Below are 54,396 nucleotides of genomic sequence, written 5' to 3' on the forward strand. Positions count from 1 at the left end.
CACGCCGCGTTCGGCGGCTACAAGAAGTCCGGCGTCGGTCGCGAGACGCACAAGATGATGCTCGACCACTACCAGCAGACCAAGAACCTGCTGGTGAGCTACGACATCAACCCGCTGGGCTTCTTCTAGTAGGACCCCGGACCGGCCGCGACCGCTCTTTCCCGGAGCGGTCGCGCCGGCTCGTGAAACACGCCGCCGAGGCTGACGGCGGCGCCCCTTCCACCTCCTCGCCAGGCCGATTGCAGAGCGGCTGGCATAGCTATTGCCTGCGTTCACCACGTACAGCACACCACCGGGAAAACCGGGGTCGATAACAACAAGATTGAGGTGAAAAACCCATGTCCCTCGAACAAACCGGCCATGCGCCCGCAACTTCCGGGGTCGACTTCGAAAGCGTCGACGCCGACTACTTCCAACACCGTCAACTGAAGAAAGGCGCCGCCGGCTGGGTCCTGCTGGTCGGGCTCGGCGTCGCCTACGTGATCTCCGGCGACTACGCCGGCTGGAACTTCGGCCTGGCCCAGGGCGGCTGGGGCGGGATGTTCCTCGCCACCCTGCTGATGGCCACCATGTACCTGTGCATGTGCTTCTCGCTCGCCGAGCTGTCTTCGATGATCCCTACCGCCGGCGGCGGCTACGGCTTCGCCCGCAGCGCCTTCGGGCCCTGGGGCGGCTTCCTCACCGGCACCGCGATCCTCATCGAATACGCCATCGCCCCGGCGGCCATCGCCTGCTTCATCGGCGCCTACTGCGAGTCGCTGTTCGGCGTCGGCGGCTGGCTGATCTACCTGGTGTTCTACATCGTATTCATCGGCATCCACATCCTCGGCGCCGGCGAGGCGCTGAAGCTGATGTTCGTCATCACCGCGGTGGCGGCCATCGCCCTCGGCGTGTTCATTGTCGCGATGGTTCCGCACTTCGACTCGGCCAACCTGTTCAACATCCCGCAGACCGCGGCGACCGGCGCCAGCAGCTTCCTGCCGTTCGGCTATGTCGGGGTCTGGGCGGCGATCCCCTACGCGATCTGGTTCTTCCTCGCCGTCGAAGGCGTGCCGCTGGCCGCCGAGGAAACCAAGAACCCCAAGCGCGACCTGCCGCGCGGACTGATCGGCGCCATGTTGGTGCTTCTCGCCTTCGCCGCACTGATTCTGGTCGTCGGTCCCGGGGCCGCCGGAGCCAAAGAGCTGATGGGCTCGGGCAATCCCCTGGTGGAAGCGCTGGAGTCGGCCTACAAGGGTTCGACCTGGATGAGCCAGTTCGTCAACCTGGTCGGCCTGGCCGGGCTGATCGCCAGCTTCTTCTCGATCATCTATGCCTACTCGCGGCAGATCTTCGCCCTCTCCCGCGCCGGCTACCTGCCGCGCAGCCTCTCGCTGACCAACCGCAAGAAGGCGCCGGTACTGGCCCTGGTGGTGCCGGGGGTGATCGGCTTCGGCTTGTCGCTGACCGGCCAGGGCGACCTGCTGATCCTGGTCGCGGTGTTCGGCGCGACCATCTCCTACGTGCTGATGATGGCCGCGCACATCACCCTGCGCATCCGCCGCCCGGACATGCAGCGCCCCTACCGCACCCCTGGCGGCATCCTCACCTCCGGCGTAGCCCTGGCGCTGGCCTGCGTCGCGGTGGTCGCCGGCTTCCTGGTCGACCCGCGGGTCGTGGTCGGCGCGGTGGCGATCTACGCTGTACTGATCGGCTACTTCGCCCTGTACAGTCGGCATCACCTGGTGTCCGGCACCCCGGAAGAAGAGTTCGCCGCGATCCAGGCGGCGGAACAGGACCTGCGCTGAGAGCGACAACGACAAAGCCCGGCCCGCCGCATGGCGAGGCCGGGCACTGGAGACACACATGGCACGTTTCACCCATAGCGTCGGCGGCGAAACCTACCGCTTCGACAGCCTCAAGGACGTGATGGCCAAGGCCAGCCCCGCGCGCTCCGGCGATTTCCTCGCCGGCGTCGCGGCGAGCAACGACGGCGAGCGGGTCGCCGCGCAGATGGCCCTGGCCGACATCCCGCTCAAACACTTCCTCGACGAGGCGCTGATTCCCTACGAGGACGACGAGGTCACCCGCCTGATCATCGACACCCACCAGCGCGACGCCTTCGCCCCGGTGTCCCATCTCACCGTCGGCGGCTTCCGCGACTGGCTGCTCGGCGACGCCGCCGACGAGGCCAGCCTGCGCGCCCTGGCTCCGGGCCTGACGCCGGAAATGGCAGCGGCGGTATCGAAGATCATGCGTGTCCAGGACCTGGTCCTGGTGGCGCAGAAGATCCGCGTGGTCACCCGCTTCCGCAACACCCTCGGCCTTCGCGGCCGGCTCTCCACCCGCCTGCAACCAAACCACCCGACCGACGACCCGGCCGGAATCGCCGCGAGCATCCTCGACGGCCTGCTGTTCGGCAATGGCGACGCGATGCTCGGGATCAATCCTGCCACCGACAGCATGGCCTCGATCTGCGCCCTGCTGGAGATGCTCGACGCGATCATCCAGCGCTACGAGATTCCTACCCAGGCCTGCGTGCTGACCCACGTCACCAGCTCCATCGAGGCGATCAACCGCGGCGTGCCGCTGGACCTGGTGTTCCAGTCGATCGCCGGCACCGAGGCGGCCAATGCCAGCTTCGGCATCAGCCTGAAGATCCTCCAGGAAGGCTACGAGGCCGGGCTCAGCCAGAAGCGCGGCACCCTAGGCAACAACCTGATGTACTTCGAGACCGGCCAGGGCAGCGCGCTCTCGGCCAACGCCCACCACGGCGTCGACCAGCAGACCTGCGAGACCCGCGCCTATGCGGTGGCTCGTCACTTCAAGCCGTTCCTGGTGAACACCGTGGTCGGCTTCATCGGTCCCGAGTACCTGTACAACGGCAAGCAGATCATCCGCGCCGGCCTGGAAGACCACTTCTGCGGCAAGCTGCTCGGCGTGCCGATGGGTTGCGACATCTGCTACACCAACCATGCCGAGGCCGACCAGGACGACATGGACATGCTCCTGACCCTGCTGGGCGTCGCCGGGATCAACTTCATCATGGGCATTCCCGGCTCCGACGACGTGATGCTCAACTACCAGACCACCTCCTTCCACGACGCCCTCTATGCGCGCCAGACGCTGGGCCTGAAGCCGGCGCCGGAATTCGAGGACTGGTTGCAGCGGATGGGAATCTTCACCCAGGCCGACGGGCGCATCCGCTTCGGTGACGAGTTACCGCCGGCGTTCCGCCAGGCCCTGGCGCAACTGGCCTGAGGAGATGCCGATGAACGACAAGCACCTGCCCGACGCCAGCGCCGAGAACCCCTGGCTGCCGCTGCGCCAGCTGACCCCCGCGCGGATCGCCCTGGGCCGCACCGGCACCAGCCTGCCGACCCGCCCGCAACTGGACTTCCAGTACGCCCACGCCCAGGCGCGCGACGCCGTGCACCTGCCCTTCGACCATGCGGCCATCAGCGACGGCCTGCGCCAGCGCGGCCGCGACAGCCTGCTGCTGCACAGCGCCGCCGCCGACCGCCACGTCTACCTGCAACGCCCGGACCTCGGCCGGCGCCTCGACGAGGCCTCGGTGCAACGCCTGCGCGAACACGCCGCCGGCTACGACGGGCAGATCGACCTGGCCATCGTGGTCGCCGACGGCCTCTCCGCGCTGGCCGTGCAGCGTCACACCCTGCCCTTCCTCGAACGCCTGGAGGAACAGGCGCTGGCCGAAGGCTGGTCGCTGTCGCCGGTGGTCCTGGTGGAACAGGGACGGGTGGCGGTGGCCGACGAGATCGGTGAATTGCTGCGGGCGAAGATGAGCGTGATCCTGATCGGCGAGCGTCCCGGCCTCAGCTCGCCGGACAGCCTCGGCCTGTACTTCACCTGGGCCCCGCGGGTCGGCCTCACCGACGCCTATCGCAACTGCATCTCCAACGTCCGCCTGGAAGGCCTCAGCTACGGCATGGCCGCGCACCGCCTGCTCTACCTGATGCGCGAGGCCTGCCGGCGGCAGCTTTCCGGGGTCAACCTGAAGGACGAGGCGGAGGTCCAGGCGCTGGACGGCGAGGCTCCGCGCACCGGCAACTTCCTCCTGGCGAGGGACTGAGCCTCCCGGCCGAAGGATGGGCCGGCGCGCGTCGCCCCTCCTTCGGCCGATTCAAACGTTCGCTTGGATTGCGCTTTCCAGGGAGATTGGGCAGCATCGAAGCGTTGCTGGCATGCAGCCTGCATCGTCCCGGCAGCCCCTTCCCGCAATGCGAGGCCCGTCATGCGAATCGTGCAAGCCACCCTCGAACACCTCGACCTGCTGGCGCCGCTGTTCGTCAAGTACCGCGAATTCTACGGCATGCTCTCCTACCCCGAGTCCTCGCGGAAATTCCTCGAGAAACGCCTGCGCCGCAAGGAGTCGGTGATCTACCTGGCGCTGGCCGACGAAGAAGACCGGCTGCTCGGTTTCTGCCAGCTCTATCCGAGCTTCTCCTCGCTGTCGCTCAAGCGCGTCTGGATCCTCAACGACATCTACGTCGCCGAGGAGGCGCGCCGGCAACTGGTCGCCGACCACCTGCTGCAACACGCCAAGCAGATGGCCCGGGAAACCCATGCGGTGCGCATGCGTGTCTCCACCAGCGTCGACAACGAGGTAGCGCAGAAAGTCTACGAGTCGATCGGCTTCCGCGAAGACCAGGAGTTCAAGAACTACACCCTGCCGATCAGCGACGAACTAAGCTGAAGACAAAGGCACGGCACCTCCCAACCGATCGCTCAGAGCAGAGGCATCCATGGGTTCGCGCACCTGGCACTGGCCCGGCGTCCTGCTCGGCCTGCTCCTCGCCACGGCCGGCGCGCAGGCCGACACCCTGCGCGTGGCGACCCTCGACTGGGCGCCCTACGTCGGCCCCGACCTGCCGGGCAAGGGCCTCGCCAGCCGCATCCTAGACGAAGCCCTGGCCCTCGACGGGCACCGCGCCGAACTGGTGTTCCTGCCCTGGCAACGTGCCCTGAAGGAAGCCGCCGAGGGGCGCTTCGACGCTCTCATGCCGGCCTACCTGTCGCCCGAGCGGCGCGAACTGTTCCACGCCACCATCCCCCTGCTCGACTCGCAACTGGGCTTCTTCCGCCAGCGCGAGCGCCTGCTGCCGGTCAATCCCGCGCATCTGGAAAGCCTGCGTCCGTACCGCATCGGCGTGGTCCGCGGCTACGTCAACCGGGAGGATTTCGACGCCGACCGCAGCCTGACCAAGGACGCGGTGACCAACGACTGGCAGAACCTCGAGAAGCTCCTGCGCGGGCGTATCGACCTGGCCGTGGTCGATCGCTACACCGGCTACCACCTGCTGGCGCGCAACGTGCCGGCGCTGAAGGATCGCCTGGTGTTCATCGAACCGCCGCTGGAGGTCAAGCCGCTCTATGTACTGGTGCCGAAAAGACACGCCCGCGGCGCCGCCCTTGCCGCCAGCCTCGACCGCAACCTGCGCCTGATGCGTCGCAGCGGCCGGCTGGAACAACTGATCGCCGAAGCACACCTCGAACGCAGCGGGCAGACCCGCACGCTGGCCGTCGATCCGTTAACCGGCCAGGCCGACCAGCAGCGCAGCCCCGGCCAGGAGCAGGACCAGGGCCAGCACGCCCCGTTGCAACCGGCGTGGCGCGAAGACCCGCTGGGGATGCGCTAGCGGCTTCTGCAAGGCCAGCCAGAATTCCGACAACGCTTCGAAGCGCCCCTCCGGACGCGGCGCCAGGGCCCGCGCCAATACCCCATCCCAGCCGACCGGCAGGTCCGCCTGACGCTCGCCCAGGGGCTCGTAGCGGCATCCGCCGTCGCTCTCCGGGCAGGCGATCGACGGCCAGCGACCACAGAGCAGCCAATAGAACAGCGCCGCCAGGGCGAACTGGTCGGCCCGGCCATCGAGCGCCTCGCCGCGACGCAACTCCGGCGCCAGCGGCACGCTGTCCGCAGGCAGCGCCTGGCGCGCCACCCCCGGCAGGATCGCCGCCGCCTCGGGGAGGAACAGCAGGCGCCCGCCCTCGTCCAGCAGGATCTGCCGCGGCGCCAGCCACAAGCCCTGTACGCCGCGCCGCTGCAAGGCGCGAACCGCATCGATAAGTTGCTCCAGGAGGACCAGCGCGCATTGCGGTTCCAGCGGCAGGTGCGCTGGCGCCCAATCCAGCAGGCTGCGCATCGGCCAGCGCGGCGGAGCGAACAACTGGAAGGCATGACGACGCAACCGGGGCGACGACAATACTCGCGGCAGGCTCTCCGCACGGCAGCGCCGCAATGCCCATTCGCGCTGCCAGAACGCTTCGTCGGCATCGACCGCCGCGAGCAGCAGCAACGCCTCGCGTCCTTGCTCGTCGCAGGCGCGGAATAGCCGCCCGGGCGGGCCGAACGCGCAAGCTGCCTGCAAGGTCCAGCCATCCACGCAGTCGCCGGGGCACGCCGCGCCCAGCGCTGGCCAGCCGGTATGCCGTGGCGCCGCCGGGGCGCGCTCGAGCGCCCCCGGCAAGACCAGCGCCACCGCCCCCGGCGCATGCAGCAACGGCTGCAGCACGCCCTCCAGGCGCCCCGTGGCCAGCCCCGCACAACGCTCTCCGAGGGCGCGCAGGTCGGCCACTTCGAGCAGCGGCTGGGGCGCCAGCAACAAGGGCTCGCCGGCCACCTGGGTCAGGTTGTGCTGGACCAGCGCCAGCTCCGCGCTGCTACCCAGCGGCTGGCCGCTCCCTCCCAGGCGCTGCAGGCTGCCCTGGCGATAACGCAGCAGGCCGACGGCGCCGCACTGGAGAAAGTGCACGCCTCCGGCATGGACCAGCAGCAACCCCGCCGCCAGCTCGAGCACGCCCGGCTCGCCTTCGCGGCGCCGGCGATAGAGCTGCATGTTCAGCGAAGCCAGGACCTGCCGCGCCGCCTGCGCTTCCGGCCAACCCTCGGGGGTACAGGCGTAGTCGGCGAACAGGGCGTCGAGATGGCCTTCGATGGCCTGCACCACGTTGGCGCAACCGCGTCCCCAGAGCAGCGCCAGGAGAAACGCCGGAGCCCGTCCGGGGCGAGGCGCGAGCCATTCGGCGCGAACCCGCGCGGCCTGCCCCGGGAGGTCGCGCCCGGCGCCCAGGGCGAGACTGAGCGGTGGCTGGGCAAAAGGCTGGAGTGTCATCGCACGCCCTTCCCTGCTAGAAATTTCTCCTGTTCTTGCAGACTTTATGCCGACCAATTTCGGAAAAATTACCGAAACATCCTGCAATCAGTGGTTTTGCCGGGATCGCGACAAACAGCCCCCCACCCATCCGGACGCCCCCCTATAATGGCGGCCCTCTGCCGCTCAACGCGTTGTCTCCGCAGGTTGCTCAATGGACTTCAACCCAATCGATCTGATTCTCCACCTGGATACCTACCTGGCCATGCTGGTCAGCAACTATGGCGTCTGGATCTACGCCATCCTGTTCCTGGTGATCTTCTGTGAAACCGGCCTGGTGGTGACTCCGTTCCTCCCCGGCGACTCGCTGCTGTTCATCGCCGGCGCCATCTGCGCCACCGGCGGCATGGACCCATGGCTGCTCGGCGGGCTGCTGATGGTCGCGGCGATCACCGGCGACAGCACCAACTACGTGATCGGCCGGACCCTCGGCAAGCGGCTGTTCAGCAACCCCGACTCGAAGGTATTCCGCCGCGACTACCTCGACCGCACCCATGAGTTCTACGAACGCCACGGCGGCAAGACCGTGACCCTGGCGCGCTTCCTGCCCATCGTGCGGACCTTCGCGCCCTTCGTCGCCGGCATGGCGAAGATGCACTACCCGCGCTTCGTCATGTTCAGCGTGGTGGGCACCGTGGCCTGGGTCGGCGGCCTGGTGACCCTGGGCTACTTCTTCGGCAACGTGCCGTTCATCAAGAAGAACCTGTCGCTGCTGGTGATCGGCATCATCCTGCTGTCGCTGCTGCCGATGATCCTCGGCTTCATTCGCCATCGCCTGCAGGCGAGCGCCGCCAAACAGGCCAAGGCCCAGAGCGACTGAGCATGTGGTCGTTCCGCGCCTGGCGGCGCCGGCGCCTGCTGGCACGCCACCCGGTGGCCGAAGAGCTCTGGCAGCGGGTACGCCGGCACCTGCCGATCCTCGACGGCCTGGACGCCGACGAGGACCGCCGCCTGCGCGAGCGGGCCGTGCTGTTTCTCGCCGACAAGCACCTGACCGCACTCGCCGGCGTCGATCTCGACGACTTCGGCCGCCTGCTGCTGGCGGCGCAGGCGCAACTGCCGCTGTTGCACCTGCCGGAGCTGAACTGGTACCAGGGCTTCCACGAGCTGGTGCTGTATCCCGATGATTTCGTCAGCCCGCAGAAACACCGCGACGCCAGCGGCGTAGTCCATGAGTTCGACGACGAACGCAGCGGCGAGACGTCCCTGCAAGGGCCGGTGGTCCTGGCCTGGCCCGGCGTCGTCGGCGGGGGTGGCTGGGATGCCTACAACCTGGTGATCCACGAACTGGCGCACAAGCTGGACATGCTCAACGGCGACGCCAACGGCCTGCCGCCGCTGCACGCCGGCATGCGCATCGGCGACTGGGCGAGCGCCATGCAGGCCGCCTACGACGAGATGAACGCCCTGCTCGACCGCGACCCCGACGCGCAGACCGCCATCGACCCCTATGCGGCGGAAGATCCGGCGGAGTTCTTCGCCGTTACCAGCGAGTATTTCTTCACCGCCCCGGATCTCCTCCACGAGGCCTATCCGGCGGTATACCGGCAGCTCCAGTTGTTCTACCGCCAGGACCCGCTGCAACGCCTGCGCCGCCTGCAGGCCGAGCATCCGGACTACCGCGAGGCGGCGGGCGACACGACTAACGGCTGAATGCCGGTACATGGCATCGACAACCGAATATGCCTATAATCGCGGCCTCTTTTTTGGCCAGAAACCTCTGGAGTCACCCATGAGCTACAGCAAGATCCCGGCCGGCAAGGACCTGCCGAACGACATCTACGTCGCTATCGAGATTCCGGCCAACCATGCGCCGATCAAGTACGAGATCGACAAGGACACCGACTGCCTGTTCGTCGACCGTTTCATGGCCACCCCGATGTTCTACCCGGCCAACTACGGCTTCATCCCGAACACCCTGGCCGACGACGGCGACCCGCTGGACGTGCTGGTGGTGACCCCCTATCCGGTCGCTCCCGGTTCGGTGATCCGCGCGCGCCCGGTTGGCGTCCTGCACATGACCGACGAGGCAGGCGGCGACGCCAAGCTGATCGCCGTGCCGCACGACAAGCTGAGCGTCCTGTACAAGGACGTGAAGGAATACACCGACCTGCCGGCCCTGCTGCTGGAGCAGATCAAGCACTTCTTCGAGAACTACAAGGATCTCGAGAAAGGCAAGTGGGTCAAGGTCGAAGGCTGGGGCAACGCCGACGCCGCCCGCGCCGAGATCACCAAGGCCGTGGCCGCGTTCCAGAAGTAAGCGCGCCTCGCCGAAAAGAAGCCCCGCAGCCGCGGGGCTTTTTCATTCTCCCTCGCCGACCGCCAAGGTCGGTCTCGCCACCCCGCTCCGCTCAGTCGACCGTCGCCACGCTCTCCAACCGATATCCGTAGCCGTAGATGGTCAGCAACTGCCAACCGCGCTCGGCGGTCAGGCCAAGCTTGTTGCGCAGGCGATAGATGTGGGTATCCAGCGGCCGCGAGGACAACACTTCCTCGTGGGGCCAGAAGCGCTCGTAGAGATATTCCCGCGACAACGGCCGTCCCAGGTTGGCGAACAGGCAGCGGGCCAGGCGGTATTCGCGTTCGGTCAGGCTGATCGGCGCGCCGGCCCGGGTCACGGTCAGCTCGGCATCGTCGAAGCTGAGGTCGTTGAAAGTCTGCACCTCATGCTGCGCGGGACGCGTTCCCCCGTGGCGACGCAGCACGGCGGCTACCCGCGCCTTCAGTTCGTTGGGCCGGAACGGCTTGCTGACATAGTCGTCGGCGCCGCTGTTCAACGCCTGCACGATGTCCTGTTCGGCGTCACGGCTGGTCAGCATGATCGCCGGCGGCGGCGCATCCAGATGCTCGCGGCTCCAGCGCAGCAATTGCAGGCCGCTGAGGTCCGGCAACTGCCAGTCGAGGATCAGCAGGTCGAAGGTTTCCCGCTTGAGCTGCTTGAGCAGGTCCTCGCCACGGGCGAAACGGTGCACCGTCCAGGCCTGTTCGCCCTGCGCGGGTATCTGCTGCAAGGTCTGCTCGACCCGGTCCAGTTCGGCCGACTCGTCGTCCAGTATCGCGACACGCATAAAAGCTGGTCCTGTTCAATCGGGCTAACGCCCCTTTTTCGCTCCAGGAACGGCGAATTACGTACAAATCTGAAGAATTGTGACGAATCTCTCTGGTCGCGACCAGCCCTTGATAGCCTGATTCCAAATAGCCATTAAGCGGGACGAAGAGCCCGCGAGCCAGCGCCAGCCTGACCTATCAAGGAGTCGTAGCCATGGGTTTCCGGCCAGTTAGCCAACGTTTGCGTGACATCAACCTGCAGGCCCTCGGCAAGTTTTCCTGCCTTGCCCTGGTCCTCGGCCTGGAATCGGTAAGCCATCCGGCCGGCCCGGTCCAGGCCCCGTCGTTCAGCCAGGGCACCGCCAGCCCGTCCTTCGCTACTCCGCTCGGCCTCGACGGCCCGGCCCGCGCCAGGGCCGAGATGTGGAACGTCGGCCTGTCCGGCGCCGTCAGCGTGCGTGACGAGTTGCGCTGGGTGTTTTGAACGCGACGAATCTGAAATAGCGCGGAAGAATCTGAAGAAATATGGCAAATCTCACAGCAGACAAATCGCGCTTGGTAGATTTCCAACCGCTGAGTAGGCCAAGGAGCAAATGGATTGCTCCGACACAGGGATGTGTAAACCCGCTCCGGCGGGCCGTGGAACGAGACCACTCGAACCACAGTCAGGGGTCGGTAACGGACGATCGCCCCAGGCAACCGAGCCAATCCCCCCAGGGCTGGCTTCGACACACGGATGTGTCATCTCCCCTTCCTTGTTCGAATCATCCCCTCCCGCTATCCGGACGCCTCGATCCGCGTCCCATCCTGGATCTGAAAAGGACCTCATCATGAAGCAATACGGAGCAGAGTTCTTCGGCACCTTCTGGCTGGTATTGGGCGGCTGCGGCAGCGCAGTACTCGCTGCCGGCGTACCGGAACTGGGAATCGGCTACCTCGGCGTGGCCCTGGCGTTCGGCCTCAGCGTGCTGACCATGGCCTATGCCATCGGTCCGATCTCCGGCGCCCACCTGAACCCCGCGGTATCGGTAGGCCTGTGGGTCGGCGGGCGCTTCCCGGCCAGCCAACTGCTGCCCTATGTCGTCGCCCAGGTCCTCGGTGGCCTCGCCGCCGGCGGCGTGCTGTACCTGATCGCCAGCGGCAAGGCCGGCTTCGACCTGGCCGCCGGCTTCGCCTCCAACGGCTACGGCGAACACTCGCCGGGCGGCTACTCGTTGCAAGCCGCGCTGGTCAGCGAAGTGGTACTTACCGGCATGTTCCTGCTGATCATCCTCGGCGCCACCTCCAAGCGCGCGCCGCAGGGCTTCGCGCCGATCGCCATCGGCCTGACCCTGACCCTGATCCACCTGATCAGCATCCCGGTCACCAACACCTCGGTGAACCCGGCGCGCAGCACCGCGGTCGCCCTGTACGTCGGCGACTGGGCGGTTTCCCAGCTGTGGCTGTTCTGGGTCGCGCCGATTCTCGGTGCGGTACTCGGCGCCCTGGCCTATCGCCTGATCGGCGACAAGAACGACTGAACCGAAGCGCCTGGCCCAACCGCCAGGCGCTGCGGCCGAGGAAACGACAAGGGAGCCTGCGGGCTCCCGATGTCGTTGCAAGGATTGCGAAACCGGCGCCCGATCAGGCAGATTGCAGCCTGACCGGACCGCCAGCGATACCTGACCCGCCGCCCAGTGAAGCCTATGACAGCCCTCGCCCTTACTTCCCGATCCCTCTTTCCGGCTTGCGCCGCCCTGGCGCTGGGCGGACTGTTGACGCTGCTCGCCGGCTCCGTCGCGGCCGCGCCGGCCAAGACGAAACGGCCGCCGTTCATCGAGCAGGGCGAAACGTGCCTGCCCCAGCCGCTCCCCGCCAGCGTGCTCTATCTCGCCGGCGACGCCTGGAAGCTCGACGCCAAGGGCAACCAGACGCCCCTGGAAGAAGGCATGGACATCGACGAACTGGAAGGCGTCAAGACCTCTCCGACCGCCTTCGTCAGCCTGCTGCTCGGCGACGGCAGCCGCATCGTCCTGCCCTCCAGTTCGGAAGTCACCCTGCACCTCGACGAGGACACCGGCATTCCGCAGATCGCCCTGCGCGCGGGGCAGGTCGAGTCCTATGTCCTGAAGAGAAAGAGCGATCACGACCGCTTCCAGGTGCTGACCCCGGTCGGCGTACTGGGCGTGCGCGGTACCCACTTCCGCGCCCGCACCGAAGACGGCCAGGCGCTGACCGAAGTGCTCGACGGGCGCGTCGCGGTGAACCGCGAGCTGACCAGCGACGACCTGCCGCTCAACGGCAGGCGCCCGGCCCGCAAGGCGGCGCAGGCCGAGCCGGACGAGGACGTGCTGGTCGACGCCCGCCGCGGCCTGAAGGTCAAGCCGCAGGGCAAGCTGACGCCGGTGGACCTGCTACCCGCCCCGCAATTGCGCGGCCAGGGCGGCGAGCACGGCGAGTCTCCGGTTTGGAAGCTCTATCTTGCCCCGCTGCACGGCGCCAAGCGCTACCGTGCCCAGGTAGCCAGCGATCCGGACTTCCTGCGCATCCAGCAGGAGCGTTTCTCGAGCACCCCGGAAGTCTGTTTCAGCGGACTCAAGGCGGCCTTCTACCACGTCCGTCTCTCGGCCTTCGACAACGACGGACTGGAGGGCGAGACCAGCGTATACGACATTCTCTACTACCCGCGAGGCGGCAGTGCCCGATAGGGCACCGGGGCCTCGCCGATGAAGGCGCTCGACCGCCAGGACGAGCCCAGCCAGGCGCAGCGGCTGTTCCGCGGCCTGGTGCGCGAATGGCTGCTGGTCAGCCTGCTGCTCCTTCCGCTCACCGCCCTGCTTTCGCTGAGCAGCGGCCTGCCGCTGAACAACCTGCTCTACGACCGCCTGCGCAACCTCGCCCCGCTGGCCGTCGATCCGCGCATCCTCGTCGTCGCCATCGACGACCGTAGCCTGGAAAGCCTCGGTCGCTGGCCCTGGCCGCGCAGCGTCCACGCCGAGCTGCTGGATCGCCTGGCCGCCGCCGGCGCACGCAGCGTACTGCTCGACGTGATCTTCAGCGAACCCTCCTCCAATCCGGACAGCGACCGCCAGTTGGCAAGATCGCTGTGCCGGGCCGGCAACGTCCTCCTGCCACTGCTGCGCGAAAGCGTGCCGCGCTACGGCGAACCGCCACGGGAGATACCGCCGACCGCGCCGCTGGCCGGCTGCGCCGCCGGCATCGGGCATATCAACGTCGAAGCGGACAGCGACGGCACGGTGCGCAGCGTCTACCTGCGCGAAGGACCGCTCGGCCAGCCGCGCCCGCTGCTCGCCTGGCAAGCATTCGCCGATGCCGGCGCCATGCCCATGCCCGGCCTCGACGACATGCGCAACCTGCCCGGCTGGCAGCGTGACCACGCCATCCGCATTCCCTTCATCGGTGCCGACGCGGGCTTCCCCAGCGTGCCCTACGTCAGCGTGTTGCGCGGCGAGGTGCCAGACAGCCTGCTGCGCGACCGCCTGGTCCTGGTCGGCGCCACCGCGCCGGGCCTCGGCGACCGCTATGTCACCCCGCTGTCGGCCAGCCTCGGCACCACGCCGGGGGTGGAGATCCAGGCCAACATTCTCAACGGCCTGTTGCAGCAGCGCACCGCCGTCGACCTGCAACCCTGGCTCGCCGCCCTGCTCTCCGCCGCCAGCGTAGCGCTGCTGCTCGGCCTGATGCTGTTCCGCTCGCGCCACGCCTTGCTCCTCACCCTGGCCTGCGCGGCCCTGGCCCTGGGTCTTTCCTGGGCGCTGCTGCTCAACGGCTGGTGGTGGTCGCCGCTGGCCAGCCTGGTCGGCCTGCTGCTGGCCTACCTGATCTGGAGCTGGCGCCGGCTGAACGCGGTGCTCGCCTACTTCGGCTGGGAACTGGCGCGCCTCGACCGCGAGCCCAAGGTGCTGCCCGAGCGGGCCAGCCCCCCGCGCGCCGGCAACGATCCATTGCAGAACCGCATCGCCGCCCTGGAGCAGGCGGTCAGCCGCACCCGCGACAGCCGGCGGTTCATGGCCGACGGCCTGGAAGGCCTGCCGGTGGCGACCCTGATCTGCGACCCGCAGGGGCAGATCCTGCTGGCCAACCGCAAGGCACGCGACCTGTTCGGCGGCGAGCTGCGCGGCGCCGAACTGCGCCAGCGCCTGGCCGGACTCGGCCATCCGAGCCTCGCCGGTGGCGCCCGCCCAACGCTGGAAACCCTTGAAGCCATCGAGTTCCGCGACCACCGGGAACGCGACCTGCGCCTCGACCTGGCGCGCCTGCTGCCGGTCGAAAGCGAAACCGCCATCGGCTGGCTGGTGAGCCTGATCGACCTGAGCGCCGAACGCGATGCCGAGCGCCAGCGCGCCACCCTCCTGCGCTTCCTCTCCCATGACCTGCGCGCGCCGCACTCGGCGATCCTCGCCCTGCTCGACGTCCGCCCCGCCGAGGACGAAGCCGGCCAGCAGGTCTACCGACAGATAGAGCAGCAGGTCCGTCGCGCCCTGGGCCTGACCGACGCCTTCGTGCAACTGGCCAAGGCCGAATCCGACGCCTACCGCTTCGAAGCGTGCATGTTCACCATGTTGGCGATGGACGCCGCCGACCAGCTCTGGCCCCTCGCGCAACAGAAAGACATCGACCTGCGGCGCGACTGGGACGACGAGCAGGAACCGATGGTCTGGGCCGACCCCGGCCTGCTCACGCGCGCGCTGTTCAACCTGCTGGAGAATGCGGTCAAGTACAGCCCGGCGGGGACCGTCGTCAGCCTGAGCATCCGCCTCGAAGGCGACTGGCTGAGCTGCCGGATCGTCGATCAGGGCAAAGGTATCGCGGCCGCCGAACTACCGCGCCTGTTCAGCCAGTACCAGCGCTTCGCTTCCGCCGAGGGCAGCGCCGGCCTGGGCCTGGGGCTGGCCATGGTCAAGACGGTGATCGACCGGCACGGCGGCAGAATCGGCTGCCAGAGCCAGGTTGGCCAGGGCACCACTTTCGAGATTCGCCTTCCGCTGCTGAAAGGCGAGGAATAACCGCTACTGGCGGAAGTCGGGTTTTCCTCCAACTTGCATTGGTCTCGAAGTTCGGAAGATCCAGGCGGCCGGGCTATTCCGCTTCCCGTCTATCGAAACGGCAACTGCCTTCCCTCGTGAAACTCCGCAGGGGGAATCGACGCGTCCCCAACATAGGCACCAGCGAGCGCGACATGGCCGCGTTCCCACAGCGGAACCAAGGCGCTGCGCCAGCTACAGGGCTGCCCTGGAAGTCTCGATAACTTCCATCTTTTAACGAGAGTTCGTAGGAAGTTTCCCAACAATATAAGTAACTAATCTCAAAAAGAGCCCACTGGAAAAACCAGCCAATAACTCCCGGTAATCTACCGCGCTCATGCGATCCCCTACGCATAACAGCAAACGGCTCAACTTCCAGTGAAACCATGATCGACATAGACAGACTGAGCAAACGCTTTTCCGGCCGGACGGTGGTAAACGACTTGAGCTTCCGCATCGACCGGGGAGAGATCGTCGGTCTCCTCGGCCCCAACGGAGCGGGCAAGTCGACCACCCTGAAGATGCTTTCCGGCTTCCTCGCGCCGAGCGCCGGCAGCGTACGCATCTTCGGCTTCGACATGCAGGACAAGGCGCGCCAGGCACAGAAGCTGATCGGCTACCTGCCGGAGAACGCTCCCAGCTACGGAGAAATGACGGTCGAGGGCTTTCTCGCCTTCGTCGCGTCCATCCGCGACTACAGCGGACGGGAAAAACGTCGGCGCATCGACAGCGCCATGGACTGCATGGATCTGCGGGATGAGCGCAGGAGCATCATCGAAACCCTGTCCAAGGGCTTCAAGCGCCGCGTCGCGCTGGCCCAGGCGATCCTCCACGATCCCGAGCTGCTCCTGCTCGACGAGCCCACCGACGGCCTCGACCCGAATCAGAAGCACCAGGTCCGGCAACTGGTGAAGAACCTCTCGGAAAGCAAGATCGTGGTGATTTCCACGCACATCCTCGAGGAAGTCTCGTTCATGTGCAGCCGCGCCCTGGTGATCAACGGCGGCCGCCTGCTGGCCGACAACACCCCGGGCGAACTCAGGACCCGCAGCCGCTACCACCATGCCGTCAGCCTCAGCATCGAAGCACCGGTAGACCCGCTGGCCATCGCCATGCTCCCCGGCGTCGCCGGTATCGAAGGACGCCCCGACCGGGCCGGCACCCTGACCATTCTGGCCCGCCCCGGCGCGCAGATCCTTCCCGCGCTCAACCGCCTGATCCACGGCAGCGGCTGGCGGGTATCCGGGGTGCGTACCGAACACGGCCAACTGGAAGAAGTGTTCCGCCAACTGACCCGAGAAAACCCCGCATGACCGCCATCGGCACCATTTTCAGACGCGAGCTGGGCAGCTACTTCGCCACGCCGCTCGCCTATGTGTTCACCCTGGTATTCCTCGTCCTCTCCGGCGTGGCCACCTTCTACCTGGGCGATTTCTTCGAGCGCGGCCAGGCCGACCTGGCGCCGTTCTTTTCCAGCCTGCCCTGGCTCTACCTCCTGCTGATCCCCGCGCTGGCCATGCGCCTGTGGGCCGAGGAGCGCAAGTCCGGCTCCATCGAGATGCTGATGACCCTGCCCGTCTCCCGCGCCACCCTGGTCACCGGCAAGTTCCTCGCGGCCTGGTTCTGCGCCGGGCTGGCGTTGCTGCTGACCTTCCCGATGCCGCTGACGGTGAACTACCTCGGCTCGCCCGACAACGGCGCGATCATCGCCGGCTACCTGGCCGGCTGGCTGCTGTCCGGCGGCTACCTGGCCATCGGATCCTGCATGTCGGCGCTGGCGAAGAACCAGATCATCGCCTTTGCCCTGACCGTTCTCGTCTGCCTGCTATTCGTCGGCGCCGGCACTCCCCACGTACAACAGGCGCTCTCCGGCTGGCTTCCGCAATGGCTGCTGGACGGCATTGCCTCGCTGAGCGTGCTGGTCCGTTTCGAGGCGCTCGGCCGGGGCGTGCTCGACGTCCGCGACCTGGCCTACTTCTGCAGCCTGATCGTCGCCTGGCTGGTCGCCACCACCATCGTCATCGACCTGAAAAAGGCAGCGTAGGAAACATCCATGAAACGAACCCTGTACTCGGGCGTCGGCCTGCTGCTGGTCGGCCTGCTGTTCCTCGCTTTCAACCTGCTGTCCAGCCTGCTGCTGCGCGACCAGCAGTTCGACCTCACCCAGCAGAAGCTCTACACCTTCAGCGCCGGCACCCAGGAAGTCCTCGACAGTCTCGACGAACCGCTCAACCTCTACCTGTTCTTTTCGAAAAGCCGCGCCAGTGATCTGCCCGCCCTGCGCAACTACGCCCGCCGCGTCGAGGAGGTGCTGGACCTCTATGCACGGCGGAGCCATGGCAATGTCCGATTGTTCGTGATCGATCCCCTGCCATTCTCCGACGACGAGGACCGTGCCGCGCGCTTCGGCCTGCAGGCGCCGCCCATCGGCCCGAATGGCGAAGCCATCTACTTTGGCCTGGCGGCCACCAACCCGACCGACGGCCTCCAGGTGATCCCGTTCTTCTCGCCGGAAGAAGAGCCGCTTCTGGAATACGATCTCAGCCGCCTGGTCCAGGCACTCGCACAGCGGGAACGCACGGTAGTCGGCCTGATGAGCTCGCTGCCGATGACCGGGCAGGCGCCCACCGACGGGCAGCCGGGCAGCAGGCCCTGGGCGATGATGGACAAGCTCTACCAACAGTTCGACATCCGCACCCTGGGGCTCGCTTCGACGGAAATCCCCGCCGAAGTCTCGGTGTTGATGCTGGTGCACCCCAGGCAATTGTCCGAACAGACCCAATACGCCATCGACCAGTTCGTCCTGCGCGGCGGCAAGCTGCTGGCCTTCGTCGACCCTCTGAGTCTCGCCGATGCAGACGGCGGGAAAAGCTCCGACCTGGCCCCGTTGCTGCGCTCCTGGGGCGTCCAGTTGCGGCCGGATACCCTGCTGGCGGATGCCTCGTTCGCCATGATCAAGCCCAACGCCGAACGTCGCCCGGAGCGCAATCCGACCTGGCTACACCTCCCCGGCGACACGTTCCCCCACGACAACGTGCTGACCACCGGCCTGGAAAGCCTCAACCTCGCCAGCGTCGGCCTGCTCGAACCTCTCGGCGGAGCCTCGACGCGCTTCATTCCGTTGCTGCACAGCTCGGCGCACAGCATGCCGCTGTCGCTGGAACGCTTCCGCCAATCCTCGACGGAGCAGCTCAACGCGACCCTGGTCCCGACCGGGGAACGCTACGTGCTGGCCGCCAAGGTCGAGGGGCCGGCGACGAGTGCCTTCCCTGCGGACCGCGGGAAGCAAGGCGAAGGCCTGAGCGACAGCGCGAACATCCATGTGCTGTTGGTCGCCGATACGGACCTGCTGAGCAATCCGCTCTGGCTCCAGGAACAGCCCGGCCACAATGAGCCGCAGGTATGGGCGGACAACGACCTGTTCGTCGGCAATGCCCTCGACTACCTCTCCGGTTCGGACGCGCTGATCGACCTACGCTCGCGAGGCCATACGAAGCGCCCGTTCACCCGCGTGGAAGCGCTCCGCCGCGAGGCCGGGCTGCGCGCCCAGGAACAGCTCAACGCGCTGCAGCAAAGCCTCAACGACACCGACAGGAACCTGCGCACCTTGCAGCAATCGATGGACGCCGGCGACCAGGAGGTGACTCCGGAAATGGAAGCGACGCTGCGCCGCTTCATCGATGACAAATTGCGCATCCGCCAGCAACTGCGTCAATTGCAGTTCCAGCTGAATGCCGATGTCGAGCGCCTGGGGGAACAGGTGAAACTGGCCAATACGGTCCTGCTGCCGGCACTGCTCACCCTGTTCCTCCTGCTGCATTGGAGCTGGCGCAGCATGCGCCGGAGGAGGGGCTGACATGCGCCTGCGTAACGTAGCGGGACTCGCTCTCGCCCTGGCGCTGTTCGCCGGAATCTTGGGCTGGCTCCACGAACGGCAGCAACCGCCCGCGCAACCGCCTGCGAGCCGCGCCTGGCTGCCAGGGCTGAAACCGCACCAGGTGACCGCGCTGTGCATCGCCACCCCCGGCCAACCGACGATCCGCGCCAGGCGCGATGGCAAGGACTGGACGCTCGCCAGCAAGGACGGCTATCCCGCCTCGGGGGAAACCATCCGGCAGCTGTTGCGCAGCCTGGCCGACGCGCGCCTGCTGGAGGAAAAGAGCGCCTCGCCGGAAAACCGCGAACGCATGGGACTCTCCGACCAGGGCAAGGGCCAGGCCAGCCGGATCACCCTGGAGCGCGGCGACGCGCCGCCGCTGGTCCTGTTGCTGGGCAAGCGCACCTCGCAGGGCGGGCAGTTGGTCAGGCAGGCCGACGATGAGGGGGCCTGGCTGATCGACCGAACGGTCGGCCTGCCGGTCAACGACCTGGCCCTGCTCGACCCTCGGTTGACCGACCTGCCATTCGAACAGTTGCGCGAACTGACCCTGTCCTATGGCAACGGCGTACGGCTGAACATTTCCCGAGCCAGTGAAAAGGACGATGGCATCCGCCTGCGACAGTTCCCATCCAGGCCACAGTTGATGGGCGAGGCGGAAGCCGAGCAGGCCGCACGCCTGTTCGCTGCGCTCAGGCTGCTGGAGGTCGCGCCGGCCAAGGCCTCGCGGCAAAAACCGCTGCTGACCTTCACGCTCAAGAGTTTCGCCGGCGGCACGCTGCAGGGCCAGCTTCTGGAACTGGAGCGCCAGTACTGGTTGCAACTGACCGACAGCAAGGGCTTCGCCGACGGGCAGGTCTCAGCCGTCAAGGGTTGGCGCTACCGCGTGGAGGGTCTGAGTCCGGATACCGCTCCCGCGCCCCAGCCACCCAAGGCATCGCCGGTGAAGCAAAGCAAGCCGGCCAAGCCCTCGTCGCCCAAGTGCTGAGCGCTCTCGCCAGGCGCCGCTCGCAGCCGGCGAAATAGAGCCCCGCGGGATGCTGGGCAGGACTGGCCGAGTTTGCTAGAGTAGCGCTTCCTTCACGAGCCCTCGGCTCGTCGATGCAGAATTCCTAAGGCAGGCGCGGCTTATCAGAAGTAAGCCAACCCCACCCCAGAAAAGCCGGCCACAAGCCGGCTTTTTTAATGCCTCCGCACAACCCCAGCCAACCGCCGTTCTCTAGGCCTCCAGAAGCTTGCGGAACAGCCCGGCAAGTGTCGCCTGGCGCTCGAAGCCGATACCAGGCGATTGTGGCAATCCCGCCAATCCCGAGGAAAACGGCAGGGCACCGGCGAAATCGTCGAATGGCCGGAAAGCCGACGGCGTAGCCTCGGCCCAGCCCAGGCGCAGGGCCGCCACCAAGTGCAGGCTGAACAGGTAGCCGGCGTGCGGGCGGAAGGCCGCGCGCGGCCAACCCCGGGCGCACAGGTGGTCGAGTATCGCCAGGTAGCCCGGCAGGCCATAGCAATGCACGGGGTCGAACACCAGCACGTCGCGCTCCCGCCGCACGCCGCCATAGAGATCCAGCAAGCGAGCCTCGGCCAGAGAGAACAAGGCCTCGCCGGCACCGATGGGCCCCGGATAGATATCCGCCACTTCGGCCTGGGTAGGGAAATCGTGGGGGTCGCAGATGTCCTCGAACCACCACAACCCCAGCGGCGCCAGGGCTTTCGCTGCGTCGACCGCGCCCTCCGCGTCGTAGCGGTTCATCGCGTCGACCGCCAGCCGCGAAGCGTCGCCGAGAACCCGCAGCGCCCTGTCGATACGGCGCCGGTCCTGGTCCAGCCCGGCCGCGCCGATCTTGATCTTGGCGTGGGTGTAGCCGAGATCGACGAAGCGCCGCAGTTCCTCTTCCAGGCGTCCCAGGTCGTCGTGCGGATAGGGGTAGCCGCCGCCGGCGTAGACCGGTACGCGCTGCGGATAGTCTTCCGCCAGCCCCAGGCGTCGCGCCAGGAAGCGATGCAGCGGCAGGCCGGCGGCCTTGGCCGCGGCATCCCACAGCGCCATGTCCAGGGCGCCCACCGCGACGCAGCGTTCGCCGTGGCCGCCGGGCTTCTCGTCGCGCATCATCAGGTCCCAGGCACGCAACGGATCGATGCCACTGCCGTCGTCGCTCGCCAGGCTGTCCGCCGGAGCCCCCAGCAGGCGCGGGGCGAAACGCTCGCGGATCAGCCCGCCCTGGGCGTAGCGCCCTACCGAGGCGTGGCCGTAGCCGACCACACGCCGACCGTCGCGCACGATATCGGTGAGCACCGCCACCAGGCTGGTGCTCAAACCACCGGTGGCAGCCGCCACGCCGGCGTAACGGGAAAGGGGAATACTGCGTTCCCGGACCTCCTGGATGCGCATCGCCTGTCGGCTCCTCCTCGCTGGACCTCTCTCCACCTTAGCCAAGGCCGCCGCCATGGTCGTCCCGATCGGTCGTAGCGACCTTCCGCCGATTTGCCCGGCCCCCGCCCCTCTGCTAGTGTCGCGGGGTTTTGTACACCTCGCCGAGACTCCCCCGATGGCCCGCAAGAAAACCCTCGATTTCGAACAGTCCCTCACCGAGCTGCAAACCCTGGTGGAACGCCTGGAAAGCGGCGAGCTGTCGCTGGAAGAGTCGCTGGGCGCCTTCGAGCAGGGCATCCGCCTGACCCGCGAATGCCAGACGTCGCTGAGCCAGGCCGAACAGAAGGTACAGATCCTCCTCGAACGCGACGGCGAGCTCAGCGAAGCGCCGTTCGATGCGGAAGGCGACGAGGCATGATCGCGGCCTACCAGGCGCGCTGCCAGGCGCGCGTCGATGCCGCCCTGGACGCCCTGTTCGTCGCTCCCCGCGAAGAACTGCAACGCCTCTACGAGGCCATGCGCTACAGCGTGATGAACGGTGGCAAGCGGGTTCGCCCGCTGCTCGCCTACGCCGCCTGCGAGGCCCTCGGCGGAGCGCCGCAGCGCGCCGACGCCGCGGCCTGCGCGGTGGAGCTGATCCATGCCTACTCGCTGGTCCACGACGACCTGCCGGCGATGGACGACGACGACCTGCGCCGTGGCCAGCCGACCACCCACCGGGCCTTCGACGAAGCCACCGCGATCCTCGCCGCCGACGGCTTGCAGGCGCTGGCCTTCGAAGTGCTCGCCGACACCCGGCGCAATCCGCAGGAACATGCCGTCTGTCTGGAAATGCTCACCCGCCTGGCGCGCGCCGCAGGCTCCGCCGGCATGGTCGGCGGCCAGGCGATCGACCTCGGCTCGGTCGGCGTGGCCCTCGACCAGGCGGCCCTGGAAGTCATGCACCGGCACAAGACCGGCGCGCTGATCGAAGCCAGCGTGCGCCTCGGCGCCCTCGCCAGCGGTCGCGCCGAGCCCGCCTCGCTGGCCGCCCTGGAGCGCTACGCCGAAGCGATCGGCCTGGCCTTCCAGGTGCAGGACGACATCCTCGACGTGGAAAGCGACACCGCCACCCTCGGCAAGACCCAGGGCAAGGACCAGGCGCACAACAAGCCGACCTATCCCGCCCTGCTCGGCCTGGAGGCCGCCAAAGGCTATGCCCTGGAGCTGCGCGACCTGGCCCTGGCCGCCCTCGACGGTTTTCCGCCGAGCGCCGACCCGCTGCGCCAACTGGCCCGCTACATCGTCGAGCGACGCAACTGACCGACGGGTCGTCGGAAGTCCCCGGCAAAGGTAGGGGCTCCCTTGCTTGGGCGCGGCCGGTGCATCAGGTAAACTGCTGGCCTCTCCGGATTGCATAACGACAGCCTGATGCCCAAGACGCTCCATGAGATTCCCCGCGAGCGCCCCGCCACGCCCCTGCTCGACCGCGCCTCTTCGCCGGCCGAACTGCGCCGGCTGGGCGAGGCGGACCTGGAAACCCTGGCCGACGAGCTGCGCCAGTACCTGCTGTATACCGTCGGCCAGACCGGCGGTCATTTCGGCGCCGGCCTCGGCGTGGTCGAGCTGACCATTGCCCTGCACTACGTCTTCGACACTCCGGACGACCGCCTGGTCTGGGACGTCGGCCACCAGGCCTATCCGCACAAGATCCTCACCGAGCGCCGCGAGCTGATGGGCACCCTGCGCCAGAAGAACGGCCTGGCGGCCTTCCCGCGCCGCGCAGAGAGCGAGTACGACACCTTCGGCGTCGGCCACTCCAGCACCTCCATCAGCGCCGCCCTGGGCATGGCCATCGCCGCCCGCCTGCAAGGCAAGGAGCGTAAGTCGGTGGCCGTGATCGGCGACGGTGCGCTGACCGCCGGCATGGCCTTCGAGGCACTCAACCACGCCTCGGAAGTCGACGCCGACATGCTGGTGATCCTCAACGACAACGACATGTCGATCTCGCACAACGTCGGCGGGCTCTCCAACTACCTGGCGAAGATCCTATCCAGCCGCACCTATAGCAGCATGCGCGAGGGCAGCAAGAAGGTGCTCTCGCGCCTGCCCGGGGCCTGGGAGATCGCCCGGCGCACCGAGGAATACGCCAAGGGCATGCTGGTCCCCGGCACCCTGTTCGAGGAGCTCGGCTGGAACTACATAGGCCCGATCGACGGCCACGACCTGCCGACCCTGGTGGCTACCCTGCGCAACATGCGCGACATGAAGGGCCCGCAGTTCCTCCATGTGGTGACCAAGAAAGGCAAGGGCTTCGCCCCGGCCGAACTGGATCCGATCGGCTACCACGCGATCACCAAGCTGGAAGCTCCCGGCAGTGCGCCGAAGAAGACCGGCGGACCCAAGTATTCCAGCGTCTTCGGCCAGTGGCTGTGCGACATGGCCGCCCAGGACGCGCGCCTGCTCGGCATCACCCCGGCGATGAAGGAAGGTTCCGACCTGGTGGCCTTCAGCGAACGTTATCCGGAACGCTACTTCGACGTCGCCATCGCCGAACAGCATGCCGTGACCCTGGCCGCCGGCATGGCCTGCGAGGGCATGAAGCCGGTGGTAGCGATCTACTCGACCTTCCTCCAGCGCGCCTACGACCAGTTGATCCATGACGTCGCCGTGCAGCACCTCGACGTGCTGTTCGCCATCGACCGCGCCGGCCTGGTCGGCGAGGACGGCCCGACCCACGCCGGTAGCTTCGACATCTCCTACCTGCGCTGCATCCCCGGCATGCTGGTGATGACCCCCAGCGACGAGGACGAGCTGCGCAAGCTGCTCACCACCGGCTACCTGTTCGATGGCCCGGCCGCGGTGCGCTATCCGCGCGGCAGCGGCCCCAACCATCCGATCGATCCGGACCTGCAACCGGTGGAGATCGGCAAGGGCGTGGTCCGTCGGCGCGGCGGCAGGGTCGCACTGCTGGTCTTCGGCGTGCAGTTGGCGGAGGCGATGAAGGTCGCCGAAAGCCTCGACGCCACGGTCGTCGACATGCGTTTCGTCAAACCCCTCGACGAAGCCCTGGTACGCGAATTGGCGGGCAGCCACGAACTGCTGGTGACCATCGAGGAAAACGCCGTGATGGGCGGCGCCGGCTCGGCGGTCGGCGAGTTCCTCGCCAGCGAGGGCCTCGAAGTCCCGCTGCTGCAACTGGGCCTGCCCGACTACTACGTCGAACACGCCAAGCCCAGCGAGATGCTCGCCGAATGCGGCCTGGATGCCGCGGGCATCGAAAAGGCAGTACGCCAGCGTCTCGACCGGCAGTAGCGCCAAACCCAGCGACAACGGCGGATAACCGCGTTGCGGTTATTCGCCCTACCCCCCAATTGCCGTAGGGCGAATAACGCCACCGGCGTTATCCGCCGATACACCACCATACCGACATGCCCCGCCGACTGGCAGCGATAACCGCGTTGCGGTTATTCGCCCTACCCCCCAATTGCCGTAGGGCGAATAACGCCACCGGCGTTATCTGCCGATACACCACCATACCGACATACCCCGCCGACTGGCAGCGATAACCGCGTTGCGGTTATTCGCCCTACCCCCCAATTGCCCGTAGGGCGAACAACGCCGCCGGCGTTATCCGCCGATACAGCGCGCGATACCGGCAAGCATTCAGCGCGCCCCGGCGAGCGAGCGGCAGAGTTTCTCGGTCGCCGCCAGCATGGCGAAGCTCGGCCGCTCGAGGTTCTTGTCTTCGATCCGGTACAGCTGTCCGCGCCGCGTCGCCGCCAGCGCCGGCCATTGCCGCCAGAGTTCGAGCTGGGCGTGACTGCCGGCGACGATGACCGCCGGATCGCGCGCCAGAACCGCCTCGACGCTGACCTGCGGCGCCGGCTGCGGCAGGTCGCCGAATAGGTTCTCGGCGCCGCAGACGCGCAGCGCATCGCTGATCACCTGGCGTCCGCCAATGGTGTACAGCGGCCGGTCCCAGACCTGGTAGAACACTTTCAGCGGCTTGTCCCGCCGGTAGCGCTCGGCCAGGCGCCGCATGCCTTCGCGGAACCTGGCCGACAACCGCTGGCCGGCCTCGGCCTCGCCCAATGCCTCGCCCAGCGCAGCCAGTTGCAGGGCCAGTTCGTCGAGGCTGTGCGGTTCGGCGATGAAGAGGGCGATGCCGAAGTCCCGCAGGCGCTGCAACTGCGCCTCGGGCACGCTGCCGGGCCAGACCAGGATCAGGTCGGGCTGCAGTTCCAGCAGGCGTTCGAGATTGACCTGGCCGTAGCGGCCGACGGAAGGCAGGTCGCCAATCGCCGCCGGACGCTCGCCGCCATCCAGCACGCCGACCAGGCGGCGCGCTGCGCCGAGTTCGAGGACGCTGTCGGTCAGCGAAGGCGCCAGGCTGACCACCCGCTGCGCCGCCCCGGCGGAAAGGCTGAGGAGCAGGCAGGCGAGCAGCCAGAACGAGCGCATCAACCGAGTTGACGCGGAATACGGTAGAGCCAGAACAGCACCAGGCTGGTGACCCCGAGCAGGATCAGCGCAACGCCGTTGAGCCCGGCGAACACACCCGGCACGCCGATCCAGGCCGGCAGGCTGGCGCCGAACAGGGCCTTGCGGCGCACCTGCGCCAGACGGGTCCAGGCGGCGGCTTCCTCCGCTGTATCCAGCGCTTTCTGGGTGGCGATGAGACCACGCTTGTAGGCACCGAACAGCGGCAGGTTGACGAACATCGACAGCAGCGCGGCGATGAACAGCGGCATCGCCAGGCCATGGGGAAGGGGTTGCAGTTCGCCGAGGAAGAACTCGACCAGGATCAGCGGCAACAGCGCCAACGCCAGTTGCAACCACCAGGCACGTCCCAGCGCGCCGCGGGCTTGCTGGCGACTCACGTGGTTTCCGCCTCGCCCTGGTGCAGGCTGCCGAGCATGTGCCCGAGCTTGCCGGCCTTGGTCGCCAGGTAGCGCCTGTTGTGCTTGTTCAGGCCCTTTTGCAGCGGCACGCGCTCCGCCACGGTGATGGCGTAGCTTTCCAGCGCCTTGACCTTGCGCGGATTGTTGGTCATCAGGCGCAGGGAGGAGACGCCCAGGTGCGCGAGCATCGGCTGGCACATGGCGTAGTCGCGCTGGTCGGCGCCAAAACCCAGTTGCAGGTTCGCCTCGACGGTGTCGGCACCGCCATCCTGCAATTCATAGGCACGGATCTTGTTCAGCAGGCCGATGCCGCGACCTTCCTGGCGCAGGTAGAGGAGCACGCCGCGGCCCTCCTCGGCGATGGCGGCAAGCGCGCCTTCCAGCTGGAAACCGCAATCGCAGCGCAGGCTGAACAGCGCGTCGCCGGTCAGGCATTCGGAATGCAGGCGACCAAGCACCGGCGCGCCATCGGCGATGTCGCCCATGCTCAGGGCTACATGTTCCTTGCCGCTCTCCTCGTCGAGGAAACCATGCATGGTGAATTCGCCGAAGGGAGTCGGCAGTTTGGAGGCGGCGACGAACACGACGGACACCGGGGAACTCCTAGGGAAACGGAAGTCCGCCATTGTACCAGCAGCGTCCGGCGCCCGGTCAGCTCGAAATGCCGCAAATACCTATCGAGATGGACGATGAATAGAACCCCGGGTTATGAGCGAGCGACATTCAATGCTTGGCCTCGATAAGCAGCATTCCCTGTTCCTCGCGCCAACGCACCCGGTTGAGGAAACTCATGCCGAGCAGGGCTTCGGTCGGATAGCCACCCTCGATCACCGCCGCCTCGACACCCAGCAACTCGATACCGCCGATCTTCACCCGGTCCAGGGTCACCCGCCAGCCGCGCGAGGTTCCGCTGGCAGTGGAGGCGACCATCGGCTTGCCGTCCACCCGGTAATCGATACCCAGGCGGCGCGCCTCGTTCTCGTTCATGGCGATGCTGGTGGCGCCGGTATCCACCAGGAACTGCATGTTCTGCCCGTTCACCGAGCCAGCCACCCAATAGTGCCCGCCCGTACCGCGGGCGATGCTGAAGCTTTGCCGCTGCGGCGCCGAATAGCCTGCCTCGTTGTATTCGCGGCTCAGTTCGTAGGTGCGCTCGACGCCGTCGATCCGCAGCACCGCCTTGCGGCTGTCGGCGCTGACCACCTGGACGCCCTGCGGGCCGGTCTGGCCGACCCTGACCAGCTTGCGCTGGCCATCGACGTTGAGTACCGCCGCGCCGGGGAACAGGCCGACCACGAACACCTGGGGCGCGGCCAGCGAGGACAACGCGAGAACGCTGGAAAACAGGGCGACGCACAGCCGCAGCATGATCACTCCTTGGGTGGCAGGATTGCCTTCAACGGCGCATAGGGCCAGTTCCAGCGGGCGAAGATCCGCTCCAGCTCGCCGCTGGCATGCAACTGCCGCATGCGCCGGTCGAACAGCGCCAGCAGCTCACGGCCCCTGGGGGAATCGGAGAAGCCAAGATACAGCGGCAACCGAGTGACGTCGGTGATGCGGTACTCAGCCGCCAGCGCTCCGGCCCCTGCGAGCATTTCCTCGAGTTCCGGACGCGAATCGATGAAATAGTCGACCCGGTGGTTGAGCAGCATCGGCAGCGCCGAGGTGCGGCGCTGCAACTCGCTGTGCGGGGTCAGGGTAGGGAAATAGCGGGCGAAGGCGTAGCCACGCATCCATGACAGGCGGAACCGGCTCAGGCCCTCCAGTGGCGGCGGCGGATTGTCTTTCAGGGAAAGCACGGCGATCGGATCGACGTCATAGGGCCAGCGAGGATAAAGCGCTTCGTCGATTTCCCCGCGGTAGGCGCCGACCCAGGCGTCGGCCTCGCCGCGCAGGACCAGGCCGACCGCCCGGGTATAGGGCTCGTTGGCGATCCGCAGGCGTACCCCGGCCGGCTCGTAGACGGCCCGCAACAGGTCCCAGGCCACCCCGCGACCGTCCTCCTGGGTGTAGCGCGTCCAGGTTTCGCTGACCACGCGGATCTCGCCCACGGAGGGGGCGGCGGAAGCGACGCCGGGCAGCAGCCACAGGCAGCAGAACAGGACGAGCAGACGCATGGGAGGCCTCAGACCAGCCAGTGTACCCATCCCCAGACTAGACCCTGCATGACCAGCCAGGCGAATACCCCGGCCAGGACGTCGTCGAGCATGATCCCGACGCCGCCGTGCACGTTGCGGTCCACCCAACTGATCGGCCAGGGCTTGAGAATATCCACGATGCGGAACACGACGAAGCCGATCAGCAGCCACCACCAGCCCTCCGGCACCAGCCAGAGGGTTATCCACATGCCGACCATCTCGTCCCAGACGATGCCTTCGTGGTCGTGCACGCGCAGGTCGTCGGCGACCTTGCCGCACAGCCAGAAGCCGAACAGCATGGTCACTCCCAGCATCAGCCAGTAGCCCCAGTCCGGCAGCATCTGCCACAGCGGGATGAACGGGATGGCCACCAGCGACCCCCAGGTGCCCGGCGCCTTGGGCAGGGTGCCGGAGCCGAAGCCGAAGGCGAGGAAATGCCAGGGATTGCGCCAGACCGACGGCGGCACCGGCTGCGCCGGCGCCTGATCAGGATGCTCAGTCACGTTGGGTTCCGAAATGTTGGTAACCGGCCGCGGCCGGTATGAGTTCCTTTCCGTCGGCGTCGAGCAGGCGCACCCCCTGTCCCGCCTCGACCCGGCCGATGACGGCCGTGGCCGGCCACGCGGCGCGAATCTCGCCAAGGTACTCAGGCGGCAGGGTGAAAACCAGCACGTAGTCGTCGCCGGCGGCCAGTTGCTGGCGCAAGGCTTCCTCGCCGGCGAGCAGGCCGCTCAACGCGGCGCTTGCCTGCAAGCGCTGGCATTCGACCAACAGGGCAACGCCGGAAGCGCGGGCGATATGCCCGCAGTCGGCGAGCAGCCCGTCGGAGATGTCCAGGGCGGCGCTGGCCTTGCCGCGCAGGGCGAGGCCCAGACCGAATTGCGGGGCCGGCGTCCAGTAGCGCGCCAGCAGCGGTTCGGCCACCTCGGCGGGCGCCGATCTTCGCTCCAGCACCAGTTCCAGCGCCGCTCCAGCCTCGCCGAGCGGGCCCCCGACGCAGAGCAGGTCGCCCGGGCGCGCACCGGCGCGGGTCAGCGCCTGGCCGGCCGGCACCCTGCCGAATACGGTCAGGGTCATGCTCAGCGGGCCGCGCGTGGTGTCGCCGCCGACCAGGGCCAGGCCGCACTGCCGGGCCATGGCGTCGAGGCCGCGGGCGAAGCCCTGCAACCACTCGGCGTCGGCCTGCGGCAAGGTCAGGGCCAGGGTGAAGGCCAGGGGCGCGGCGCCCATCGCCGCCAGGTCGCTGGCGGAGACCGCCAGGGCGCGCTGGGCAAGAAGGAAAGGGTCGCAACCGGCGGGAAAATGCACGCCTTCCACCAGGGTATCGGTGGAGACCGCCAGTTGTTCGCCGGCTGGCGGCGCCAGCAGGGCGCAGTCGTCGCCGATGCCGAGGGTCACGTCCGCCGCCGGCGCCGCGCAGGCGGCCGCGGCGAAGAAGCGGCGGATCAGCTCGAACTCACCCATGACGCCGCCGGCGCGGGATCAGCGCTTGCCGCCGCGCAGCTCGGCGGCGCGCAGGCGCGGCGCCAGCTTGTCGAGCACGCCGTTGACGAACTTGTGGCCGTCGGTGGCGCCGAAGGTCTTGGCCAGCTCGATGCCCTCGTTGATCACTACCTTGTAGGGCACGTCGATGCGGTTGCGCAGCTCGTAGGTGGACAGCCGCAGGATGGCCAGCTCGACCGGGTCGATCTCGGCCAGCGGGCGGTCCAGGCAGGGCTCGAAGGTGGAGTCCAGCTCGCTCTTCTGTCGCGGCACGCCGTGCAGGATCTCGTGGAAGTAGGCGCCGTCGACCTCGGAGAAGTCGTTGTCGGTGCGGAACTGCGCCTCGATCTCGTGCAGGGGCTGGCCGGCGATCTGCCAGGAGTACAGGGCCTGGACGGCCAGGCTGCGGGCCTTGCGGCGAGCGGCGGTCTTGCCTTTCGGCGGCTTGGCTGCCGGGTTGCCGCTGTCTTGATTGCTCACTTGGCCTCCAACTGCGCCAGCAGGCTGACCATTTCCAGGGCCGACAACGCGGCTTCGGCGCCCTTGTTGCCGGCCTTGGTGCCGGAGCGCTCGATGGCCTGCTCGATGGAGTCGACGGTGAGGACGCCGAAGGCGACCGGGATGCCGAACTGCAGGGACACCTGGGCCAGGCCCTTGGTGCACTCGCCAGCCACGTATTCGAAGTGCGGGGTGCCGCCACGGATCACCGCGCCGAGGGCGATGATGGCGTCGAAGCCGCCTTGCTGGGCGACCTTCTGGGTCACCAGCGGGATCTCGAAGGCACCCGGGGCGCGGATGATGGTGATCTCGCTTTCAGCCACGCCGTGGCGGACCAGGGCGTCGACGGCGCCGCTGACCAGGCTTTCCACGACGAAGCTGTTGAAGCGGCCGACCACCAGGGCGTAGCGGCCTTTGGGGGCAATGAAGGTACCTTCGATGGTCTTCAGGGTCATGAGCAGGTCTCATCTGTTAAAGAGCCGGGACGCCGTTGCGCCCCGAGCGAAAAGGGTCGAAAGGTCCGTCCAGCATAGCGCCCACCGCGATCTTGCACGCGGCGGGCGGGACAGGCCTTATTCGGCGGGCAGGTATTCTACAACTTCCAGGTCGAAACCGGATATCGCATTGAAGCGCATCGGCGCACTCAGCAGGCGCATCTTGCGCACGCCGAGGTCGCGCAGGATCTGCGAACCGGCACCGACGGTGCTGTAGGTGGTGGTGGCCTTGGGCGCCGGAGCCGGCGCCGAAGCGATCTCGCGGACATGGGCGAGCAGGTCGTCGCCGCCGATCTGGTGACCGAGCAGCAGCACCACGCCGCTGCCCGCCTCGGCGACCTTGGTCATCGCCGCGCGCAGGCTCCAGCGGCCCGGCTGGTTGACCTGCAGCAGGTCGCGCAGCGGGTCCATGTTATGCACGCGAACCAGGGTCGGCTCTTCCGCGCAGACCTTGCCGAGGGTCAGCGCCAGGTGCACGTCGCCCTCCACCGAGTCGCGGTAGGTGATCAGGTTGAAGTGGCCCAGTTCGCTGTCGAGCGGCTGCTCGGCGATGCGCTCGACGGTGCGCTCGTGGATCAGCCGGTAGTGGATCAGGTCGGCGATGGTGCCGATCTTGATCCCGTGCTCGGCGGCGAACGCCTCCAGTTCGGGCCGACGAGCCATGCTGCCGTCGTCGTTCATCACCTCGCAGATCACCCCGGACGGCTCGAACCCGGCCATCCGCGCCAGGTCGCAGGCCGCCTCGGTGTGCCCGGCGCGAGCCAGGGTACCGCCTGGCTGGGCCATCAGCGGGAAGATGTGGCCGGGGCTGACGATGTCGGCGGCCACGGCGTTCTTCGCCGCCGCAGCCTGCACGGTGCGGGCGCGGTCCGCGGCGGAGATGCCGGTGGTGACGCCCTCGGCGGCCTCGATGGAGACAGTGAACTTGGTGCCGAAGCCGGAGCCGTTGCGCTGCACCATCAGCGGCAGGCCGAGGCGCTCGCAACGCTCGCGGGTCATCGGCATGCAGACCAGGCCGCGGGCATGCTTGACCATGAAGTTGATGTCTTCGGTGCGGACGCATTCGGCGGCCATGATCAGGTCGCCTTCGTTCTCGCGGTCCTCGTCATCCATCAGGATGACCATCTTGCCTTGGCGGATGTCTTCGATCAGTTCGTCGATCGTGTTGAGTGCCATGGGCACCCCCTTATGCAATTCGTGGGTTACTTGAGAAAACCGTTCTCGGCGAGAAACGCTTCGCTGATGCCGGAGGCGCTGGGCTCGGCGGCCTTGTCGCCAAGCAGCAGGCGCTCCAGGTAACGGGCCAGCAGGTCGACCTCGAGGTTGACCCGGCGTCCGGGCTGGTACTCGGCCATGATGGTTTCGCTGAGCGTATGCGGGACGATGGTCAGCTCGAACTCCGCGCCGTTCACCGCGTTCACCGTGAGGCTGGTGCCGTCGACGGTGATCGAGCCCTTGTGCGCGATGTACCTGGCCAGTTCGCGCGGGGCACGCACGGTGAACTGGATGGCGCGGGCGTTCTCCTCGCGCTTGAGCACCTCGCCGACGCCGTCGACGTGGCCGCTCACCAGGTGTCCGCCGAGGCGGGTGGTCGGCGTCAGGGCCTTTTCCAGGTTCACCCGGCTGCCCACCTTCAGGTGCTGGAAGGCGGTGCGCGCCAGGCTCTCGCGGCTGACGTCGGCCCAGAAGCCATCGCCGGGCAGTTCCACCGCGGTCAGGCAGACGCCGTTGACCGCGATGCTGTCGCCGAGCTTGACGTCGCCCAGGTCGAGCTTGCCGGTGGCGATGTAGACCCGCAGGTCGCCGCCCTTGGGCGTCATTGCGCGGACGCTGCCGATCGACTCGATTATGCCGGTGAACATGCGACCTCCCGTTTTTCCGCCGCACAGGCGCGCAGCATGGCCGGCGCGACGCCGAGCGGCCTGCGTGCCATAGCGCGGGTATTCCAAGATGAAGACATATGACGAACTCCTGTTTCGTGAAAAACAGGGCTTTTTGGATCGAAGGGGATCTTGCGGGCGCACAGGGTACGCCCAGGCAGGCAATCCCGTTCTCTCTTTATCCGGACTATGACCGTCGGCCCCGGAATCGCACCGGGTCTGCTGACCTTGTCGTCCGGCGGTGGCCGGTCCGGCAAGCGCTCGCGGGCTAGGCGCCTTGCGCGCCATTACCGCCGGTGGGGACTTTCACCCCGCCCTGAGAACGTTACGGCCACCGAGATGGCCGTGTGGCGTTTTACCACAGTTGCGCCGCTTGTGCATCGTCCGCCGCGTCGCCGCGCAGCGAAGTTCAGGCGTCCCGCGGATGGGGCCGCGCGGTGACCAGCCAGTCGTCGCCCACCGCGCGGATGTCGTCGATCCGCAACTGCGCCGCATCGGCCATCCGCGCCAGCGGCCAGTCGAGCAAAGGACGGGCGCTGGAGCCGAGGAACTTCGGCGCGACGAACAGCCGGTACTCATCCACCAGCCCCAGCCGGGCGAAGGCGCCGGCCAGACGCGGGCCGGCCTCCACCAGCACTTCGTTGGCGCCGCGCGCCGCCAGTTCCAGGAGCAGCTTGTGCAAATCGACGTGGCCCTCAGCGGAGGGCAGCGCCAGCAGTTCGTGGCCGGCGTCCTGGAAGCGTTCGCGCGCCGAGGCGGCGGCGCAGGTCGCCACCAGCGCCGGACCGGCCTGGTAGAACGCCGACTCCAGCGGCACCCGCAGGCGCCCGTCGACCAGCACCCGCAACGGCTGGCGAGCCGCGGCGAGCGCGGTAAGCTCGGCGTTCAGGCCCAGTTCGTCGGGGCGTACGTTGAGCCGCGCATCGTCCGCCAGCAGCGTATCGGCGCCGGACAACACCACGCTGGAGCGAGCGCGCAAGCGCTGCACCGCCGAACGCGCGGAGGGCCCGGTGATCCACTGGCTTTCCCCGCTGGCCATGGCGGTGCGCCCGTCCAGGCTCATCGCCAGCTTGACCCGGACGAACGGCAGGCCATGTTCCATGCGCTTGATGAAACCGATGTTGAGTTCCCGCGCCTCGGCTTCGAGGACGCCGCTCTGCACCGCGATGCCGGCCTGCATCAGACGCAGCAGGCCGCGACCGGCGACCTCGGGGTTGGGATCCTGCATCGCCGCGACCACCCGCGCCACCCCGGCGCCCACCAGCGCATCGGCGCACGGCGGGGTGCGGCCGAAGTGGCTGCAGGGCTCGAGGGTCACGTAGGCGGTGGCGCCGCGTGCATTCTCGCCGGCCTGGCGCAGGGCATGGACCTCGGCGTGCGGCTCGCCGGCGCGGACGTGCCAGCCCTCGCCGACCACCTGGCCGTCCTTGACCAGCACGCAGCCGACGCGCGGATTCGGATGGGTGGAGTACAGCCCCTGGCGCGCCAGTTCCAGGGCGCGGGCCATGTACAGCGGGTCGGCGGCGTTCATTCCTTGGCCGGCTCGCGGGCGAGGCGTTCGATCTCCTCGCGGAATTCGTTGAGGTCCTGGAAGCGCCGGTAGACCGAGGCGAAACGGATGTAGGCGACTTCGTCGAGCTTCTGCAGCTCGGCCATCACCAGTTCGCCCAGCACCCGCGACTTGATCTCGCGCTCGCCGGTGGCGCGCAACTGGTGCTTGATGTGGCCGATGGCCGCTTCCAGGCGCTCGACGCTGACCGGACGCTTCTCCAGGGCGCGCTGCATGCCGGCGCGCAGCTTGTCCTCGTCGAACGGCTGGCGGCTGCCGTCCTGCTTGATCAGGCGCGGCATGACCAGCTCGGCGGTCTCGAAGGTGGTGAAGCGTTCGCCGCAGGCCAGGCACTCGCGGCGCCGGCGCACCTGATCGCCCTCGGCGACCAGTCGCGAGTCAATCACTTTGGTGTCATGGGCACCGCAGAAGGGACAATGCATGGTGCTGATACAGGCGTAGCTGAAGGAAGCCGCATGGTAGCGCATCCGCGCCCGACCGAGCACCCGCAGAATCGACCGGCGCCGGCACGCTGGGAAAGGCGAGAGGAATCGGACGTTGCGGACTACGCGAAGCGCGACAAGAATCACACTTTGCGCTATACAAGCGCCGCCCGGATTCCACCGCTATGGAGCAGCCCATGACCCTGCGCCCGATCGCCCTGCTGGCCGTCCTTCTCCTCGCCGCTTGTTCCAGCGACAAGCCGAAGCCTGCGCCAACGCCGCAAGCTTCGCGCAGCGTGACCATGGTCGAGCCGGTGCTACCGGCCCACCTGCGCGAGCTGAGCGGAACGCTGAGCAGCATCCAGGGCAGCCTGCCACGCGGCAGCGAGGTGCAGATGGCACTGCTGGTGATCGACGAGCGCGACCGTCCACAGCGGCTGCTGGCCAGCGAGACGGTGCTGGCCACCGGCGAACTCATGCCCTTCCGCCTGCCGTTCAACCCCGAATCCTTCCCGCCGGCCGGTGGCGCGCTGCGCGTCGAACTGCACGCGCGGGTGATCCAGTCCGGCCAGTTGGCCTGGCGCCTGCATCCGTTGCGGATCGCCCAGCCGACCACCCAGTCCCTCGGCGAACTGCGCCTGGTACGCGCGCCGTGACGGCACCGCAAGCCCTGACCCAGGCGCTGGGCGAGCTGCTCGGCGACGCCCGGCTCAGCGCCACCGCGCTGCCCGGCACCGACCTGCGCCTGTGGCTGATCGACGCGCAGAACATGGACCGCCAGTTCAGCCCGGAGGAAACCCGCCGCATCCTCGAAGAGCCGCCGTACTGGTGCTTCTGCTGGGCCAGCGGGCTGGTCCTGGCGCGCTGGCTGGCGGAGCGCCCGCAGTGGGTCCGCGACAAGCGCGTGCTGGACTTCGGCAGCGGCTCCGGGGTGGCGGCGATCGCCGCGGCCCGCGCCGGCGCCGCCGAGGTGGTGGCTTGCGACCTGGATCCCCTGGCGCTGGCAGCGAGCCGGGCGAACGCCGAACTGAACGGAGTGGAGCTGAGCTATTCGGCGGACTTCTTCGCCGAGGACGATCGCTTCGACCTGATCCTGGTGGCCGACGTGCTCTACGACCGCGCCAACCTGCCGCTGCTCGACCAGTTCCTCAGCCGCGGCCGCCAGGCGCTGGTCGCCGACTCGCGGGTCCGTGACTTCCGTCATCCGCTGTACCGGCGCCTGGACGTGCTCGACGCCTGTACCTGGCCGGACCTCGCCGAGCCCGCCGAATTCCGCCTGGTCAGCCTGTATCACGCCGAACGCGGGCAAGCCTGAGGCACGGGCTTGTTTGCGCGCGGCGCGCCCCCACTTATAGTGGTCACCACCTTGCGTTTCCGAGAATCGACATGAGCGATACGCCCTACATCTTCGACGTCACCGGCGCCAACTTCGAGCAGTTGGTCATCGAGAACTCGTTCCACAAGCCGGTCCTGGTGGACTTCTGGGCCGACTGGTGCGCCCCGTGCAAGGCGCTGATGCCACTGCTGGCGCAGATCGCCGAGTCCTACCAGGGCGAATTGCTGCTGGCCAAGGTCAACTGCGACGTCGAGCAGGACATCGTGATGCGCTTCGGCATCCGCAGCCTGCCGACCGTGGTCCTGTTCAAGGATGGCCAGCCGGTCGACGGTTTCGCCGGCGCCCAGCCCGAATCGCAGATCCGCGCCCTGCTCGAACCCCATGTGAAAGCACCGGCGCTGCCCGACGAAGACCCGCTGGAAGTGGCCCAGGCGCTATTCGCCGAAGGCCGCATCGGCGACGCCGAAGCGACCCTGAAAGCCCTGCTGGCGGAGAACAACGAGAACGCCGCGGCGCTGATCCTCTACGCCCGCTGCCTGGCCGAGCGCGGCGAACTGGAAGAGGCGCAGGCCATCCTCGACGCGGTGAAGAGCGACGAGCACAAGCAGGCCCTGGCCGGCGCCCGCGCGCAGCTGACCTTCCTGCGCCAGGCTGCCGACCTGCCCGACAGCGCAGAGCTGAAGAGCCGCCTGGCGGCCGATGCCGGCGACGACGAGGCAGCCTACCAGTTGGCCGTCCAGCAGCTCGCCCGGCAGCAGTACGAGGCGGCCCTGGACGGACTGCTCAAGCTGTTCCTGCGCAACCGCGGCTACCAGGACGACCTGCCGCGCAAGACCCTGGTGCAGGTCTTCGACCTGCTTGGCAACGACCACCCGCTGGTCACCGCCTACCGCCGCAAGCTGTACCAGGCGCTCTACTGAGTCGCCGAGCCCCGTCCGCGGGGCTCAGTCCTCCAGCCAGACGAACACCTGGGTGCCGTCGACCACCTCGACCTTGACCCGGGCGTCGTGCCGCAGGCGCACAAGCAGTTGCTTGGCGGCGCCGGCATTGCCGCTGAACCCCTCCAACTCCGCCAGCAACTGCGGCCCCTCGATCCGCCCGCTGCCGCGCAGCAGGTCCTGGGCGGTCTGCCACAGGCGATCCACCGGCGCTGCCGGCGCCGGCGCCCTGGCCGCCGCGACCTGCGGCTCGCCCAGCGGCGGCGGGGGCACGTGTTGCGCCAGCTGGCGCCAATCCTCGGCGTCCAGTTCCAGGGTCAGGTCCACCGGCCAGTCGCCGATGCTTCCGCGAATCCGCACCATCTCGTTTCTCCACAAGCGAATCGCGCCATGCTCCCACGTCGGCGCGTAGGGGGCCAAATCGGCCAGGCTAGGCAGGCGGAAAAATTCGTTATAACGTAACAAACTCTTTTCCTTCCTTGCCGGAGTCCCGTTCATGCGCCCACTGCTGTTAGCCCTCGTCTTGCTGCCGTTCGCCGCCCAGGCCCATGACGACCACGACCATGACCACGCCCATGGCAGCCTGGGCAAGCACGAGCACGGCGTCGCCCAGTTGAACGTGGCGCTGGACGGCAAGACCCTCGAACTGGAGCTGGACAGCCCGGCGATGAACCTGGTCGGTTTCGAACACGCCGCCAGCACCGACGCGGACAAGGCCGCCGTGGCCAAGGCCCGCGCGCAGCTGGAAAAACCGCTGGAGCTGTTCGCCCTGCCAGTCACCGCCGGCTGCTCGGTGGCCAGCCAGGAACTGCGGAGTCCGCTGTTCGGCGACAAGGCGCCGGCCCACGCGCACAAGGAGAAGGCAGGCCACGAACACGAACACGGTCATGCCGATATCCACGCCCATTACCAGCTCAGTTGCGAGAAGCCCGAGCTGCTCAAGCTGCTGACCCTCGCCGAGTTCTTCAAGCGCTTCCCCGCCACCCAGAAAATTCAGGTACAACTGATCGGTCCCGACGGCCAGAAAGGCGCCGACCTGGCTCCGGCCAGCGCCGAGCTGAAGCTGTAGGATCGTTCCGGAGGCGCCGCGAGGGATTCGGCGCGGCGCCCCTCCATCCATTCTCGAGGCTCCGGCGGAGCGTTCCGCCCCTACCCCCATGAGCGCACTGATCACCCTGACCAACCTCGGCTTCGCCTGGCCCGGCCAGGCGGAGTTGCTGGACATTCCCAGCTTCCATCTCGAACGCGGCGAGAGCCTGTTCCTCAAGGGGCCTTCCGGCAGCGGCAAGACCACCCTGCTCGGCCTCCTCGGCGGCGTGCAGAAGCCCGGCCGCGGCAGCATCCGCCTGCTCGGCGAGGACCTGGAAAAGCTGTCCGCCGCGCGCCGCGACCATTTCCGCGTCGACCACACCGGCTACATCTTCCAGCAGTTCAACCTGCTGCCATTCCTCTCGGTACGCGAGAACGTCGAGCTGCCCTGTCACTTTTCCGCGTTGCGCCGTCAGCGCGCCCGCGAACGCCACGGTAGCCCGGCGCAGGCCGCCAGCCATCTGCTCGGCCAGCTCGGCCTCGGCGGCGAACTGCACGAACGCCGCGCCGACAGCCTGTCCATCGGCCAGCAGCAGCGGGTCGCCGCCGCCCGCGCGCTGATCGGCCAGCCGGAGCTGGTGATCGCCGACGAGCCGACCTCGGCGCTCGACGCCGACAGCCGCGAGGCGTTTCTCCAGTTGCTCTTCGCCGAATGCCGCGAGGCCGGCGCCAGCCTGCTGTTCGTCAGCCACGACCAGAGCCTGGCCGGGCTGTTCGACCGCAGCCTGTCCCTTTCCGATCTCAACCGCGCCGCCCGGCCGGCAGGACTCTGAGCATGTATCTCTTCCGACTGGCACTGGCCAGCCTGGCCAACCGCCGCTTCACCGCCCTGCTGACGATCTTCGCCATCGCCCTCTCCGCCTGCCTGCTGCTCGCGGTGGAGCGGGTCCGCACCGAGGCCAAGGCCAGCTTCGCCAGTACCATCTCCGGAACCGACCTGATCGTCGGCGCGCGCTCCGGCTCGGTGAACCTGCTGCTCTACTCGGTATTCCGCATCGGCAACGCGACCAACAACATCCGCTGGGACAGCTACCGGCACTTCGCCGAAAACCCGCGGGTGAAGTGGGCGATCCCGATCTCCCTCGGCGACTCGCACCGCGGCTACCGGGTAATGGGTACCGATGCCGGCTATTTCGAGCACTACCGCTACGGCCGCGGCCAGGAACTGCAACTGGCCGAGGGCCGCGCCTTCGGCCAGGACCTGTTCGACGTGGTGCTCGGCGCCGAGGTGGCCGAAGCCCTGCACTACAGGCTCGGCGAGAAGATCGTGCTGGCCCATGGGGTGAGCACGGTGAGCCTGGTCAAGCACGACGACAAGCCGTTCACCGTGGTCGGCATCCTCCAGCGCACCGGTACCCCGGTGGACCGCACCCTGCACATATCCCTCGCCGGCATGGAGGCGCTGCACGTCGACTGGCGCAACGGGGTGCCGGCGATGGGCGCCGGGCGCGTCAGTGCCGAGCAGGCGCGGCACATGGACCTGCAACCACAGGCGATCACCGCGTTCCTGGTCGGCCTGAAGAGCAAGGTGGCGACCTTCGCCCTGCAACGCGAGGTCAACGACTATCCCGGCGAACCGCTGATGGCGATCCTCCCCGGTGTCGCCCTGCAGGAACTGTGGGGCCTGATGGGCACCGCCGAGAAGGCACTGTTCGTGGTCTCGCTGTTCGTCGTCCTCACCGGCCTGATCGGCATGCTCACGGCGATCCTCACCAGCCTCAACGAGCGCCGCCGGGAGATGGCCATCCTGCGCTCGGTGGGCGCGCGCCCCTGGCACATCTTCGGCCTGCTGCTGGCCGAGGCCTTCAGCCTGGCGCTGGCCGGCGTCGCCCTCGGCCTCGGCCTGCTCTACCTCGGCATCGCCGCCAGCCAGGGCTACGTCCAGGCCAACTACGGCATCTACCTGCCGCTGGCCTGGCCGAGCGACTATGAGTGGAGCCTGCTCGGGGCTATCCTGGCGGCCGCCGTGCTGATCGGCTGCGTGCCGGCCTGGCGCGCCTACCGCCAGTCCCTGGCCGATGGCCTGTCGATCCGCCTATGACCCGGAGATATTCCCCGATGCTGCGCTCCCTGACCGTCCTCCTGCTGGCTTTCGCCCTGCTCCTGGGCAGTGCCGTGGCGCGCGCCGCGCCGCGCGAACTGACCTGGTCGCAACTGATCCCGGCCGGCGCCCCGCCCGCCCCGGCGCCGCTGCCGATCCACGACCTCGCCAACGCCCTCAGCGAAGCCGGTCCGGCGGCCAGCCAGCAGAGCCCCAACGCCCCGGTGGTGAAGGCACTGGACGGCATCGAGGCCAAGCTGCCGGGCTACATCGTGCCGCTGGAAATCAGCGAGGCCGGGCTGGTCACCGAGTTCCTCCTGGTCCCCTACTACGGCGCCTGCATCCACGTACCGCCGCCGCCGTCGAACCAGATCGTCTACGTGAAGACCGCCAAGGGCGTGCAGATGGACGAGTTGTACCAGCCGTTCTGGGTCGAGGGCACCTTCAAGGTGGAGAACGCCAGCAGCGAGCTGGCGGCGGCCGGCTACCGCATGCAGGCGAGCAAGGTGACGCCCTACGAATACGAAGGTGGCTGAACGACATGCGACAATCCGCCGCGCCATTTACGTTGCGGCGGTCACATTTGCTCCTAGGATTGATTGAGCTGTGTCAAGGAAGGCAACTGTTAGCTGGCTGACCATTAGCAGCACCAACACTTTCTAATACAAGGAATGGAGCTCATCATGCGTAAGTCCTGGCTTACCGCTTCCCTGCTGGCCCTCACCGTCGCCTCCCCGTTCGCCGCTGCGGATATTCAAGGACACAAGGCCGGTGACTTCATCATCCGTGGCGGCTTCGCCACCGTCGATCCCGACGACAGCAGTTCCGACATCAAGCTGGACGGCGCCAAGCAGCGCGGTACCAAGGCGACTGTCGACAGCGACACCCAGCTCGGCCTGACCTTCACCTACATGTTCGCCGACAAGTGGGGCGTGGAACTGGTCGCCGCCACTCCGTTCAACCACCAGGTCGACGTCAAGGGCCTCGGCCCGGGCCTGGACGGCAAGCTGGCCGACATCAAGCAACTGCCGCCGACCCTGCTGCTCCAGTACTACCCCATGGGCGGTACCAACAGCGCCTTCCAGCCCTACGGCGGCCTGGGCGTGAACTACACCACCTTCTTCGACGAAGACCTCGCCAGCAACCGCAAGGCGCAGGGTTTCAGCAGCATGAAGCTGCAGGACTCCTGGGGCCTGGCCGGCGAACTGGGCTTCGACTACATGCTCAACGAGCACGCGCTGTTCAACATGGCCGTCTGGTACATGGACATCGACACCAAGGCCAGCATCAACGGCCCGAGCGCCCTGGGCGTCAACAAGACCAAGGTCGACGTGGACGTCGATCCGTGGGTCTACATGATCGGTTTCGGCTACAAGTTCTGAGTCGTAGACTGTCGCGGGGCTTGCGCCCCCAACGGGAAAAGGCGCCTTCGGGCGCCTTTTTTCATCCTGCGGAAACGGACCCCATGTACCTCTGGCTGAAGACCCTGCACATCACCTTCGCCCTCAGCAGCGCCGCCCTGTTCGTCTGGCGCCTGGCCTGGAACTGGTCGGGGCGCAAGGCCAGCGGCATCCGCCGCTGGGGACCGCACCTGGTGGACACCCTGCTGCTGCTCAGCGCGCTCGGCCTGGTGCACCTGGCGATGCCCTGGCCGCTGCCGCTCTGGCTGCTGGCGAAGCTGGGGCTGTTGCTGGGCTACATCGTCTGCGCGGCGTTCGCCCTGCGGATGGCGCGGGGCCCCGGCAAGGGCCTGCTCAGCGTCCTCAGCCTCACCCTGCTGGGCGGGATCTTCTACCTGGCGCTGAACAAGCCCTGGTGGTGATCAGCGGCCGAGCAGGCGCGCCAGGCCCACGCCCATCGGCGTCGGCTGGTCGAAGCGGAAACGCCGCAGCAGGCGCTCGTTGTTCGCCCACGAATGCCTGATGTCACCGGCTCGCGCGTCGGCGTGGGTCACCGGCGGCAGGCCACCGAGCACCTGGCCGATCTCCGCCAGCAACTGCTTCAGGCTGATGCTGCGATTCAGGCCGACGTTCACCGCCCCGGGTTCCACCGCCGTCGCCTCCAGCGCCTGGACCAGGAAATCGACCAGGTCGGCGACGTAGATGAAGTCGCGGGTCTGCTCGCCGTCGCCGAACACGGTGATCGGCGTCCCCTTCAGGGCGCGCTCGGTGAATATGCTGATCACCCCGGAATAGGGCGAGGACGGGTCCTGGCGCGGCCCGTAGACGTTGAAGAAGCGGAAGATCGCCGGCTCCAGCCCATGCTGGCGCCGATAGAAATCGAGGTAGTACTCGCTGGCCAGCTTGTCCGACGCGTAGGGCGTCAGCGGCGACTTCGGGGTGTCTTCGTCGATCGCCGTGCCTTCGCCGTTCTGCCCGTAGACCGCTGCGCTGGAAGCGAACACCACGCGCTTCACGCCCTGCTCGCGCATCGCTTCGCAGAGGTTCAGGGTGGCGATGAAATTGCTCTGGTGGGTGGCGACCGGGTCGTCCACCGAGGCCTGTACCGAGGCGACCGCGGCCAGGTGGGCGACCGCCGCGCAGCCCTTCAGGGCGGCCGCCAGGGTCGCCGCGTCGGCGGCGTCGCCTTCGAGCAGCTCTACCCGTTCGTCGTCCAGGGGCAGGTTGTCGCGCTTGCCGGTGGACAGGTTGTCCAGCACACGCACGCGGTAGCCGCGCGCCAGCAGCGCGTCGGTCAGGTGGGAGCCGATGAAACCGGCGCCGCCAGTGATCAGGATGGGGCGTTCAAACATGCCTGTAGTACCTGTCCAATAGAGCCGGCAAACCTGCGCGCCAGGCGCGCGGCTTGATGCCGAAGGTGTGGAGGATCTTCTTGCAGACCATCACCGCGTGCTGCGGCTCGTCGAGCGCGTCCGGGCGCGCGGCATGGGCCTCCGCCGAAGGCTCCTGGATCAGGTTGGAGCGATAGATACGCGCCTCGTTGAGGATCACCTGTCCCAGCGCCAGGGTGGTGGTCGCTTCCAGTCCGCCGTAGTGGTAGGTGCCCCACAGCGGCGCCTGGCAGTCGAGCTGCTTGAGCACCGAGAGCACCACCCGCGCGGCGTCGTCCACCGGCGTCGGGTTGCCGCGCCGGTCGTCGGCGAGGAACAGCGGCTGCGGTTGTTCGGCGCGGCTGAGGAAACGTCCCAGCAAGCCGTTCGGGCTTTCGTCCAGCAGCCAGCCGAAGCGGATCAGCACATGTCGCGGGCAGGCCGCGCGCACGCTCTGCTCCATGCGCCAGAGCGCCTGGCCACGCAGGCCCAGCGGAAGGGTCTCGTCCTTCTCGCTGTAGGCGGTGGCGCGGGCGCCGTCGAAGACCCGGTAGCTGGACGGCTGGACCAGCAGGATCTCGTAGTGCTGGCAGAGTTCCGCGAGGCGCTCGACGGCGCGCTCCTGGGCGCCCAGGCGCTCCGCCTCGACCTGCTCGGCCTGGAACCAGTCGTGGTAGAAGGCGAGGTTGATCACCGCGTCGGGGCGCGTTTCGTCCAGCAGGGTGGTGAGGCTGGCGGCATCCCAGCCCTGCTCGGGTGGTCTGGGCGCGAGGAAACCGATGTCTTCCTCCGCCCCTAGGCGGATCAGCGCCTGTCCAAGGGCATTACCGCCGCCCAAAAGCATCAGGCGCATTCGCATGGTGTAGGGGGGCACTCGAAATCTGATAGTGAATAGCGACGCGGCGCACGCCCCAAGGCAATGACATCCTGCGCCTCGCTGGCGACATGAAAGGTGCGGGCATCGGGTGCTGCTTGTCGCGGCAGGTACCCCGGACAGCGCCGCCGTTATTTTCATGCAACCTGACACGCCGCATTCTTGCTGTGCCTCCGGTGAAGCGTCAAGCATTCACCGGGCCAGCTCCGCCAGCGGCGCGGATCGGCGGGACGAATGGCAGCGCGCGGCGGCGTCAGGCCGGTAGCGCGCCGGCCCGATAGTCCTTGGGCGAAACCTCGAACTGCTTCTTGAACGCCCGGCTGAAATGCGCCGAGTCGCTGAAACCCCACTTGAAGGCGATGGAGGTGATCGATTCGCCGCGCAGCCGTGGGTTGCCGAGGTCGGCGGCGCTGCGGCTGAGGCGCTGGCGGAGAATGTAGCGGCAGACGCTGTCGCCCTGCTCCTCGAACAACCGGTACAACTGGCGCACCGAGATGCGCAGGCGGCCGGCGAGCATGTCCGGACTCAGGCGCGGCTCCTGCAGGGATTGCTCGATCAGGCGCTCCGCGTGCCGGCGCAGACTGTAGCCATAGAGCCCGGCCAGCGGTCCCTCCAATTCCTCGCCGGCGTGCTGTAGCGCCGGCCCGAGCAGGGCGATCAGCGCCTCCTGCAACGCCCCGCCCTCGTCCGCCACCGCCCACGGCTGCAGTTCTCCGGCGCACACCTGCTGCACCAGCAGGCCGAGCAGGCGACCGCTGGCGCAGTTCGGCGAGAGTTTGCCGAAGGCCCGCTGGCTGGGCGGCAGGTGCCGGCATACCTGGTCGCGGGAGAGATGGAACGAGGTGTGTTCGATGAGTCCGTGGGGAATGATCTCGCAGCCGCCCGCGGAGTCCATCAGCGCCATTTCCCCTGGCGCCAGCTCTATGCTGTCCCCACCCTGGCGCAGTTGCGCATGGCCGCTGCGCTGGACGACCAGGAAGCAGTGGCGGTCGTCGTCATGATCGGCATGGGTGGCCTGGCGGGCGATGCGCCCTGCGTTGGTGCGGATCTGCGCCAGCTCCAGGCCGCCGAGGTCCTGCCGCGAGATATCGCCGATGAACAGCGTCCGGTTCAGCGCGGGCTGCGACTCGAAGCGCCCGCAGACCTGGCGCAACGCCTGGTTCCAGGCTTCGAAGCTGTTGTGTGCGGAAGACAGGGTATGCACCGGGCACCTCCTGACGGCAACGGCCATCGTTATTGTTGTATGGCGCGGCAATTACCGAGCCACGCAGCGCTGCCGATATGATTAACATGTTATCGATATACCCACAAGCTAGCGCAAATGGACCGGCGGATACGCATCCGGGAGAGCCGGCAAGGGCCGTTCAGGCGGGAGAAAGCAGGCGCTGCAATTGGGCGAAGGCGCCCAGCAGGGCCAGGCGCTGCTCGGCGACCAGAGGGATGTAGCGGCGATAGGCGGGGAAGCGGTTGACCACCTCGCACGCCCCCAGGTGTTCCAGGCTCACGGTCCAGCCCCTGTCGTCGCGGCAGAGGCGCAAGCTCCGGAAGTCCAGCGGCATGAGTTGCTCCAGCAAGGCCCGGTCGCCCCCCTGCAAGGCCTCCCGCAACGGCTCGAGCCCGCTCCCGCTGCGCACCTTGCAAAGGATGCCGCGACGCCGCAAGCAACCGGCGTGACGCAGCTCCAGGCTGGCCGGCGGCCCCCCGGGCGCCGCCACGAACAGGCTGAACTCGGTGCTGACGATATGCATGAACAGGTGCGCCTGGACCCGCTCGCGAACCTCGAGGCTCAGCTCTTTCGTACGCAGCAACAGCCTGCCGTCCTGCGCCTCGCCGTCGCACGCAGCCAGGTTGCGCCGCACCAGGGCCAGGGTGGCTCCGGGGCGATAGGCGGCTGGCCGCCAGTCGCGCCAGTGACGCTCATACCAGCGCGCCCAGGCGGACATGCGCCCTCTCCCGCTGCTGCTGGTCCTCTTCGGCGAATTCCTTCTCCAGCACCTCTTCCACCGCCAGCGGACGGAACGGATTCACCCGCTGTACGCACAGGGTCCAGAACAGGGCGTAGGCGGCCGCCAGGCCGAGCATCAGGGCGAACGGCAGGTAGATGTCGGCGGGGTTCATCCCCGGCGGCGTGATGTAGAACATCCCCAGCAGGATTCCGGCGCTGGAGAATAGCTGCGGCAACGGGAACAGCGGCGAGCGGTAGGCGCGCGGCAGGTCCGGGCGACGGATGCGCAGCAGCACCACGGAGAGGGTCACCAGCAGGTAGGCGGTGCCCCAGGCGCAGACCGCAGCCAGGACCAGGTGGATGATCCCTTCGCTGTCGCCGCCCAGCCACCAGGCGTGCAGGCAGGGAATCGCCGCTGCCACGGCGATGCACAGCAACGGTGTCTTGAAGCGCGGGTGCAGGTAGGTGAAGGCCTTCGGCAAGGCGCCATCCAGCGCCATCCCGTAGAGAATCCGCGGCAGGCCGGCCATCAGGGTGTTGATGGTGGCGGCCCCGGCGAACAGCAGGCCCACGCCCAGCCAGATGCGTCCGAACGGTCCCATCACCTGCTCGGCGAATCGCGGGATCGCCATCGGCGTCTCCAGCAGGTGCAGGCCGCCGCCGAGGTCGAGGTTTTCCACCTGCCGGCGCATCGCCGCGCCATAGAGGAACATGCAGCAGGCCACCCCGATCAACCCCAGGGCCATCGCCCGCGGCAGGGTCCGCGAAGCGTGGCGCACCTCCGGCGCCAGCGGCGTGACGAATTCGCAACCGACGAACATGAACATCGCCATGCCCACCAGCGACAGCAGGGTCGGCAGGTCGTCGCCGACCATCGAGGCCCCGAACCAGCCCTGCAACTCCACCGCGGGCAGGCGCAACAGGCCGGTCACGGCGAAGATCATCAGGGTGCTCCACATGCCGAAGGTGAGGATCACTTCGGCGCGACCGAAGGCGGTGATCCCCAGCGCATTCAGCAGGCCGAAGCAGAGCACCATGCCGACGCCCACCAGCCAGGCGCCGCCGCCCGGCTCGGTGAGGGTATTCAGCGACTCGAAGTTGACCAGCGCCATGGTGCCGCTGAGCATGGTCTCGGCGGTGCCGGCGAACACATGGACGATCAGGTAGGCCGACAGCGTGCCGGTGATCGCGAAGAAGCGCCCGAGGCCGCACGACAGGTAGTCGTAGACCGAGCCACGGGTCGGCAGCAGGCAGGCGGCCTCGGCGAAGGTGGTGGACTGCGCCAGCATCAGCAGCAGCGCCACCAGCATCGCCACGGCGAAGGTTCCGCCGCCCAGGCCGAAGCCGGTGGTGGCGGTGAGGATCACCGGGCTGGCCATGATCAACCCGACCGAACTGGCCAGGGCGGTGGGGAAACCAACCCGCCCGCGGAGCAGGTGCTGGGTGAGTCTGGAGTTGGACATCGACGTATCCTCGACGGCAGCGTTGCTGTTGTTGTTCTTGCGTCAGGCCCTGCGGGACGCACCGGCGTCCCGTACGCTCCGCCGGCAGGCGAGGCGTGTCGAACAAAAGGCTGCCGCGGAGGGCAGCGAAAGAGCCGAACGAATCGGCTCCCCCCGATTCATCGATATCAGTAGGCGATGCACACCGACTTGTTCTCGGTGTACGCCTCGATCGCCGCATGGCCCATCTCGCGTCCGATGCCGGACTGCTTGAAGCCGCCGAACGGCATCGACGGGTCGAGCAGGTTGTGGGCGTTCACCCATACCGTGCCGGCCTTGATCCTGGGTACCAGGTCCATGACCTGGCGCAGGTCGTTGGACCAGATGCTCGCACCGAGCCCGTAGATGCTGTCGTTGGCCAGGCGCACCGCTTCGTCGAGATCGTCGAAGGGCGTCGCCACCAGCACCGGCCCGAAGATTTCCTCGCGCACCACCTGCATCCCCGGGGTGACGTCGGCAAGGATCGTCGGCTGCACGTAGAACCCCGTCTCGCCCTGGCGCGCCCCACCGCAGACCACGCTGGCGCCCTCGGCCACCCCGCTTTCGATCATCCCCAGCACCCGCTCCTGCTGCCTGGCCGAGACCAGCGGGTTGATCTGCGTGGTCGGATCCAGGCCGGGGCCGATGCTCAGGTCGCCGGCGATGGCCGCCAGGCGCTCCAGCACCTGGTCGAAACGCTTGCGCTGCACATAGAGGCGCGAGCCAGCGGTGCAGACCTGCCCCTGGTTGAAGAAGATCGCGCCGGCGGAACCGGCGGCAGCCATGTCCAGGCTGGTGTCATCGAGGATGATCACCGGGGATTTGCCGCCGAGTTCGAGGGAAAAACGCGTCATGTTCTCCACCGCCGCATGCCCGATCAGCTTGCCCACCGGGGTCGAGCCGGTGAACGCCAGCTTGTCGATGCCCGGGTGCGCCGCCAGTGCCGCGCCGGCCTCGGCGCCCGTGCCGGTGACGATGTTCACCACTCCTGGCGGAATCCCCGCCTCCAGGCACAACTGGCCGAGGCGCAGGGCGGTCAGCGGGGTTTCGTCGGCCGGCTTGAGGACCACGGTGCAGCCGCAGGCCAGGGCCGGGACGATCTTCCAGATCGCCATCAGCAAGGGGAAATTCCACGGCACGATGGCTCCGACCACGCCCACCGGCTCCGGCACCGTGTAGGCCCGGTAGCGAGCGCCTGGGACCGCGGCGATCGACAGGTCGAGGCTGCGGCCCTCGATCTTGGTCGCCCAGCCGGCCATGTAGCGGATGAACTCCACCGAGGCGCCGACCTCCAGGGCCCGCGACAGATTGATCGACTTGCCGTTGTTCAGGGTTTCCAACTGCGCCAGTTGCTCGCCATGCGCCTCGACCCGTTCCGCCAGTCGCAGCAGCAGGCGCTCGCGATCGGCCGGGCGCTGGCCTGCCCAGCTGCCTTCGAACGCGCGCCGCGCGGCAGCGACTGCCCGGTCGACGTCTTCGGCGCCGGCGCGGGCCACGCGAGCCAGCTCGGCGCCGGTCGCCGGGTCGTACAGCGGCATGTCGGCGCCGGAACGCGCCGGCCCGGACTCACCGTCGATCAGCAGGCCATGGGGACTGCGCAAGAAGGCGCTGACGGACGGGTCGATGGCAATACTCATGTGTGCTCCTCGGCTTGGCGACGGCGCTGCGTCGTGCATGCGCCTACTACCCGGGAATACTCTGGACCCGCCGCTCCCCCGCTCGCTTGCTCCAGCCTGCCGGGTTTCTTGCCGCTGCCTGCCAAGCCAGGCAGAGAAAGACAAGACGGCACGCCGGGGCATGGACATTCTGCCCGGCAGGCGGGACAGTGGACGTCCCGCCGCCTCGTCCCACGGGAGCCCCGCGCCATGTCTTCGACCCTGTCGCCCGACCTCGGCCTGCGCTGCATGCAGGCCTTCACCCAGGTGGTGCCGGCCAGCCTGTGCGTGTTCTATCGCATCGACGAGGACTGTCGCGCACACGACTTCCAGCTCCTGCGGATGCCGGCCGGCATGCACCGCGACTACCTGCGCCACTACCGCGACTACGATCCGCTGCAGCCGCGCCACTGCCTGGCCAGCGCTTCGCCGGTGGTGCCGCTGCGCCAGGGCATCGCCCGCCAGCCCGCGAAGGACAGCGCGCTGTACCAGGGCTTCCTGCGACGCCACGGGATCTGCGACGTGGTCGAGGTACTGGCGCATGCGCAGCAGCGTCCGGTGGCGGCCCTGTCGTTACTGCGCGACGCCCGCCTAGGGGCCTTCTCCGACCAGGAGCTGCGACAGTTGCGCGCCCTGCATGGCCTGATGGAGCTGGCGGCGCAGGCATGCGCCACGCCAGCGGCCAGCGCCGAGCGCCTGCAAGGCCTGACGCCGAGGGAACGGGAGATCGCCCTGCTGCTGCGTGACGGCGTCAGCAACAAATGCCTGGCGCAGTGCCTCGGACTCGGCCTGCCGACGGTGAAGACCCACCTGCTCAACCTGTTCCGCAAGACCGGTGCGCGCAGCCGCACCGAGCTGGTGAAGCGACTCTTCCTCTAGCCGCGCGCGGCCTGGGGGTTGCGCGCCTCCAGCCAGAAGAGGAACTGCCGCACCGCCAGCGGCTCGCCGCTCTCGTGCAGGCCGCGCAGGCCCTTGCGGTGGCGCCTGAAGGAAAAACCGGGAAATACCCAGGGCAGGTTCAACAGGTACCAGGCCAGGGCGCCGACATCGGCGAAGTGCAACACCTCCCAACCTTCGCCGCCTGCCACCGGCGGCAACTCCGCGGCCTCCAGTTGGGCGCGGGCGAAACCCAGATTCCAGTGCGGCGCCTCCGGCGTCGGCGCCGGTTCGCCGAGCAACGCATAGAACTCGCGGTTGAAGTCGCCGGCCACCTGCTGGGTGAGGAAACAGCCGCCGGGCGCCAGCACCCGCCGGACCTCCGATGGCAGATAGGACTCGTGGCGGTTGCCGACCAGGTCGAAGGTGCCATCGGCGAACGGCAACGCCCCGCCGCCATCGCCCTCCCGGCCCTGGCGATGGTTGTCCGGCGCGCCCTCCACCTCGACCACGCGGATGCCCAGGGGCTCCAGGCGCCCCCGGGCAATCTCCAGGTTGGGCGCCCAGCCCTCGGTAGCCACGGTGAGCGGCGGACGATACGGCAGCCGGCTCAACCATTCGCCGCCGCCGGTGCCCATGTCCAGCAGGCTGGCGGCGGCCCGGCAGCGCTCCAGCATGCGCCCCGGGAAATCCCATGGCGGCGGCTCCAGGCGGATGCGTCCGCCATAGTCGTATTCCCAGCCGCGCATCGGTGTGCGGCCGGCTTCCACCAGCAGCGCGTCGAATTCGTCGCCCGTCGCCATTTCGCCGTTCTCCCAGAGACCGCCCGCTACCATCCCCGAGTCTCCTCGCCAAGGCAAGCCCATAGAGAATGTAAAGCTTGCTTGACAAAGAAGAGCATCCCGGCCAATGTAAAGCCCCCTTTACATGGACGGTTCAACCATGACCCACAAACGTTTCTTCCTCGAACTGCTTCTCGCGCTGGTCGGCTATGCCGCTGCCGTTCTGATCAGCGGCCAGTTGCTGGCAGGCACGGAACCGGGCGCCGGCCGGGTCTTCCTCGCCCTGCTGCCGGTGCCACCGATGGTCGCCCTGGCGCTGGTGGTGATCCGTTACCTGCGGCGCCTCGACGAAATGGCCCGGCGCATCCATCTCGAAGCCCTCGCCCTGGCCTTCGTCGGCACCGCCCTGCTCACCTTCGCCTACGGTTTCCTCGAAACCACCGGCTTTCCGAAACTCTCGATGTTCTTCGTCTGGCCCCTGATGGGCGCGTTCTGGGCCATCGGCTGCGTCCTGGGACTGAGGCGCTACGCATGAGGAACCGCATTCGCGAGTTGCGCGCGGAGCGCGGCTGGTCACAGGCGGAGCTGGCCGGAAAGCTGGAGGTATCGCGGCAGACGGTGAACGCCATCGAAACCGGCCGCTACGATCCAAGCCTGCCCTTGGCGTTCAAGCTCGCCCGGGTGTTCGGACTGGCCATAGAAGCGATCTTCGACGACCGGGAAGGCCAGTTGGACTGAGTCCGGTCCCGCTTCCGAAAACGTCCGGGGCGCCCCTGGCGACCCCGGCGGCAAGCCCCCCTTACCCTGTACCAAATGGCAGTTGCCGCATTTCCCCTCGGGGCTAGCCTTGGACCAGGCCTATCGCCAGCCTTCCCCCTGGTCCCCGCTCGATACGCTGAAAAACCACGGATAACGTCTTTTCCACCGGCAAGACAGGAGTCTCAGCCATGTCGAAAGATTCTGTTCTTGGCTTATTCAGGCAACACGCAGATACCCATCCCGAACGCCCCGCCCTCGTCGATCGCGAGCGCTCGTTCAGCTACCGCGAACTCGACCGGCTCAGCGACCGGCTGGCCGCCCACCTGGCCAGGCGCGGCGTCGCCCGGGGCGAGCTGCTGCCCCTGCTGGCCGAACGCTCGGCCGAACTGGTCATCGCCATCCTGGCGGCCGCCAAGTGCGCAGCGGCCTACGTACCGGTGGACCGTCGGCAACCCGACAGGCGCAAGCAGGAAATCCTCCGCCAGTGCCAGGCCCCCGTGGTTCTCGCCACCCAGGCCGAGGACCTGCCGGGGCAACCGGTGGAGGTCATCGCACAGGCGCTCGCGACGAGTGCGGCGGGTGCCGCGCCGAGACCGGCGCTCGACGGCAGCGAAGCGCTGTATGTGATCTTCACCTCGGGCACCACCGGCGAACCCAAGGGCGTGGTGATCGAGAGTCGCTCCCTGGCCAACCTCGTGGGCTGGCACAACCGGCGCTTCAATATGGATCAACGGAGCCGCACCACCCTGATGGCCGGCGTCGGCTTCGACGTTTCCCAATGGGAAATCTGGTCCACCCTGTGCGCAGGCGCCTGCCTCCACCTGGTGCCCGACGAGGTGCGCCCAGACCCGGCGGCGCTGCTGGCATTCTTCGCCGAGCAGCGGATCAGCCACGCCTTCGCGCCTACCGTGATGGTGCCCGCGCTGGCGGAGCAGCCCGCCCCGCCGTCGCTGGCGCTGCGCTACCTGTTCTGCGCCGGGGAAAAACTGCCGCCGGTCGCAACCGGCGGGCTGCCCTATACCGTGGTGGATTACTACGGCCCGACCGAGGCCACGGTCTTCGCCACCTGCCGCATCGTCGACGCCGAAGCACATCGGCGACCCGCCTCGATCGGCACGCCCATCGACGGCTGCGAGGCATTCATCCTCGACGCCGACGACCGGCCTTGCCATGGCGACCGACCCGGTGAGCTGAACCTGGCGGGCGTCTGCCTGGCGCGCGAATACCTGCGCGACCCGGACATGACCGCCAGGCGCTTCCACTACTCGCAGGCACTGCGGCGTCGGCTCTACCGCACCGGCGACAAGGCCCGCTGGCTGGCCGATGGCAGCCTGCAGTTCCTCGGTCGGCTGGACGACCAGGTGAAGATCCGCGGCCACCGCGTCGAACTCGGCGACGTCGAGGCCGCGCTGTTGCGCCAGCCGGCTATCCACGGCGCGGTGGTGCTGGCGCATGCCGACCCACGCTCCGGTAGCCAGCAATTGAGCGCCTTCGTGGTCCCCCGCCAGCAGGACGGCGATGCCAGGGCCGTGCTCGCCGCCATCAAGACCGCACTGCGCCAGGAACTGCCCGACTACATGCTGCCCAGCCGCTACCTGTCGCTGGACAGCCTGCCGACCACGGTCAACGGCAAGATCGACCGCCAGGCCCTGCGTCGACACCTGGACGAACAATGCCAGGAACGACTCGACGAGCAACGCTTCGGCACCCCCGGCGAACTGCAAGTGGCCCTGTCCTGGCAGGAAGTGCTGGGGCATACCGACTTCGGCCTGGACGACAGCTTCTTCGAGGTCGGCGGCCATTCCCTGCTGGCCGCCGCCCTGGTGCGCGAATTGAGCCGACGCTTCGGCAACCGTGCCTACATCCACGACATCTACCGCACCCCGAGCGTGCGCCAACTGGCGGCCAGCCTGGCGCGGCGCGCCGGCGAAGCGCCGCCGGCGCTGGACAGCGAACCGGCCCTGGAGCTGCAACGGGACGTGCGCCTGCCCGCCGACGTGGATTTCAGCCGCCCCATGGACACCGCCCAATTGCTGGCGCCACGGCACATCCTGCTCACCGGCGCCAGCGGGCTGATGGGCGCCCACCTGCTCGCCGAGCTGCTGGCCAGCCGCGAGGCGGACCTGCATTGTCCGGTCCGTGCGCAAAACGACGCCCATGCCCTCGAACGCCTGCGCCAGGCCGCCCGGCAGCACCGCATCGAACTCGCCGAGACGGACTGGCGACGGGTCAGGGCCTACGCCGCCGATCTCGCAGAACCAGGTTTCGGACTACCGGCGGAAACCTATCGCGAGCTGGCCGGCAGCGTCGACCAGGTCTTCCATTCCGCCAGCGCGGTGAACTTCATCCAGCCATACAGCTACATGAAGCGCGACAACGTCGAGGGGCTCGGCCAGGTCCTGCGCTTCTGCGCCAGCGGCCGCTGCAAGCCGCTGATGCTGCTGTCGAGCATCTCGGTGTACAGCTGGGGCCACTTGCATACCGGCAAGCGCCTGATGCGCGAGGACGACGACATCGACCAGAACCTGCCGGCGGTGGTCACCGACATGGGCTACGTGCGCAGCAAATGGGTGATGGAAAAGATCGCCGACCTCGCCGCCGAACGCGGCCTGCCGCTGATGACCTTCCGCCTCGGCTACGCCACCTGCCACAGCCGTACCGGCGCCCATGCCGACTACCAGTGGTGGAGCCGGCTGGCGCGGACCTGCCTGGAGTACCGGGCCGTGCCGCTCCTGCGCGAGCTGCGCGAGGGCCTGACCACGGTGGACTACATGGTAGAGGCGATCAGCGTCATCGCCCGCCAGCCTTCGGCGCTGGGCAAGAAATTCAACCTGGTGCCGAGCATTCCGCGCTGCCTGACCCTGGACGAGTTCTTCGGCCGTCTCGGGCGACGCGCCGGGCGTCCCCTTCGGCAGATGCCGTTCGACGACTGGGTAAGTCTCTGGGAAGACAATCGCGACGCCCCGCTCTATCCCCTGCTGAGCATGTTCCGCGACAACATGTACGCCG

57 protein-coding genes and 1 riboswitch (1 of these 58 only partly in view) are annotated in these 54,396 nt (G+C 67.8%); of the genes, 33 read left to right on the forward strand and 24 right to left on the reverse strand.

Features of this window, described 5'->3' with window-relative positions; genetic code table 11:
• The 6 genes from LJF27_RS25595 to LJF27_RS25620 all read left to right on the forward strand — a co-directional run.
• A partial coding sequence (locus LJF27_RS25595) for an aldehyde dehydrogenase family protein (RefSeq protein ID WP_073664670.1) occupies nt 1–129 on the forward strand: 129 nt, incomplete at its 5' end.
• Between the two features lie 209 nt (nt 130–338).
• On the forward strand, nt 339–1,787 hold the full coding sequence (eat, locus tag LJF27_RS25600) for an ethanolamine permease (RefSeq protein WP_003093230.1): 1,449 nt from the start codon (nt 339–341) through the stop codon (nt 1,785–1,787).
• 58 nt (nt 1,788–1,845) lie between these two features.
• The gene (locus tag LJF27_RS25605) at nt 1,846–3,240 is read left to right on the forward strand and encodes an ethanolamine ammonia-lyase subunit EutB (protein WP_003093232.1); all 1,395 of its coding nucleotides are present in this window, start codon (nt 1,846–1,848) and stop codon (nt 3,238–3,240) included.
• A 10-nt stretch (nt 3,241–3,250) separates the two neighbouring features.
• Nucleotides 3,251–4,072: an ethanolamine ammonia-lyase subunit EutC gene (eutC, locus tag LJF27_RS25610; protein ID WP_003114907.1), complete on the forward strand. Its 822-nt coding sequence runs from the start codon at nt 3,251–3,253 to the stop codon at nt 4,070–4,072.
• Between the two features lie 162 nt (nt 4,073–4,234).
• Nucleotides 4,235–4,696 carry a GNAT family N-acetyltransferase gene (locus LJF27_RS25615; RefSeq protein WP_003093235.1) on the forward strand — a complete coding sequence of 154 codons (462 nt, stop codon included), beginning with the start codon at nt 4,235–4,237 and terminating at the stop codon, nt 4,694–4,696.
• 49 nt (nt 4,697–4,745) lie between these two features.
• Nucleotides 4,746–5,639: a substrate-binding periplasmic protein gene (locus LJF27_RS25620; RefSeq protein WP_003102782.1), complete on the forward strand. Its 894-nt coding sequence runs from the start codon at nt 4,746–4,748 to the stop codon at nt 5,637–5,639.
• Here the strand turns inward: LJF27_RS25620 and LJF27_RS25625 are convergent.
• Nucleotides 5,532–7,115: a hypothetical protein gene (locus LJF27_RS25625; protein ID WP_003114908.1), complete on the reverse strand. Its 1,584-nt coding sequence runs from the start codon at nt 7,113–7,115 to the stop codon at nt 5,532–5,534. The two genes, LJF27_RS25620 and LJF27_RS25625, sit on opposite strands and share 108 nt — an antisense overlap.
• Before the next feature lie 193 nt (nt 7,116–7,308).
• Here LJF27_RS25625 and LJF27_RS25630 point away from each other — a divergent pair, with 193 nt between their 5' ends.
• The 3 genes from LJF27_RS25630 to ppa all read left to right on the forward strand — a co-directional run bounded on the left by LJF27_RS25630 (nt 7,309) and on the right by ppa (nt 9,414).
• On the forward strand, nt 7,309–7,974 hold the full coding sequence (locus LJF27_RS25630; protein WP_003093241.1) for a DedA family protein: 666 nt from the start codon (nt 7,309–7,311) through the stop codon (nt 7,972–7,974).
• Between the two features lie 2 nt (nt 7,975–7,976).
• Complete coding sequence (locus LJF27_RS25635; protein WP_003093244.1) at nt 7,977–8,807, forward strand: zinc-dependent peptidase; 831 nt, start codon at nt 7,977–7,979, stop codon at nt 8,805–8,807.
• A 79-nt stretch (nt 8,808–8,886) separates the two neighbouring features.
• Nucleotides 8,887–9,414, forward strand: a complete 528-nt coding sequence (ppa, locus tag LJF27_RS25640; RefSeq protein ID WP_003093248.1) for an inorganic diphosphatase — start codon at nt 8,887–8,889, stop codon at nt 9,412–9,414.
• A 91-nt stretch (nt 9,415–9,505) separates the two neighbouring features.
• On the opposite strand, the gene LJF27_RS25645 is transcribed toward ppa, so the two are convergent.
• Nucleotides 9,506–10,222, reverse strand: coding sequence for a response regulator transcription factor (locus LJF27_RS25645; protein WP_003093250.1), 717 nt, complete (start codon nt 10,220–10,222; stop codon nt 9,506–9,508).
• A gap of 194 nt (nt 10,223–10,416) precedes the next feature.
• Between LJF27_RS25645 and mucE the strand changes: the two genes are divergently transcribed.
• From mucE to LJF27_RS25685, 8 genes are all read left to right on the forward strand, one after another.
• Nucleotides 10,417–10,686, forward strand: a complete 270-nt coding sequence (gene mucE, locus LJF27_RS25650) for a mucoid induction factor MucE (protein WP_003093256.1) — start codon at nt 10,417–10,419, stop codon at nt 10,684–10,686.
• A gap of 346 nt (nt 10,687–11,032) precedes the next feature.
• Nucleotides 11,033–11,722 carry an aquaporin Z gene (aqpZ, locus tag LJF27_RS25655; protein ID WP_003102790.1) on the forward strand — a complete coding sequence of 230 codons (690 nt, stop codon included), beginning with the start codon at nt 11,033–11,035 and terminating at the stop codon, nt 11,720–11,722.
• Between the two features lie 165 nt (nt 11,723–11,887).
• Nucleotides 11,888–12,889, forward strand: coding sequence for a FecR family protein (locus tag LJF27_RS25660; RefSeq protein ID WP_023102855.1), 1,002 nt, complete (start codon nt 11,888–11,890; stop codon nt 12,887–12,889).
• 18 nt (nt 12,890–12,907) lie between these two features.
• Nucleotides 12,908–15,208 carry a CHASE2 domain-containing protein gene (locus tag LJF27_RS25665; RefSeq protein ID WP_023102854.1) on the forward strand — a complete coding sequence of 767 codons (2,301 nt, stop codon included), beginning with the start codon at nt 12,908–12,910 and terminating at the stop codon, nt 15,206–15,208.
• A gap of 404 nt (nt 15,209–15,612) precedes the next feature.
• Nucleotides 15,613–16,539: an ABC transporter ATP-binding protein gene (locus LJF27_RS25670; RefSeq protein ID WP_019726736.1), complete on the forward strand. Its 927-nt coding sequence runs from the start codon at nt 15,613–15,615 to the stop codon at nt 16,537–16,539.
• Entirely contained in the window at nt 16,536–17,270 is a 735-nt protein-coding gene (locus LJF27_RS25675; protein WP_003102804.1) for an ABC transporter permease, read from the forward strand. The genes LJF27_RS25670 and LJF27_RS25675 overlap by 4 nt, the downstream gene beginning before the upstream one ends.
• Before the next feature lie 9 nt (nt 17,271–17,279).
• Nucleotides 17,280–19,082 carry a GldG family protein gene (locus LJF27_RS25680; RefSeq protein WP_003114912.1) on the forward strand — a complete coding sequence of 601 codons (1,803 nt, stop codon included), beginning with the start codon at nt 17,280–17,282 and terminating at the stop codon, nt 19,080–19,082.
• 1 nt (nt 19,083) lies between these two features.
• Nucleotides 19,084–20,091, forward strand: a complete 1,008-nt coding sequence (locus LJF27_RS25685) for a DUF4340 domain-containing protein (protein ID WP_003102810.1) — start codon at nt 19,084–19,086, stop codon at nt 20,089–20,091.
• Between the two features lie 231 nt (nt 20,092–20,322).
• On the opposite strand, the gene LJF27_RS25690 is transcribed toward LJF27_RS25685, so the two are convergent.
• On the reverse strand, nt 20,323–21,492 hold the full coding sequence (locus tag LJF27_RS25690) for a mandelate racemase/muconate lactonizing enzyme family protein (RefSeq protein ID WP_003114914.1): 1,170 nt from the start codon (nt 21,490–21,492) through the stop codon (nt 20,323–20,325).
• 157 nt (nt 21,493–21,649) lie between these two features.
• Here LJF27_RS25690 and LJF27_RS25695 point away from each other — a divergent pair, with 157 nt between their 5' ends.
• From LJF27_RS25695 to dxs, 3 genes are all read left to right on the forward strand, one after another.
• Nucleotides 21,650–21,892, forward strand: a complete 243-nt coding sequence (locus LJF27_RS25695; protein WP_003093283.1) for an exodeoxyribonuclease VII small subunit — start codon at nt 21,650–21,652, stop codon at nt 21,890–21,892.
• The gene (locus tag LJF27_RS25700; RefSeq protein WP_003114915.1) at nt 21,889–22,776 is read left to right on the forward strand and encodes a polyprenyl synthetase family protein; all 888 of its coding nucleotides are present in this window, start codon (nt 21,889–21,891) and stop codon (nt 22,774–22,776) included. Before LJF27_RS25695 ends, LJF27_RS25700 begins: the two co-directional genes overlap by 4 nt.
• Before the next feature lie 108 nt (nt 22,777–22,884).
• Nucleotides 22,885–24,768: a 1-deoxy-D-xylulose-5-phosphate synthase gene (gene dxs / locus LJF27_RS25705; RefSeq protein ID WP_003102816.1), complete on the forward strand. Its 1,884-nt coding sequence runs from the start codon at nt 22,885–22,887 to the stop codon at nt 24,766–24,768.
• A 351-nt stretch (nt 24,769–25,119) separates the two neighbouring features.
• On the opposite strand, the gene LJF27_RS25710 is transcribed toward dxs, so the two are convergent.
• The 13 genes from LJF27_RS25710 to nrdR form a co-directional block, all read right to left on the reverse strand.
• Nucleotides 25,120–25,917 carry a cobalamin-binding protein gene (locus tag LJF27_RS25710; protein ID WP_003102817.1) on the reverse strand — a complete coding sequence of 266 codons (798 nt, stop codon included), beginning with the start codon at nt 25,915–25,917 and terminating at the stop codon, nt 25,120–25,122.
• Nucleotides 25,917–26,336 carry a hypothetical protein gene (locus LJF27_RS25715; RefSeq protein ID WP_003102818.1) on the reverse strand — a complete coding sequence of 140 codons (420 nt, stop codon included), beginning with the start codon at nt 26,334–26,336 and terminating at the stop codon, nt 25,917–25,919. Before LJF27_RS25715 ends, LJF27_RS25710 begins: the two co-directional genes overlap by 1 nt.
• The gene (ribA, locus tag LJF27_RS25720; protein ID WP_003110510.1) at nt 26,333–26,950 is read right to left on the reverse strand and encodes a GTP cyclohydrolase II; all 618 of its coding nucleotides are present in this window, start codon (nt 26,948–26,950) and stop codon (nt 26,333–26,335) included. The genes LJF27_RS25715 and ribA overlap by 4 nt, the downstream gene beginning before the upstream one ends.
• Before the next feature lie 130 nt (nt 26,951–27,080).
• A complete protein-coding gene (locus LJF27_RS25725; protein WP_003093301.1) occupies nt 27,081–27,725 on the reverse strand; it encodes a TIGR02281 family clan AA aspartic protease in 645 nt (214 codons plus the stop codon).
• 2 nt (nt 27,726–27,727) lie between these two features.
• Nucleotides 27,728–28,474 (reverse strand): substrate-binding periplasmic protein, encoded by a 747-nt coding sequence (locus tag LJF27_RS25730; RefSeq protein WP_003102821.1) that lies wholly within the window; start codon nt 28,472–28,474, stop codon nt 27,728–27,730.
• An 8-nt stretch (nt 28,475–28,482) separates the two neighbouring features.
• Nucleotides 28,483–28,998: a phosphatidylglycerophosphatase A gene (locus LJF27_RS25735; protein WP_003093304.1), complete on the reverse strand. Its 516-nt coding sequence runs from the start codon at nt 28,996–28,998 to the stop codon at nt 28,483–28,485.
• Nucleotides 28,991–29,959, reverse strand: coding sequence for a thiamine-phosphate kinase (gene thiL / locus LJF27_RS25740; protein ID WP_023117171.1), 969 nt, complete (start codon nt 29,957–29,959; stop codon nt 28,991–28,993). The genes LJF27_RS25735 and thiL overlap by 8 nt, the downstream gene beginning before the upstream one ends.
• Nucleotides 29,960–29,977: 18 nt before the next feature.
• Complete coding sequence (gene nusB / locus LJF27_RS25745; RefSeq protein WP_003093308.1) at nt 29,978–30,457, reverse strand: transcription antitermination factor NusB; 480 nt, start codon at nt 30,455–30,457, stop codon at nt 29,978–29,980.
• The gene (ribE, locus tag LJF27_RS25750) at nt 30,454–30,930 is read right to left on the reverse strand and encodes a 6,7-dimethyl-8-ribityllumazine synthase (protein WP_003093311.1); all 477 of its coding nucleotides are present in this window, start codon (nt 30,928–30,930) and stop codon (nt 30,454–30,456) included. The genes nusB and ribE overlap by 4 nt, the downstream gene beginning before the upstream one ends.
• Before the next feature lie 117 nt (nt 30,931–31,047).
• Nucleotides 31,048–32,145, reverse strand: coding sequence for a bifunctional 3,4-dihydroxy-2-butanone-4-phosphate synthase/GTP cyclohydrolase II (gene ribBA / locus LJF27_RS25755; RefSeq protein WP_003093313.1), 1,098 nt, complete (start codon nt 32,143–32,145; stop codon nt 31,048–31,050).
• 26 nt (nt 32,146–32,171) lie between these two features.
• The gene (locus LJF27_RS25760; RefSeq protein ID WP_003093316.1) at nt 32,172–32,831 is read right to left on the reverse strand and encodes a riboflavin synthase; all 660 of its coding nucleotides are present in this window, start codon (nt 32,829–32,831) and stop codon (nt 32,172–32,174) included.
• Nucleotides 32,832–33,014: 183 nt separating this feature from the next.
• Nucleotides 33,015–33,177, reverse strand: a riboswitch (FMN riboswitch).
• Between the two features lie 81 nt (nt 33,178–33,258).
• Nucleotides 33,259–34,380 carry a bifunctional diaminohydroxyphosphoribosylaminopyrimidine deaminase/5-amino-6-(5-phosphoribosylamino)uracil reductase RibD gene (ribD, locus tag LJF27_RS25765; protein ID WP_003107179.1) on the reverse strand — a complete coding sequence of 374 codons (1,122 nt, stop codon included), beginning with the start codon at nt 34,378–34,380 and terminating at the stop codon, nt 33,259–33,261.
• Entirely contained in the window at nt 34,377–34,841 is a 465-nt protein-coding gene (gene nrdR / locus LJF27_RS25770; protein ID WP_003107181.1) for a transcriptional regulator NrdR, read from the reverse strand. Before nrdR ends, ribD begins: the two co-directional genes overlap by 4 nt.
• 185 nt (nt 34,842–35,026) lie before the next feature.
• Between nrdR and LJF27_RS25775 the strand changes: the two genes are divergently transcribed.
• The 3 genes from LJF27_RS25775 to trxA all read left to right on the forward strand — a co-directional run bounded on the left by LJF27_RS25775 (nt 35,027) and on the right by trxA (nt 37,097).
• Nucleotides 35,027–35,497, forward strand: coding sequence for a YbaY family lipoprotein (locus LJF27_RS25775; RefSeq protein WP_003113050.1), 471 nt, complete (start codon nt 35,027–35,029; stop codon nt 35,495–35,497).
• Nucleotides 35,494–36,156 (forward strand): class I SAM-dependent methyltransferase, encoded by a 663-nt coding sequence (locus LJF27_RS25780; RefSeq protein WP_003119123.1) that lies wholly within the window; start codon nt 35,494–35,496, stop codon nt 36,154–36,156. Before LJF27_RS25775 ends, LJF27_RS25780 begins: the two co-directional genes overlap by 4 nt.
• Before the next feature lie 71 nt (nt 36,157–36,227).
• Nucleotides 36,228–37,097: a thioredoxin gene (trxA, locus tag LJF27_RS25785; RefSeq protein WP_003105274.1), complete on the forward strand. Its 870-nt coding sequence runs from the start codon at nt 36,228–36,230 to the stop codon at nt 37,095–37,097.
• 24 nt (nt 37,098–37,121) lie between these two features.
• On the opposite strand, the gene LJF27_RS25790 is transcribed toward trxA, so the two are convergent.
• Nucleotides 37,122–37,478: a hypothetical protein gene (locus LJF27_RS25790; RefSeq protein ID WP_003105273.1), complete on the reverse strand. Its 357-nt coding sequence runs from the start codon at nt 37,476–37,478 to the stop codon at nt 37,122–37,124.
• A 133-nt stretch (nt 37,479–37,611) separates the two neighbouring features.
• Here LJF27_RS25790 and LJF27_RS25795 point away from each other — a divergent pair, with 133 nt between their 5' ends.
• The 6 genes from LJF27_RS25795 (at nt 37,612) to LJF27_RS25820 (ending at nt 42,067) form a co-directional block, all read left to right on the forward strand.
• Entirely contained in the window at nt 37,612–38,184 is a 573-nt protein-coding gene (locus LJF27_RS25795) for a DUF2796 domain-containing protein (protein ID WP_003105271.1), read from the forward strand.
• Between the two features lie 88 nt (nt 38,185–38,272).
• Nucleotides 38,273–38,977: an ABC transporter ATP-binding protein gene (locus LJF27_RS25800; RefSeq protein WP_003093325.1), complete on the forward strand. Its 705-nt coding sequence runs from the start codon at nt 38,273–38,275 to the stop codon at nt 38,975–38,977.
• 2 nt (nt 38,978–38,979) lie between these two features.
• Nucleotides 38,980–40,245 carry an ABC transporter permease gene (locus tag LJF27_RS25805; RefSeq protein ID WP_003118230.1) on the forward strand — a complete coding sequence of 422 codons (1,266 nt, stop codon included), beginning with the start codon at nt 38,980–38,982 and terminating at the stop codon, nt 40,243–40,245.
• Between the two features lie 17 nt (nt 40,246–40,262).
• Nucleotides 40,263–40,781, forward strand: a complete 519-nt coding sequence (locus LJF27_RS25810; RefSeq protein WP_003105266.1) for a DUF3299 domain-containing protein — start codon at nt 40,263–40,265, stop codon at nt 40,779–40,781.
• Nucleotides 40,782–40,928: 147 nt separating this feature from the next.
• Nucleotides 40,929–41,627, forward strand: a complete 699-nt coding sequence (oprG, locus tag LJF27_RS25815) for an outer membrane protein OprG (protein WP_003093337.1) — start codon at nt 40,929–40,931, stop codon at nt 41,625–41,627.
• A gap of 83 nt (nt 41,628–41,710) precedes the next feature.
• Nucleotides 41,711–42,067 carry a SirB2 family protein gene (locus LJF27_RS25820; RefSeq protein ID WP_003093338.1) on the forward strand — a complete coding sequence of 119 codons (357 nt, stop codon included), beginning with the start codon at nt 41,711–41,713 and terminating at the stop codon, nt 42,065–42,067.
• Here LJF27_RS25820 and LJF27_RS25825 read toward each other — a convergent pair whose 3' ends face one another.
• The 6 genes from LJF27_RS25825 to LJF27_RS25850 form a co-directional block, all read right to left on the reverse strand.
• A complete protein-coding gene (locus LJF27_RS25825) occupies nt 42,068–42,997 on the reverse strand; it encodes an NAD-dependent epimerase/dehydratase family protein (RefSeq protein ID WP_023115081.1) in 930 nt (309 codons plus the stop codon).
• Nucleotides 42,990–43,874, reverse strand: coding sequence for a dTDP-4-dehydrorhamnose reductase (locus tag LJF27_RS25830; RefSeq protein ID WP_023115080.1), 885 nt, complete (start codon nt 43,872–43,874; stop codon nt 42,990–42,992). Before LJF27_RS25830 ends, LJF27_RS25825 begins: the two co-directional genes overlap by 8 nt.
• A gap of 268 nt (nt 43,875–44,142) precedes the next feature.
• The gene (gene feaR, locus LJF27_RS25835; RefSeq protein WP_003093343.1) at nt 44,143–45,093 is read right to left on the reverse strand and encodes a transcriptional regulator FeaR; all 951 of its coding nucleotides are present in this window, start codon (nt 45,091–45,093) and stop codon (nt 44,143–44,145) included.
• 160 nt (nt 45,094–45,253) lie between these two features.
• Entirely contained in the window at nt 45,254–45,832 is a 579-nt protein-coding gene (locus tag LJF27_RS25840; protein ID WP_003132379.1) for a DUF3156 family protein, read from the reverse strand.
• Nucleotides 45,807–47,297: an APC family permease gene (locus tag LJF27_RS25845; RefSeq protein WP_003121952.1), complete on the reverse strand. Its 1,491-nt coding sequence runs from the start codon at nt 47,295–47,297 to the stop codon at nt 45,807–45,809. The genes LJF27_RS25840 and LJF27_RS25845 overlap by 26 nt, the downstream gene beginning before the upstream one ends.
• 167 nt (nt 47,298–47,464) lie before the next feature.
• Nucleotides 47,465–48,952 (reverse strand): aldehyde dehydrogenase family protein, encoded by a 1,488-nt coding sequence (locus LJF27_RS25850; protein WP_003159318.1) that lies wholly within the window; start codon nt 48,950–48,952, stop codon nt 47,465–47,467.
• A 228-nt stretch (nt 48,953–49,180) separates the two neighbouring features.
• Here LJF27_RS25850 and LJF27_RS25855 point away from each other — a divergent pair, with 228 nt between their 5' ends.
• Nucleotides 49,181–49,849 (forward strand): helix-turn-helix transcriptional regulator, encoded by a 669-nt coding sequence (locus tag LJF27_RS25855; RefSeq protein WP_003105255.1) that lies wholly within the window; start codon nt 49,181–49,183, stop codon nt 49,847–49,849.
• Here LJF27_RS25855 and LJF27_RS25860 read toward each other — a convergent pair.
• A complete protein-coding gene (locus tag LJF27_RS25860) occupies nt 49,846–50,682 on the reverse strand; it encodes a class I SAM-dependent methyltransferase (protein ID WP_023115078.1) in 837 nt (278 codons plus the stop codon). The genes LJF27_RS25855 and LJF27_RS25860 overlap by 4 nt on opposite strands.
• Before the next feature lie 106 nt (nt 50,683–50,788).
• Between LJF27_RS25860 and LJF27_RS25865 the strand changes: the two genes are divergently transcribed.
• From LJF27_RS25865 to LJF27_RS25875, 3 genes are all read left to right on the forward strand, one after another.
• Nucleotides 50,789–51,163, forward strand: coding sequence for a hypothetical protein (locus LJF27_RS25865; RefSeq protein ID WP_003093356.1), 375 nt, complete (start codon nt 50,789–50,791; stop codon nt 51,161–51,163).
• A complete protein-coding gene (locus LJF27_RS25870) occupies nt 51,160–51,366 on the forward strand; it encodes a helix-turn-helix transcriptional regulator (RefSeq protein ID WP_003161707.1) in 207 nt (68 codons plus the stop codon). The genes LJF27_RS25865 and LJF27_RS25870 overlap by 4 nt, the downstream gene beginning before the upstream one ends.
• Before the next feature lie 209 nt (nt 51,367–51,575).
• Nucleotides 51,576–54,396: the 5' portion of a non-ribosomal peptide synthetase gene (locus tag LJF27_RS25875; protein ID WP_023115077.1), read on the forward strand. It continues 155 nt past the right edge of the window; only the first 2,821 of its 2,976 coding nucleotides appear in the window; it begins with the start codon at nt 51,576–51,578; its stop codon lies beyond the right edge, outside the window.

This window comes from Pseudomonas sp. 203-8 (assembly GCF_020708595.1).
In the GTDB taxonomy this organism is placed as follows: Bacteria; Pseudomonadota; Gammaproteobacteria; order Pseudomonadales; family Pseudomonadaceae; genus Pseudomonas; species Pseudomonas aeruginosa.

Excerpts from the sequence above, each read along its gene's own strand:
- mucE (WP_003093256.1), top strand. The coding sequence starts at position 10,417 with ATGGGTTTCCGGCCAGTTAGCCAACGTTTGCGTGACATCAACCTGCAG.
- LJF27_RS25685 (WP_003102810.1), top strand. The coding sequence starts at position 19,084 with ATGCGCCTGCGTAACGTAGCGGGACTCGCTCTCGCCCTGGCGCTGTTC.
- ribBA (WP_003093313.1), bottom strand. The coding sequence starts at position 32,145 with ATGGCACTCAACACGATCGACGAACTGATCGAAGACATCCGCCAAGGC.
- LJF27_RS25665 (WP_023102854.1), top strand. The coding sequence starts at position 12,908 with ATGAAGGCGCTCGACCGCCAGGACGAGCCCAGCCAGGCGCAGCGGCTG.
- LJF27_RS25635 (WP_003093244.1), top strand. The coding sequence starts at position 7,977 with ATGTGGTCGTTCCGCGCCTGGCGGCGCCGGCGCCTGCTGGCACGCCAC.
- LJF27_RS25775 (WP_003113050.1), top strand. The coding sequence starts at position 35,027 with ATGGAGCAGCCCATGACCCTGCGCCCGATCGCCCTGCTGGCCGTCCTT.
- LJF27_RS25855 (WP_003105255.1), top strand. The coding sequence starts at position 49,181 with ATGTCTTCGACCCTGTCGCCCGACCTCGGCCTGCGCTGCATGCAGGCC.
- eutC (WP_003114907.1), top strand. The coding sequence starts at position 3,251 with ATGAACGACAAGCACCTGCCCGACGCCAGCGCCGAGAACCCCTGGCTG.
- oprG (WP_003093337.1), top strand. The coding sequence starts at position 40,929 with ATGCGTAAGTCCTGGCTTACCGCTTCCCTGCTGGCCCTCACCGTCGCC.
- LJF27_RS25840 (WP_003132379.1), bottom strand. The coding sequence starts at position 45,832 with ATGTCCGCCTGGGCGCGCTGGTATGAGCGTCACTGGCGCGACTGGCGG.
- eat (WP_003093230.1), top strand. The coding sequence starts at position 339 with ATGTCCCTCGAACAAACCGGCCATGCGCCCGCAACTTCCGGGGTCGAC.
- LJF27_RS25615 (WP_003093235.1), top strand. The coding sequence starts at position 4,235 with ATGCGAATCGTGCAAGCCACCCTCGAACACCTCGACCTGCTGGCGCCG.
- LJF27_RS25820 (WP_003093338.1), top strand. The coding sequence starts at position 41,711 with ATGTACCTCTGGCTGAAGACCCTGCACATCACCTTCGCCCTCAGCAGC.
- LJF27_RS25630 (WP_003093241.1), top strand. The coding sequence starts at position 7,309 with ATGGACTTCAACCCAATCGATCTGATTCTCCACCTGGATACCTACCTG.
- LJF27_RS25760 (WP_003093316.1), bottom strand. The coding sequence starts at position 32,831 with ATGTTCACCGGCATAATCGAGTCGATCGGCAGCGTCCGCGCAATGACG.
- LJF27_RS25790 (WP_003105273.1), bottom strand. The coding sequence starts at position 37,478 with ATGGTGCGGATTCGCGGAAGCATCGGCGACTGGCCGGTGGACCTGACC.
- LJF27_RS25725 (WP_003093301.1), bottom strand. The coding sequence starts at position 27,725 with ATGCTGCGGCTGTGCGTCGCCCTGTTTTCCAGCGTTCTCGCGTTGTCC.
- LJF27_RS25700 (WP_003114915.1), top strand. The coding sequence starts at position 21,889 with ATGATCGCGGCCTACCAGGCGCGCTGCCAGGCGCGCGTCGATGCCGCC.
- LJF27_RS25800 (WP_003093325.1), top strand. The coding sequence starts at position 38,273 with ATGAGCGCACTGATCACCCTGACCAACCTCGGCTTCGCCTGGCCCGGC.
- LJF27_RS25865 (WP_003093356.1), top strand. The coding sequence starts at position 50,789 with ATGACCCACAAACGTTTCTTCCTCGAACTGCTTCTCGCGCTGGTCGGC.
- ppa (WP_003093248.1), top strand. The coding sequence starts at position 8,887 with ATGAGCTACAGCAAGATCCCGGCCGGCAAGGACCTGCCGAACGACATC.
- aqpZ (WP_003102790.1), top strand. The coding sequence starts at position 11,033 with ATGAAGCAATACGGAGCAGAGTTCTTCGGCACCTTCTGGCTGGTATTG.
- ribE (WP_003093311.1), bottom strand. The coding sequence starts at position 30,930 with ATGACCCTGAAGACCATCGAAGGTACCTTCATTGCCCCCAAAGGCCGC.
- LJF27_RS25645 (WP_003093250.1), bottom strand. The coding sequence starts at position 10,222 with ATGCGTGTCGCGATACTGGACGACGAGTCGGCCGAACTGGACCGGGTC.
- nrdR (WP_003107181.1), bottom strand. The coding sequence starts at position 34,841 with ATGCATTGTCCCTTCTGCGGTGCCCATGACACCAAAGTGATTGACTCG.
- LJF27_RS25870 (WP_003161707.1), top strand. The coding sequence starts at position 51,160 with ATGAGGAACCGCATTCGCGAGTTGCGCGCGGAGCGCGGCTGGTCACAG.
- ribD (WP_003107179.1), bottom strand. The coding sequence starts at position 34,380 with ATGAACGCCGCCGACCCGCTGTACATGGCCCGCGCCCTGGAACTGGCG.
- LJF27_RS25660 (WP_023102855.1), top strand. The coding sequence starts at position 11,888 with ATGACAGCCCTCGCCCTTACTTCCCGATCCCTCTTTCCGGCTTGCGCC.
- thiL (WP_023117171.1), bottom strand. The coding sequence starts at position 29,959 with ATGGGTGAGTTCGAGCTGATCCGCCGCTTCTTCGCCGCGGCCGCCTGC.
- LJF27_RS25695 (WP_003093283.1), top strand. The coding sequence starts at position 21,650 with ATGGCCCGCAAGAAAACCCTCGATTTCGAACAGTCCCTCACCGAGCTG.
- LJF27_RS25680 (WP_003114912.1), top strand. The coding sequence starts at position 17,280 with ATGAAACGAACCCTGTACTCGGGCGTCGGCCTGCTGCTGGTCGGCCTG.
- dxs (WP_003102816.1), top strand. The coding sequence starts at position 22,885 with ATGCCCAAGACGCTCCATGAGATTCCCCGCGAGCGCCCCGCCACGCCC.
- LJF27_RS25805 (WP_003118230.1), top strand. The coding sequence starts at position 38,980 with ATGTATCTCTTCCGACTGGCACTGGCCAGCCTGGCCAACCGCCGCTTC.
- LJF27_RS25860 (WP_023115078.1), bottom strand. The coding sequence starts at position 50,682 with ATGGTAGCGGGCGGTCTCTGGGAGAACGGCGAAATGGCGACGGGCGAC.
- LJF27_RS25810 (WP_003105266.1), top strand. The coding sequence starts at position 40,263 with ATGCTGCGCTCCCTGACCGTCCTCCTGCTGGCTTTCGCCCTGCTCCTG.
- LJF27_RS25830 (WP_023115080.1), bottom strand. The coding sequence starts at position 43,874 with ATGCGAATGCGCCTGATGCTTTTGGGCGGCGGTAATGCCCTTGGACAG.
- LJF27_RS25690 (WP_003114914.1), bottom strand. The coding sequence starts at position 21,492 with ATGCGCATCCAGGAGGTCCGGGAACGCAGTATTCCCCTTTCCCGTTAC.
- LJF27_RS25850 (WP_003159318.1), bottom strand. The coding sequence starts at position 48,952 with ATGAGTATTGCCATCGACCCGTCCGTCAGCGCCTTCTTGCGCAGTCCC.
- LJF27_RS25825 (WP_023115081.1), bottom strand. The coding sequence starts at position 42,997 with ATGTTTGAACGCCCCATCCTGATCACTGGCGGCGCCGGTTTCATCGGC.
- LJF27_RS25710 (WP_003102817.1), bottom strand. The coding sequence starts at position 25,917 with ATGCGCTCGTTCTGGCTGCTCGCCTGCCTGCTCCTCAGCCTTTCCGCC.
- LJF27_RS25620 (WP_003102782.1), top strand. The coding sequence starts at position 4,746 with ATGGGTTCGCGCACCTGGCACTGGCCCGGCGTCCTGCTCGGCCTGCTC.
- LJF27_RS25730 (WP_003102821.1), bottom strand. The coding sequence starts at position 28,474 with ATGCGTCTGCTCGTCCTGTTCTGCTGCCTGTGGCTGCTGCCCGGCGTC.
- trxA (WP_003105274.1), top strand. The coding sequence starts at position 36,228 with ATGAGCGATACGCCCTACATCTTCGACGTCACCGGCGCCAACTTCGAG.
- LJF27_RS25605 (WP_003093232.1), top strand. The coding sequence starts at position 1,846 with ATGGCACGTTTCACCCATAGCGTCGGCGGCGAAACCTACCGCTTCGAC.
- LJF27_RS25675 (WP_003102804.1), top strand. The coding sequence starts at position 16,536 with ATGACCGCCATCGGCACCATTTTCAGACGCGAGCTGGGCAGCTACTTC.
- LJF27_RS25625 (WP_003114908.1), bottom strand. The coding sequence starts at position 7,115 with ATGACACTCCAGCCTTTTGCCCAGCCACCGCTCAGTCTCGCCCTGGGC.
- LJF27_RS25845 (WP_003121952.1), bottom strand. The coding sequence starts at position 47,297 with ATGTCCAACTCCAGACTCACCCAGCACCTGCTCCGCGGGCGGGTTGGT.
- LJF27_RS25670 (WP_019726736.1), top strand. The coding sequence starts at position 15,613 with ATGATCGACATAGACAGACTGAGCAAACGCTTTTCCGGCCGGACGGTG.
- LJF27_RS25795 (WP_003105271.1), top strand. The coding sequence starts at position 37,612 with ATGCGCCCACTGCTGTTAGCCCTCGTCTTGCTGCCGTTCGCCGCCCAG.